Source organism: Enterococcus sp. C46, assembly GCF_040887565.1.
Classification (GTDB): domain Bacteria; phylum Bacillota; class Bacilli; order Lactobacillales; family Enterococcaceae; genus Enterococcus_B; species Enterococcus_B lactis.
Genome location: NZ_JBFOGA010000009.1, coordinates 57,672 through 114,793, shown reverse-complemented (window position 1 = coordinate 114,793; position 57,122 = coordinate 57,672). Strand labels below are relative to the sequence as shown.

The window sequence follows — 57,122 nt, the reverse complement described above, 5'->3', positions numbered from 1 at the left end:
ACTGGATGGTGAAAAAATGAGTTTCGATAACACGATCACAATTTCGATTATCCTAGCTTTAGTAGCTCTTATATCCCCTTGGATTACAGCGGTTATAAATAATAAGCATGCTGAATCGATGAAGGATAAAGAAATTGAATTACAAAAACACGATTCAAAAACCCAAACAATACAAACAACTTTCTCAACATTCCTCAACAATGTGGGTATTTGTATTGGTAGTAACACTGATAAAAATATATCTGCTGTAAAAGCATCAGGTTATGCAGTCCTGCCATATATTCAAAATGAAGATATAGAGGTTATGAAAATTTTCTTAAGCCGTTTTGGTTACGGCAACACTAATGCAGAACAAAAATCTCTTGAAACTTATTTGATTGACAAAGTATTACCTATTTTGAATAAATCATTAGAAAAATTGTAAGCATTAGACATACTAGAACCGCATAGGATGTATACCAGTATTCGCCGCGTTTTCTCATGTAGTTATTTCCTAAAACGGCCACGAGATAAACACCTAATAAACAGAACCACACTTTAGTCAGCCTCCCTGGTTGGCTTTTTTGTTTTGTACTCAGCTTCATCAAGCCCAATGAAAATCCAAACCATGTAAACGATCGTGCCGATTAATGCTTGCCTGCTTCCCCAAAGTCCTAAAGCATAGACGATTAGCGGTGCGCTGAATACTAGTGCTCTGTTGAATTTACCCATGTTTTTCCTCCTTTTAGATACTGATACAAAGCGATACTACTAAACCTCCACTCTCTGCCAACTTTCGCTGCTGGAATCTTTCCAGATTCGGCATCTTTAGTCAGCGTGCGTGTTGTGGTTTTTAAATATTCCGCAGCTTGCTTTGTATCCCACACTTCATTTGCAATCTCAGATTCTGCCAAAGAAGCTTTGAGGTCTGAGAGGTTAACTAAAGCTAGTTGCTCCATTGGTTGTTTCCTCCTTAATTTCCTAAAAATTTATTGACAAAATATTGTTGCCCTTTTCCAGTAATCAATGGTGTAAATTTTGTAACTAATTCACCATGAGAGTTTGTACGGATGTGTTCCCTAACATCCATGATTTTTAAATCCATCGAACGTTGTGTCGGTTGATTCTTTCGTCTTCCCTCTTTGCATAGATAACCATTTTCCCGTAGCCATTCGAATAATCGGTTTTGTCCGATGTTAACTCCTCGTTGTTTTAAGATAGTAGCCAAATCTTTGACTAAGCATGAATTGACGCTTCCTTGAACCGCATCAGCAAAAATCGCTTTTGGTTGCATCTCTTGAATAATCAATTCTTTTTGTTTAAGTTGTTCGCCAGCTTGTAAAAGCAAATCAGCTAATGAATCTGGATTGTGTGTGATGTCATATGCTTTTTCATCAGTAAGGTAGGCACCATGTTTTCTAATTGCTGGCAACACTTCGCTAGTCACCCAACGTTTAAATTTCTTAGCATTTGAGAGTTTAGATTTAAGGATTAAACTATATAGCCCTGATTCATTGATAATCGTCATCTCTCTCGATTGACCTGAGGTCGTGATTCGCGACCCCATCTTATCTTCCAAATCTACATGTCGCGACAAAGCATCTTTAGTGTTTGAATAACCCAAAACACTTGCAACGTCTTTGCCTACAAAATATGGTTCATCATTTACTAAAACTGTTCGAACTTCGTTTTGTTCGAAATTAAAAATTTGTGGTGTATTCATATTTTACTTTCCTTTCTTACTTTTATCTCAAATAGAGATATTCGATTTTAAAAAAATAATTCTGATACTTTTTTGTTAAAGTTTTTTGCCAAAATGTACATTTCATAATCATGGAATGGATACTCGCCTTTTTCTTTTAACTCATATTGACGTCTTTCCAAACCAATCAAATCAGCTACGTAAGATGTAGTCCATTCATTTGCAAGCCTAGCTTTTTTGAGTTTTAACTTCGGCTTCAAAAACTCAACTCTTAAGTTTTTCTTTTTTTCCATCGTACTCATGTAATCGCCTCCTTCATTTGATAAATCAATAATATCTCAAATTGAGATATACGTCAATAGCTTTTTATCACTTTTTGAGATATTTTTATTTACACGTTTATTGCAATGTGATATTGTTATCTCATGAAGGAGGTGCCTTTAATGAAGAAAAATATTTTAGGTTCGGTTATAAAGGACGCAAGAAAAAAGAAAAAACTTACTCAAGAACAACTTAGTAAATTAACTGGCTACAGTCAAAATACTATATCTAACCATGAAAACGGAAACCGATCCCTAGATGAAGATAATATCAAAACTTATGCAACGGCTTTGGATTTAACTCCGGACGATCTTTTTGAGGCGTTAGATATTAAAAATTCTCTAGAAAACAAAATAATGATTATCGATAAAAAACAAACTAAAATAGATAATTTATTAGATTTGTATAGCCAATTGGAAGAGTCTCGCCAAACAAAAGTCTACAACTTTGCGGAATATCAATTGAGAGAACAAAACAAACGTCCGAAAACTACAATTGAAATCCGAGGTTATGTGTCCGCTGGAACAGGTGAATGGCTAGAAGATGAAATTGTGGACGAAGTAAGTTATGAAGGCGTGATACCTGAACATGATTTCGCAGTTAAGGTAAACGGTGATTCAATGTTACCGCTTTTCGAAGATGGACAAGTTATCTTTATTAAAAGCACATCGGATGCGCGTGACGGTCAGATAATCGTATGCCAAGTAAATAATGAAGCGTTTGTTAAAAAACTGTCAGGTAACAAGCTAGTGAGTTTAAATAAAAAGTATGAGGATATATCAATCTGTGATACAGATGATTTTAAAATTTATGGCGTAGTCGTTTTATAAAAAAATACCCCAGTCGGAGTTGGCGCTCCGGCTAGGGGTTAGTATTTATTATCATAGTAGAAAGAAGGAAAAGAATATGCCAAGTTACGTTGTATTGCAAGTTGTATTAAAAGAAAAATTTATAGGAAAAGGGTCGCAAAACCTATCAGAACTTGAAAACACTATAAATAGACAGTGTTCTAAAGGTTATCGATTACACACTATTTCCACTACAAACGGTGGTAGTAAAGGTTTCGGTGGTGGCGATAGAATCCAAGCTACTTTAGTTTTCGAAAGTCTGTAAAATAATAAAAACACGCCCCACCGACCAAAGCGAGCGTGTTCTATGAAAAAAACAAACCTACACAATAGGCTTATTCACCTGTCTATTGTATCAAAGAAAGCGAGCTGATTCAATTATGTCAGAAGTAACAGGATACTTAGAACAAGTAGACAACGAAACATATAGACTAAGAGCGGTATTAGGGTACAAACCTGATGGCTCGGCAAAAAGAAAAAGCAAAACTATAAAAGCGAATAGTAAAAGAGCGGCATATAAAGAATTGAACATCTGGTTAGAGCAATTCGAAGGAATGACCGATGATTCGTTGGATTTATTCAATATAACTTTTGGTGAATTTTATAGAAAAATATGGCTTTCAGAGGCCGAAAAAAATTTAGAGCCAAAGTCTTATCATAACTATAAGCGAATGATCGAGAATAGATTTCTTGATAAATTTGATTTTATCCCTCTAATTGACATCAAGCCATACATGATAAAACAAATTGTTGTTAATGCTCAAAGAATCAACACAAAAGATCCTGGGAGAAACTCTGATAAACCTTTATCAAGAAATACGAAGCTTCGCATGTTATATGCCGTTAATAATTTATTTTTGATGGCTAAAAATGAGTACGGTGCAATTAAAGAAAATCCTGTGGAAAATGTAAAAATACCAAAAGAAAAAGGCGTAAAAAAGAATATCGAAGAACCTTATTCTGAAGAAGAAATCCACGCAATGCTAAAAGCAGCATTTGAGGAAAGTATAGAAATTAAAACTTTAATTGTTTTAGCATTTATTACAGGAGCAAGACAAGGAGAAATTGCAGCTTTAGAAGAAAAAGATATTGACTTTGACAAACAAGAAATAAGATTTCATCAGCGGATTTCAGAAGTAGATGGAAAATCAGATATTCGGTTGCTTCCAGGTTTGAAAAATGATGATGATGAAAAAATAGTAACCGGTCCTGCTTATCTATTTGATATGTTAGATGAATTAATCAAAGAGAATAAAAAGATTCGTTGGAAATTAAATATAAAGAAATTAAAACACTATTTTATATTTGATACAAAACAAGACGGAACTTTGCCACGTGGAAGTTATCTGTATAAGAAGTTCAAACGATTCACCAAACGTCACAATTTGCGTCACATTCGTTTTCACGACATTAGACATACATCAGCTACCTATTTGCTTAGCGACCCTAATATGACTCCAAAAGAGCTTCAAAAACGATTAGGTCATCGAGATTTTAATACTACAATGAATGTTTATGGTCATGTCTTACGCAAAGAAAAAGATACAGCAACTACAGCGTTTGAAAACCTATTAAAAAAAGATATAAAATAACAATAAAAAATTATATTTTCGGGTATAAACTCGGGTAGGATATATAAAAACTTGGAATAATTTGCGGTATATAAGCATTTAAAAATGCTGTAAATTCGCTTATCTTCATTTAAAATACCATTAAATAACGAACTCTTAATCAGCGGGTCGCGGGTTCGAGCCCCTCACGGCCCATTGGGTGCCAAACCCACGAGAATGGTAGTTTGTCGGCGTCTTCGGACGTTTCGAAGATGAACTGCGCATTCTCTTTTTTATAGACAAAAAAAGAGACAGACGAATATGGAACTTCCAAAACTGGATTTTTGATCCAATTTTGGAAGCTCCATTTATTTTGTTTCCGCCTTTTTTATTTTTTCCAGCTTTCGACTAATTCTTGGTTCTCTTTGATCCAGTCTTTTGCTGCTTGCTGTGGATCTTTTCCATTGTTGATTTCCAACATGACTTTTTCCATATCTTTTTCTGACCAATGGAAATTGTCTAATACTTTATAAGCTTCTGGCTGGTCTTCTTTCAATCCTTTTCGAACCATCGTATGGATCTGCTCTTCGCTTCCCATTCCGTTTTCAGGATCTTCCAAGTATTTCAGATCATATTTGGCAAACATCCAATGAGGTGTCCATCCTGTAACTACAATTGGTTCGTGTTTTTTGATTGCTTGTCCTAGTGCAACGGTCATTGCTCCTGAAGAAGATGTCTCGACTTTCCAGTCTTTCAAGTTGTCATATTTTTTGATTGTGTTTTCAGCAGCCGTAACTACCCCAGCTCCTGGCTCAATTCCTATAATTTTCTTACCTGCCTGATCGGTTAACTCATCGATCGAATTTACATCCATGTAGGCTGGTACTGCTAAACCGACTTTTGCTCCTGTCAAATTGGCACCTAGGTCTTCGACTTGATCTTTATATTGTGCATACTGTGAACCGTGAGTTTTAGGTAGCCAAGCTGAAACCATGGCATCTGACTCGCCATTTGAAACAGATTTCCACATGATTGAATTATCTAGCGGTGTCATCGTTACATCATAGCCCATTTGTTTCAATACTTCACCGACTACATTTGTTGAAGCAACTTCTGTATCCCATTCGACATAAGACAAGTTGATACGTTTTGTTTCTTTGGCAGAAGAAAAACTTCCTATACCAATCGCACCTAAGATCACTACTACTACAGCACCAATGATCAATCCTTGACGTTTTTTACTTTTTTGTGTTGCAGCTCCTGCAACTTTCTTATTGTTTGGCTGATTCAAATGCTGCGTAAAACGGTCAATGATGATTGCTAAGATAACTAATGCAACCCCGTTGACAAATCCATTCCCGACTTGTGCTCTTTGTAAAGCGGACAATACTCCTCGTCCTAAGCCGGGTGCACCGATCATAGAGGCAATAACGACCATTGAAAGTGACAGCATCGTTGTTTGATTGATCCCTGCCATGATCGTACTTTTAGCTAAAGGCAATTCTAGTTTGAATAGTTTTTGACGACTTGTGCTCCCGAATGAATCAGAAGCTTCTACCAACTCTTTCGGTACTTGTCGAATCCCTAAATTCGTAAAGCGAACGGTTGGTGGCAAAGCAAAGATGACTGAGGCAAATACCCCTGGCACCATCCCGATACCGAAAAATGCAACTGCTGGAATCAAATAAACGAATCCTGGCATCGTCTGCATAAAGTCAAGGATCGGCTTGATGATGCTTTGAGCTTTACTGCTTTTTGCCATCAAGATCCCTAACGGTACACCTATGATGATTGAGATCACACTAGATAAAAGAACAAGTGTGACAGTATTCATCAAGTCATTCCATAGACCTTGGTTATAAATAAACCATAGACCAATCAACGTGAACAACGTAAGTCCTGGACGTTTCTTAGAGATAAAGAAAGCTGCTATCGTCAATAACAAGATAAACAAAGGCGCTGGAATCACTAACAGTAAATTTGTAATCCCCGTCATCACTGCCTGTCCGATCGTTTGTAAAAATGAAAATAGGCCAGAAAAAGTTGTCGTAAACCATTCTGTGATATTTTCTACCCAGTTTGCCACTGGTAATTGATAGTTTAATAGATTATTCATGTTCACTCACCTCGCTTGTTTCTGCTAATGCTTCAATCACACTACCTCGGATGACGACACCTTTTAATTTTCCATCCTCTACAACTGCAAGCGGAGTCGGTGAATCATAAATAATATTGAAAATATCACTTACAACCATGTCTTTTCCGATCACCGTCACATTTTCATCTAAGAAGTCGATCAATGGACGTTTTTGCTTCCTAGCTTCTAACGCCTGATCTGCAGTAATGATTCCTTTCAGGTGTCTCTTTCGGTCAACAGCCATCAGCATGCTGACTTCTTCATTACGCATCCTTGTCAATGCGACATTTGGTCCATCAGATTCGATATTCGTCGTCAATGCAGGTACCATGATGTTTTGAGCAGTAAGCACTTTGGAACGATCGACTTCTTCCACAAATTCACGTACGTAATCATTTGCTGGATTGGTCAATATTTCTTCACCTGTTCCGATCTGCATGATTTCGCCGTCTTTCATTAACGCGATTCTGTCCCCGATCCGTAAAGCTTCATTCAAATCATGGGTAATGAAAATAATCGTTTTTTGAACATTGGCTTGCAAGTCCAGTAATTCGTCTTGCATTTCTCGTCGGATCAGCGGATCAAGAGCCGAGAACGCTTCGTCCATCAGCAAGATCTCAGGATCGTTCGCTAAAGCTCTGGCTAAGCCGACCCGTTGCTGCATCCCACCAGATAACTGATTAGGATATTGGTCTTTAAATGAAAGCAGACTAGAATTTTCTAATGCTTTTTCTGCTTTTTCTTGTCGTTCTTCTTTAGGTATACCACGGACTTCTAACCCGTATTCTGTATTTTCCAAGATCGTTCGGTGTGGAAACAGACCGAAGTTTTGGAAAACCATATTGATTTTATGACGACGGACTTCTCGCAATTCTTCTTTACTTAACTTCGATACATCTTCTTCATCAATATAGATACTGCCCGAAGTTGGTTCGATCAGACGATTCAATAGACGGATCAATGTGGATTTCCCACTCCCGGAAAGCCCCATGATCACGAAGATTTCTCCTTCTTTTACGTCAAAATTCACGTCATACACACCAACCGTCGCACCGGTTTTCTTTAAAATCTCCGTTTTCGGCTGGTGATCATTCATCATATCTAAAGCGGCTTGTGTCTTTTTACCAAATATCTTTGTTAAATGTTTTACTTCTACTTTTACCAAACAAATTCTCCTTTTTTATGTAAATTCATTTTTCTTTCTGAAAAAAGTGACCACACTATGTTAACATCATGTAGTCACTTTGTCAAAAATGAAAGAAATTTGCTTGTCTAAACAGAAAAAAACTTGGTTAAATCTTTATAAATAAAAGGTTTAGCCAAGTTAATATTTTTATAATATTTCACACAATCATTCTGCAAGCTGATGTTCCGGGTAAAAAAAGTTTGTCATACGCTGTAGCGTATACTCATTTCCAATAAAATGAACGATATCCCCTGCCGTAAATTTAGCATAAGGTCCAGGTGAAACAAGTAGTTCTTCGTTATGAGAAATTGCGATAACTGTAGCACCAGTCGCCTGCCAGATATTCAACTCGCTAATCGAACGGTCCAGATGCATTGCTTTTTCTGATAAAGACAATTCAAACGGAAGTAAAGGGTTCATCTTATGTATTCGCTTCGTTTGATTGACCAGCTGATCCAATAATTGAGAAAAATGATTCAGCTCATCTTGTTGCTTCTCCACACTCGCCATGATTTCTGCTTTTGTATCTTGGATAGATTGTACATCTTGATACTGCAATAGGAAATCTTTTGCTTTTTCTTTCGAGGCAACAAATGCCCCACTCCCATGCCGTACTTCCATGATCCCAAGATCTACCAGCACATTGATAGCCTTTCGGGTGGTCTCAGGAGAAGCATTGTACGTACTGGCAAGCGTTGAGCGAGCATGGATCTTTTCACCCACTTTATATCGGTTTTCAACGATACGTTCGGCTAAATCAACAGCAATCTGCTGATAGCGCGGGCGGACGATTTTTTTCTTTCCAGACATTTTCTTTCCTCTTTCTTTTTTTACTTTCCCTCATCTTACTATGCTCTAGCAAAATAAGCAAAAAAGGGGAGAACAGCCTCTTGCAACGACTGATCATCGCTTGATCTGTTCCTTTTTTACTGGGCAAGCTGTTTGACAGTCATCACAATTCTTTCCGGATTTTAAACGAGTATAGACAATCGCTCCTGCACTTCCAAAGATTAATACACTTAATAAGAATGTCGCCATCCTATTCCTCTCCTTCTAATGACAATATAGTATAAAACTGGTTCTTGGATTTTGGCTGGCGGAACAAAACATAAACGAGGCCTATCATCAGTAAAATAGCAAGATACGTCCCTGACGCTACCTGTCCACCCTCCAATAAGTGTCCCAACTGATAGATCACAAAACTAACTAAATAAGCTAAACCGCATTGATAGCCTATGGCGATCCAAGTCCATTTCTTGGCATTCATTTCCCGATGGATAGCCCCAATTGCCGCAAAACAAGGCGCACAAAGTAAATTGAAGGCTAACAATGAATAAGCTGCTGCGGGAGTATATGTGTGTTGTAGCACTTGCCAGATTTCTCTACCATTTTCGGATACTTCCGCATGTCCAAACAAAATACCAAATGTGCCAATAATATTTTCTTTAGCAACTAATCCTGTAATCGCTGCGACAGTTCCTTGCCAATTCCCCCAACCAAGCGGCTGAAAAACAACAGCCAGGATTCGTCCGAAAAAGGCTAGGATACTTTGGTCTTCAGGAACAGGTTGAGCATAAAAATTATAAGAAGAGCTAAACCAGATCACGATACTAGAAACAAAGATAATCGTTCCTGCTTTTTTAACAAAAGACTTGCTGCGGTCATAGGTTTGTCTTAGGATCGTTGACCATTGAGGAAAATGATATGTGGGTAATTCCATGATAAACGGAGCTGTTTCTCCAGCAAACAAACGCGTTTTTTTCAAGCTGATTCCAGAGAAAATAATTGCAGTCATCCCAAGAAAATAGGCAGAAGGGGCTACCCAAGATTGGTGAGGAAAAAAGGCCCCTGCTACTAAGGCAATAATCGGCAACTTTGCAGAACAAGGCATGAATGTCGTGACCATGATCGTCAAACGACGATCTTGCTCGTTTTCAATCGTGCGAGTAGCCATGACCCCTGGTACGCCACATCCCGTGGCAATCAGCATAGGAATAAAGGATTTTCCTGAAAGCCCGAATTTCCGGAAAAGTCGATCCATGACAAAAGCGATCCTCGCCATATATCCGCAGTCTTCTAGAAAGCTCAAGCATAAAAACAATACGATCAATTGCGGTAAAAATCCTAATACTGCTCCCACGCCTGCGATGATGCCGTTCAAGATCAGCTCCTGCATCCATTCCGCTACTTGCCATTCAGCTAACAGTCTGCCAACATGTTCTGGTAGCCACGTTCCAAACAATGTATCATTGATCCAATCTGTCCCCATTGTTCCTACTGTTTGAATAGCCAAGTAATAAATCAGCCACATCACAAATGCAAAGATTGGCAAGGCTAACCAACGATTCGTTGCAATCTGATCGATTTTGTCACTCATCGATAATTGGAAAGAATCATTTGACACGACAGATAGTGCACATAATTGGGTAATAAATTCATAACGTTCATTGACTAGAATCGTTTCACTATCGTCATCCAATAGTTTCTCTGTCAACTGGATCAGTTGTTCGATTTCTTTTTGCTGAGAATTTGTTATCTCATCATCCTCATTCACCTTCTGATCTCTTTCAAAATATTTCATTGCATACCAGCGTTTCTTGCTACTTTTTTCTCCTAGTACATCTTCAATTTCATGTAAAGCTGCTTCTAAACGCGGATCGTATGTACAGGGAACAGGAATAGAAAGCCGTTTTTTTGCAGACTCCTGAATCTTTTCGATTAATTTTTCGATTCCTTGCTTTTTCAATACGCTGATTGGTAAAACTGGTACACCAAGACCATAGGAAAGCTTTTCTAGGTTGATTTTTTTTCCTTCTTTTTTGATGATATCCATCATATTCAGACCAATCATCATAGGAATGCCTAAATCCAATAACTGCGTAGTTAAATATAGATTCCGCTCTAAATTGGTAGCATCAATAATGTTGATGATCAGTTCAGGCTGTTCATGAACCAAATAATCTCTTGCAATCACTTCTTCGGGTGTATAAGGAGACAAAGAATAGATGCCAGGTAGGTCTTGAATATGAATGTTCGGATTTTTTTTCAACGATCCTTCTTTTTTTTCTACTGTTACGCCCGGCCAATTCCCTACATATTGATTCGAACCAGTCAAGAGATTGAACAAGCTCGTTTTTCCGCTGTTTGGATTTCCGACTAACGCGATATTCATTCGTTTTCCTCCCTTTGTACCAAGACTAATTCAGCCTCTGACTTTCGTAACGTCAATTCATATCCTCGCACTGTCAGTTCGATTGGATCTCCTAGAGGGGCTAGTTTTCGGATGACTATTTTTACATTTCGCGTCAATCCCATATCCATCAACCGCCGCTTCACTGCGCCATGTCCGTGGATGGCTACGACGATCCCAGTCTCTCCTGCTTTTAATTGATCAAGAGAGGTCCAGCTTTCAGAGGAAGCAATCTTTTTATTGACAAAGATCTGACTTAGTATTTCCCGACTTACTGCCACTCGATGACTTTTTACCAGTAAAATGGCATTGTTGCCTGATAAATTGACGACGACGATTTTACTTCCGGCAACGACCCCAATATTTTGCAAATGGCGTTTTGTTTTTTCTTCTGTTTCGATTCGTTCGACTTGATAAACGAAGTTTTGCTTTGCCTGAGCTAAGGTTTGCATATTGATTCCTCTCTTGTGAAATAAATCATGTGTTGAAATCATTCATTCTATGTTCTAGTTTTCTCACGTATTACGCAAATAAATGAGAATCATTCTCACATAGAATACTCTCGGTAATTGAGAATGTCAATTACACTTGTGATATTATGAGCGATTCTTTATTATTGATAGATAAAAATGAGAAAAAAATATTTCTTCATAGTTTTCCACAATTTTTTCTCTATTAGATTTGCTATTTTCCCACACGATACTTGTTTTCAGCTCTTTTTTCAAAAACACAAAACTTAGTATTCCACAGTTTCCACAACACAATATGTAGTGTTTGTTGTTTGACTTTTTTACTAAGAGTTTTATACTATCTATTATAGATAATAAGAATGTGTTTAGAGGAGGCACTCATCATGAACGTAAAAATCTTTTCTAAAAATAATTGCATGCAATGCAAGATGGTCAAACGTTTTTTAACAGAAAATCAAATTGCTTTTGAAGAAGTCAATATCGATGAACAACCGGAAGCAGTAGACTGGTTGAAAGCACAAGGATTCCAAAGTGTTCCTGTCATTACTTCCGATGCAGAAACAGTTATCGGATTCCGTCCTGATCAGTTGCGTAAACTTGCCAGCTAACATGACTAAAAGAATCAAAACAAGATACATGGATTTGAAGGGCTTGAGACAGCACCAGTTTTTGTCGCAAACTTCCAAATCCTTTTTTAAAGCTTAAAAACAATGCAATGATTTGCAATCAAGCATCATCAAATACGAAATGAAGGTTGGGCGTACGTATGAGTCTTAAAAATTTACAAGATGTCAGTTATTTCAAGCTGAATAATGAAATCAATCGACCAGTCAATGGTCAAATCCCTTTGAATAAGGATAAAGAAGCTTTGGCTGCCTTTTTTGAAGAAAATGTCAAACCAAATACGATGACTTTTCCATCTATTATGGAAAAAATCAATTACTTGATCGAACAAGAATATATAGAAGCAGAATTCATCCAATTATATTCACCATCATTTATTGAAAAGCTATATCAATTTTTGGACGAACAACATTTTTCTTTCAAATCTTTTATGGCTGCTTACAAATTTTATTCTCAATATGCGTTGAAAACCAACGACGGTTCCGCTTATCTGGAAACTTATGAAGATCGAGTAGCCTTCAATGCGCTTTACTTTGCGAACGGGGATGAAGAATTAGCACTTGCTCTTGCAGATGAAATGATCCATCAACGTTATCAGCCAGCTACACCTTCTTTCTTGAATGCTGGACGTAAACGTCGGGGCGAATTGGTGTCTTGTTTCTTGACTCAAGTCACTGACGATATGAACTCTATCGGGCGCTCAATCAACTCTGCTTTGCAATTGTCCCGTATTGGTGGCGGCGTAGGGATTACTTTATCAAATCTTCGTGAAGCCGGCGCTCCTATCAAAGGATACGAGGGTGCTGCGAGTGGTGTCGTTCCAGTCATGAAATTATTCGAAGATAGTTTCAGCTATTCTAATCAATTAGGTCAGCGTCAAGGAGCTGGTGTGGTTTATTTGAATGTGTTCCATCCAGACATTATTGCTTTCCTTTCAGCAAAAAAAGAAAATGCAGATGAAAAGATTCGCGTAAAAACTCTTTCTCTTGGTGTGATCGTACCTGATAAATTTTATGAATTGACACGTAAAAACGAAGATATGTATTTATTTAGTCCATATAGTGTCGAAAAAGAATATGGTGTTCCATTCTCTTATGTAGATATTACAGCTGAGTATGATCGTCTAGTTGCAAATCCAAACATTCGTAAACAAAAAATCAAAGCGCGTGATCTTGAAAATGAAATCTCAAAATTACAACAAGAATCTGGCTATCCTTACGTAATCAATATTGATACAGCGAACCGCGAGAATCCAATCGACGGCAAGATTATCATGAGTAATTTATGTTCAGAGATTTTACAAGTTCAAACGCCTTCTGTGATCAACGGCAAACAGGAGTATGAAGTATTAGGAACAGATATCTCATGTAACTTAGGTTCGACAAATATCGTGAATTTGATGCAAAGCCCTAACTTTGGTCAATCTGTGCGTACGATGACTCGTGCATTGACATTTATTACAGATGCATCTGATATCGATGTCGTACCACCGATCCAAAACGGAAATAAGCTGAATCATACGATTGGATTAGGTGCCATGGGCTTACACACTTATCTTGCAAAAGAACAAATGGAATATGGCTCAGAGGATTCATTAGACTTTACAAATATTTATTTCATGCTGTTGAATTATTGGACACTTGTTGAAAGCAACAATATCGCTCGTGAAAGAAAACAAGTTTTCCATAATTTTGAAAAATCAGCTTATGCTGATGGCACTTATTTCGAAAAATACGTAACTGGAGAATTCCAGCCAAAATCAGAAAAAGTCAAAGCATTGTTTGAAGGGATTTTTATTCCAACTGCTGAAGATTGGAATACCTTGAAACAAGCAGTAATGAAAGATGGGCTATATCACCAAAATCGCTTGGCAGTAGCACCAAATGGCTCAATTTCATATATCAATGATACGAGTGCAAGCATTCATCCTATCACTCGCATGATCGAAGAACGCCAAGAGAAGAAAATCGGTAAAATTTATTACCCAGCGCCTTATTTATCCAATGAGACGATTCCATATTACACTTCTGCTTATGATATGGACATGCGTAAAGTAATCGATGTTTATGCAACGGCACAACAACACGTCGATCAAGGCATGAGTTTGACTTTATTCATGCGTTCTGAAATCCCAGAAGGTATTTATGAATGGAAGACAACAACGAAGCAAACGACACGTGATTTGAATATTTTAAGACATTACGCTTTCCATAAAGGAATCAAATCCATTTATTATGTACGTACCTTTACTGATGATGCAGAAGAAATCGGAAGCAATCAATGTGAAAGCTGCGTAATCTAATATCATAGATAGATTCGCTTATTCATATTTTAATTAAAGGAGCATTCTCATGTCAGAAACATATTATGAAGCAATAAACTGGAATGAAATTGAAGATATCATTGATAAATCCACTTGGGAGAAGCTGACAGAGCAATTTTGGCTAGATACACGTATCCCACTTTCAAATGACCTAGATGATTGGCGCACATTGTCTCAATTGGAAAAAGATACAGTAGGACATGTATTCGGCGGTTTGACATTGTTGGATACTGTCCAATCTGAAAGCGGTATGGATCAGTTGCGTAAAGATGTCCGTACTCCCCATGAAGAAGCCGTTTTGAACAATATCCAATTCATGGAATCCGTCCATGCCAAAAGTTATTCTTCTATTTTTAGTACACTGAACACGAAAAAAGAAATCGAAGAAATTTTTGACTGGACGAATACGAATCCTTATCTGCAAAAAAAAGCTGAGCGTATTAATGAAATCTACAAACACGGTACACCGCTAGAAAAGAAAATTGCCAGCGTCTTTTTAGAAACATTCTTGTTCTATTCAGGTTTTTATACTCCTCTTTATTATTTAGGAAACAACAAATTGGCAAACGTAGCAGAGATCATCAAACTGATCATCCGAGATGAATCGGTACATGGAACCTATATCGGTTACAAATTCCAATTAGGTTTCAACGAATTACCTGAAGCAGAACAAGAAACGTTGAAAGACTGGATGTACAATCTTCTTTATGAGCTTTATGAAAACGAAGAACGTTATACAGAAGAATTATACGATCCAATCGGTTGGACAGAAGAAGTCAAAACATTCCTACGCTATAATGCCAACAAAGCATTGATGAACCTAGGGATGGACCCACTCTTCCCAGATACTGCCAATGATGTCAACCCAATCGTAATGAACGGGATTTCAACAGGCACAAGCAACCATGACTTCTTCTCACAAGTCGGAAACGGCTATTTGTTAGGTCATGTAGAAGCGATGAAAGATGACGATTATTTGATTGGATTGGAATAAGGATAAAAAATTACGCACAAGAATATTCTATTCTTGTGCGCTTTTTTTATTCCACGACAATTTGTTTTTGTGTATCCGATGTTTGCGAAAAATCAATAGTAAAGCGACCCATCTGCTCATCATAGGTAATTCCTTCACTCATGCTTTGAATAGCTTCAAAATCATTTGGTAATTCAATCGTTATTTTCGTCTTTGTATGAGCAAGATCAGCAAACGTATAACTTTTTTCTTGTTCGTTTATTTTCTTTAATACAGAAAGTGGTTTATCTGTTTTTAATCCATCTAATTCTCCACCAGTATTATCCCAAAAATTGATACCCAAATAACCGGATTCTTTTACTTTTACTGCTTGAATTTTTGGAGTATTTTGAAGAATAGTAACTGGTTCTTTTTCTGCATATTCTTTTAAACCTTTTTCGTTCACTCCGGGTAATATCACATATGCATAAGCTTCATTGATTGGATGTTTTCCATGATTGATCAAAAACTTCCGATAACTTCCATGATAAACTTCATCACTAGGAAATGATTCGTTGATTTCCCTATAATTACCTTGCCGTGCTTCACTTATCACTTTTACTGTTTCTTTCTCAGGAAAATAATAACCGATCGATGTTTCTGATTGACTTGATTGTAACAATAACCATTCTTTTTCACTTTGTTCGGTTGGCTGGGTAATTTCTCCTGTTTCTGTTACAACTTTATAAGTAAACTGATCGTTTAATAAACGATTATCTATAATCGTTTCAATAGACGCATTTGTGTTACCGGTAATTCCCGAACCAAGCGCAATCAATTGATTGTCAAGCACAAACCACGATTTTTTCCCTTTGACATCCATTGGCAAAACTGTCCCATTATTCTTTGTTCCAGTTTTATTTAGAGCCATACCTACCACTGCCTGACCTTCATTTGATACACCGCCAACGGCTTTCTCATTTGATCGCACAGTCGTAAAAGAAGAGATTTCATCTTTTAAAGGGACTGTATCGACCGTTGTTCCTGGCAATCGATAAGGATCGACAGTCGGCCAATAGCTCTTACCGAATTGTACATCATCCTCATTATATAAGTAGACCATCCCATCCGATGTATGCCAACCACGTTTGTTTTCTTTATTTCCTGCTTCAAAAGAAGAGATACGGTTCGAATACATACTGATTCCTACCATATACTTACTGGTACGCTGAACAAAACGATCCATTTTATGATACATTTTTGTCCCTATGAATGGTAAATCCTTCCCTAAAATCGTCTGGTCTTCTAATAAGGATAGTGTCATGACCAGATCATTATAATCTCTTACATTCGTTATATAATACGAAGGGTTCAATTGCATCCAATATTTAACTGCTTCTTTTAGTTCCTTTTGCTTATCTTCTGGTGCAAATTTTGAAACAATCAATAAATTATACATCGTTGAAGACCCGTATCCTACCTTCGTCTTTGAAGGCGCACGCGAAATAGCGCGTCCATTCACCATGGGAAGCATTTCACCTTGGTAAATCAAAGGAATAAAGGCCTTCTCTACATTTTCTACGAAAGCGTGAATGTCATCAGAAGCTGCTGCATAAGAAGTCCCATCCACAATCGTAAAAATCTGTCCGACTCCTTTGATTAGTACATTCCCGTAAGAACCTGTATAAGGAATATCATTATGCTGGATAAAGGAACCATCTGCGTAAAACCCATCTCCACTTGTCACGAGTTGAAAAACATCTTTGATCCCATTCACTGCTTGATGGATTTTTGTGGCATCTTTTTGTAAAATACCTACTCCTAAAACAGTCAATGATAAGTCTGTTCGATTGGCACCAGTCGTTGAAAAGTTAGGGATAAATGCAAGGTCTACAAATGAATCTTGTGGTTTAGTATATAATTGCTGGAATGGATCAGGTACATATTGATTTAAAATAGCTGTATATTGTTGGATTTTTTCACTGGATAGCTCTTGGTGCAACAGTAGAAGGATATTCACAAATTTTTGTGGGATACCAATTTGCCAATCCCACCAATTTCCATAATACTTTTTCCCATCATATCCTTTTTTGGTAATCATAAAATCGATTCCCTCTTTAATTGCTGCAGCAACCTCTGGCTGTTGATAAAGTGTTGTCCCTTTTGTCTTATAGGCATAAGTAAGTTTCTGGAGTTTCGTAAATTGTGTCGTCAAATCTGCTGAAGAAGTATTTCCCGATTCAAGTGGCCATAGATAGGTCCGGTCAGGTGATTGATCCAATGTTTGATATAAATTTTCCGCTTCTTTTGATAACGCTTCTATATATGCTCTTAATGACTCATTTTCCGGACTTTCTTTTTCAAAGACAAGTTGACTTTTCCATCGTTCTTCCATCTTTTGAAATTCATCTTCCTCGGCAAAGGTTGATATACTCATTCCAAATAAACTAATTAAACTAAGCATACTCATCAAAAGAATCCTTCTACCCAAACCTTTTTTCTCCTTCTCCATCTTTGCTCCCTCTTTCTCATCAGATTGTATGAATATACAGAGGCTAAAATCACATTTATCTTAGTGAATGAGAAAACCGCTTAACCTCTACTTTTTGGACAAATATGTGAACGGACGTATCTCACTTTTCCTTTTTTAAGCTAAAATACCAAACGCACTTAATGCAATGGAAAGAATCAAAATGATCCAGATTACTCGTGTGGAATTCAATTTCTTTTGTCCCAACATCCAATAAGTTAATAAAACAAGTAACACCGGAACAAGAGAGGGTAAAATAGCGTCTAATGTATCTTGAATAACTAATTCCACACCATCTTTTTTATAAACAAATGGGACCGTTGCCTTTACCACGGAAGGAATCAAAGCACCAATTACCGTGACACCTAAAACTGTTGCGGCATTAGTGAATGCAGATAATTTGTTTTTCAAAGTTGTGACAAGTTTGACTCCTTGTTTGTATCCTAATGGTAATAACGCAGCCCGTCCAAATAACAAAACGATATTCGCGATGACCCAAATCACACATCCAACAATTGAGCCACTTTGAGCTAATGTTCCTGCAATCGATCCAAAAATCGTTCCCCAAATCACATGGAACAATGAATCACCTACGCCAGCAAGAGAACCCATTAAAGCTGTTTTTAAGGCAATGATTGTGTCTTTTGCTTTGTAACCATCTTCTTCTTCGATTGCCACATCAATCCCCATGATCAAATTTCCGAAAATCGCGTTGGTATTGAAGAATTGATTATGTGTACGCATCATATCTTGTAAGTGTGATTCGTCATTACCATAGAATTTTTTCAATACTGGTAATATCCCATATAAATAGCCAGAACTCATCATTCGTTCATAGTTCCAGTTCAGCTGACTTCCTAAAATATAGCGCCAACTAATCGCATTCAGCTCTTGTTTTGTTAATTTCTGGTTATTCATCCCCATCATATCCTCCTTCAAATGTTCCATTATTTGTGGCTGTCACTGTCGGATGTTCTGCTTTTTCACTATCTTTTTTAAATACAATAATTGCAGCAATCACACCGACGATTGAGACACCAAGCATTGGCACTTGTAAATAAGCGGCTAAAAAGAAACCCAATAGTAAATAAGGAATATATTGTTTTGTTGGAAGGTAATGCAACAAGATTCCCACACCCACGACTGGTAACACCCCACCAGCAGTTTTTAGTCCATTCATCAACCATTCTGGTGTATTTTCTGTGATCGTTGAAACAGCAGCATCACCGACTAAAAGCATCAATAAAATCGGAATGGCTCGTGATAATCCCCAAAGAAAAGAGCCAGATAAGACTAATCGCGGTATACGATTGATTTTCATATCATCAATTGCTCTATCTACACGATGCAAGAGATAAACATTACAAAAGCGAGCGACTACATCAAGTTGCAACATCAATAAAGATACTGGAACAGCCAATCCTATACCATACTCTGCACCTTTCCCAGAGATAACCGCAAATACTGTTCCCAAGACGGCTCCTGTGAAATAATCAGGAACTGATGCCCCACCGAAAGCCGCAATCCCTAGTCTCATTAGTTGCAATGTACCTCCAACCATCAATCCTGTTTTTAAGTCTCCCATAATCATTCCTGAAATCATACCTGCGATGGCTGGTTGTGTTAATGTATTTGAAATAAGCGAATCATTGATTGCAATAAAAGCATAAACCGTAATAAGAATAATTTGATACGCTGCTAAGTGCATACTTTCTTCCTCCTCATTTTTATTTAATTTCTCAGTTTATCCATGAAGTCAACAACTGGATCATTTGGTACCAATTGAGCGGTTACATTTATATCCATTGCTGCAATTGATTCGAACACATCAATTTCTTCTTCTAATACTTTGATACTTTTTGTTATGTCTTTTGATCCCTCTTTATAACTCATATTTCCAACATTTACGTGTGTTAGCTTTCCTCCGGCTTTCAAATAACGTAAGACATCTGTTGGATTTTTGAATACTAGGAATAGACGCTGTTTTCCATACTTTCCTGAACGTATATTTTTCGCAGCAGATTCAACCGGCAAAACTGAAAGTCTCATCGATGTAGGCGCTGCCATTCTTAAGGAAGATTTTTGTAACGAATCTGCTGCTGCTTCATCGTTGATTACAATGATACGCTGTGTGTGCAAACTGGGCGCCCAGATGCCCGCAACTTGTCCATGGATCAAACGCTCGTCTATCCTGACATTCACGATATTTTCTTTTCCTTTATATGCCTCATACAATTGGCTATTATCCTTTGGTAGGCTTGGTTCTTTTTCGATTTCTGTTTGTTTCATTTTTTGCTTCACATCAACAATGCCAGTTGTTGCTGCTTGGATCAATTCTTTTACCGTAGCAGTTGAATTCAACGTTGCTTCTATGACTAATGGTAAAGACATCCCTGCAATAATTTCCACATTTTCTGATTCTAGATAGTTACTTAATGCTACATTACATGGCGTACCACCTAAAAGATCTGCAATAATCAAGGATGAGCCGTTAAGGGCTTTCATTTTTTTTAATAATTCTTCTTCGAATTGCCGATTGTCCCCATCAGGCGTCAACGCAACGACATGAACATGATCTTGCTTTCCGACGATCATTTCTAAACTTGCCTTGACGCCTTCAGCCATACTGCCATGACTAATCAATATAATATTCTGCATCACTTTTCCTCCCCAAAAATAAAATCCTACTTAACATATTATCTTTTGTACAAGCACACTATAACATAGTTTATCTCATTCGTAAACCTAACATCTTAACATATTATGTTTTTTTATTTCTGTACAATTATCTAAAAAGTATCAGCATACAAAAAGGTGAGAGGCAAAAGTAACTCTTAAACTTTTGCCTCTCACCTTTTTAACTATTTCCTTATTCTATACTTTTTCCAGTTGTTTCCTCATAGTCTCTTTTCATGATGGCCCATGATTTCTCAATGTCTTCGTCTAAACCAAATAATCCACTACGGCCGATGATATAGATATCTGGTCCGGCATGATCAATTCGCTTAAATGATTTTCGATTCGAAGATCCGTCCATTTCAATCAAATAATGATATCCCTTTTCTTGACGAAGTTTTCTTAAATCAACGATTTTATCTAATGTGCTTTCGATGAAGCGCTGTCCAGCAAAACCGGGATCGACTGTCATGATAGTGATTTTATCCACTAAATCAATATAAGGGAAAATAGTTTCAATAGGTGTTTCAGGATTTAATACGACTCCTGCTTTTAGTCCTGCAGCATGGATCTGATCAATCAATCGAAAGGCTAGCCCATCTAAACATTCGACATGCATACAAATCCATTCGCATTTTTGTGAAATCAATTGATTCACCCAAAAACTTTGGTCTGTGACCATTAAATGGGCAGACATTGGTAAATGACTGATTTTTCGCACTTCCTCAATGAACCATGGAGACAATGTCAGATTAGGTACATAATGGCCATCCATGATATCGATATGATAAGAATCGACATGCTGATTCAAAAACTCAATTTGTTCCTTAAATTTATCCAGATCCATCGTCATTAAAGATGGTGAGAACAAAACTTTACTCATATATAAGACTCCTTTATTTAAAAATCAATGATTGAATCCCCGACTAAATGAAGGACTTAGAAAATCTGAATGTCTCCCAAGTCAATATCTTCTTCTTCCTTTTCCACTACGGATTCGACTTCTTTTCCCACATCTTTTTTAATAATTGCCAAAACAACGGCTGTCACAAGAACATTCACTAAGATTGCTATCACGCCTGCCCAAGGTCTGGACATCGTCGGAATCATCAATACACCGCCAAAGGGTACTGTTGCATCGGCGCCTAGGATCATTGTCGTTGCACCACCAGCAAATCCGCCAATAGCCGTAGCAACCACACCTCGGACGATATCATTCATCACTAGTGGGATCACACCTTCGACAATATTGATCACACCCATTGGAACAGCTGATTTCAATGTTTCGACTTCCACTTTTGTATAGATGTTTTTCCGAAATATTTTTGCGACAAAGTAAGCTAATCCAAACCCGATAGGCGTCGCCGTATTCACCAATTGGAGGGCTGTAATTGGCCCATTGATTCCTTCTGCTTGCATTGTGAGAACAAAAGCAAAAACCGTTTTGTTAATTGGTCCACCATAATCAACGCCACTTAGTAAGCCGATCACACCGCCAAAAATCAACAAGGACGAATTACCTAATCCTTCTAAGAAATTCGTAAGAATAGACGTAAACAAGGCAACAGGAGTTCCAATGATATAGACCATGATTAACCCACCTAGGATAGAAGCAACAAAGGGAATAATCAATGTTGGCATCAGTCCTTTTGCCCAATTTGGGACTTTCACATGGTTTAAAATAGCTAACACGAGAAATCCAGAAAGATAGCCACCTAATATCCCTCCAATAAAACCAGCCCCAATAGCATTCGCTGTCAATCCGATGATGAACCCTGGAGCAATCCCTGGTTTTGCTGCAATAGAATAAGAAATCCCCGTTGCAATGACTACAGGAAGTAACCCTAAACCAGCGCCTCCCATTGTTGCTAAAGCATCAAAAAAAGAAAATTCACCTTGTACCAGTGTTCCTTGACTTGTCCCACCGAACGCCATCCCGATAGCAATCAAGAATCCTGCTCCACAAACGATTGGAATCAAATAAGAAATCGCTGTCAATAAATGTCCCTTTAAATTTAACTTTTTTATCTTTTCCATCTTTTTTCCCTCCTTATGATCAAGCAAGTTGTTTTTCAATTATTTCTTGTGCTTTTTCGATCAGTTTATTGGGTGACTTTACGGCGATTTCAGTGGGGACTTGAATGATACGTTTTCCTTCAAATCGTTCTCTGCCGCTTATTTTCACATCAATTGCCAGAATCACGAGATCTGCTTCTTTTATTTGCTCTGGGGTTAATTCATTCTCGATTCCAATCGTTCCTTGCGTTTCGATGTGCATCTCGTGTCCTGCTTTTTTGGCTGCATTTTCTAATTTTTCTTGTGCAATATACGTATGGGCAATCCCAACTGTACATGCGGCTACTCCTATGATCTTCATGTTTTCTTCCTCCTTTTTATGATGCAAATGCTGCGATGACCTCTTTTGTCTCTTTTGCTTTAATCAATTGTTCAACAACTTCATCGTTTCCTAATTTCCTTGCAAATAAAGATAACAACTTCAAGTGAGTTTTAGCCCCATCATTATCATTACCCACAGCAAACAAAATAATTCCTTTTACCCCTTTACCATCTAATGTTTCCCAAGGGATTTCTCGAGCTGTCACTCCAATTGCTACCCCGATCTTTTTGACAGATGCACTTTTTCCATGAGGAATTGCAATGTAGTTCCCAATACCTGTCTGCCCTTCTTTCTCACGAGCATATATATCTTTCATAAATTCTTTTATATCGGTGATATACGCATTTTCCAACAATATAGTTGCTAATTCTTCAAGTACTTCTTCTTTTGTCGTTCCTGCTAAGTTTGTTTTGATCGTATTCGGATCGATGATGTTTGTTACTTCCATGGCATTTCCACTCCTTCACGCTTGTTTTACGACTTCAACGCCTTTTTCGATTAGTTTATTGGGTGATTTGATGGCGATTTCCGTCGGTACTTGAATGATACGTTTTCCTTCAAATCGTTCTCTGCCACTTATTTTCACATCAATTGCCAGAATCACGAGATCTGCTTCTTTTATTTGCTCTGGGGTTAATTCATTCTCGATTCCAATCGTTCCTTGCGTTTCGATGTGCATCTCGTGTCCTGCTTTTTTGGCTGCATTTTCTAATTTTTCTTGTGCAATATACGTATAGGCAATCCCAACTGTACATGCGGCTACTCCTACGATTTTCATCTTTTGTCTCTCCTTATTTTCTTTTCTTTAATGTTTGAATAAATCTTTCGTCAGCTAAACATCTCATGAAATTCGCTATTTTCTTCTTTTTTTCCGTAGTTTCGTTTGGCGAAAGCAATACAAAAAGAATCAAATCGACTTGTTCGATTGCTTCGTTCCATTGAATAATGGTTTTTTGGGGATACAAAATGGTGATTTTTGATTCAGTGATCAACTCATGTTCAATATGAGGAAGAATGATCCCCTCTTCGATTTGAATATTTCCATTTTGTTCACGCATAAGAAAAGCTTCCATCAATATGCTTATTTTCTCTTCTTCTCCAGGGTAAAGTGAACTTGCTAACCAATGATATGCCTCTCGTTGAGAAGTAACGGATACTTCGATTCTTTCGATGAACTCATCTTTCATTATAGATTTCCCCAATCTTTTTCTGGATTCGTGATTGATCATCTGCTGTTAGCATCGCACTAACAAGTAATGTATGGACTCCTAATCGTGAGCGGATTCCAACTGTTGTCAAAATCAATTCGATGTTCGGATTTTTTTCTAAAGCCGTACGATAGTTTTTTGTCGCAATGACATCTACTATATTTAAGTCTGGAAATTTTTTGATGATTTTTGCTTTCAACAATTCAGAAGTTCCAATACCTGTCGTACACATAATCAATGTCTGAATCGGTAATTGTTGTGTTTCTAACATCCGTGCGAAATACAACGTTATGAAGCCAATCTCATCTGCATTGATTAGAGGTAATTTGAAGTGCTGACTGACTTCTTTAGATACTTCAGACACACTGTTATAGATTTTTTCATAGGTCAGCTGAATTTGGTCCAACAAGCCATTTTTTACGTGGATACGGTTTTTTAAGCGATTGATCATTGGTTTGATATGATTGGCTAGATCAATAAAAATACTTTCATTTGTCACTTTCATATTGATTCGTTTGCCTACTTCTAAATAGTAAGTAGTGATTTTTTCTACCTCTTCTGGAAATTTTTTTATTTCTTTTGTTGTTTTTTCCATTCTTGAGGAAACTAGATACTGATAGAGATAGTAAGATTCATTCACAGATAACGAAGTTGCCAGATATTTTTCAACATTTTGTATAACGATTTCGGCTGTTTTTTTAATTTGGTTATCTTTTTCAAAGAATTCAATTTGTTCCGTGGTTAGTTCCTCTTCTCTGGCGGGAGCACTCCTTTTCCTTGAGCGACTGATCAAGATATACAGATGTGAAAAAATATTGACATTGTAAGGATAAGGAAGTCCACCTTCTAATATTTTTTCGATTAGCTTTAATTGATCTGAAACGAACAAGACATCGTAACGATTGAAATTGAACGTTTTCGAAGCATTTATTTCATCTATATCAAGGATATTCATGCGCCAAATAACTTCTGCAAGCCCTCTACGTATATCTTCTTCTAAACCTTTGATGGCTAATGTCCGATTTTTTCGAATCAATTGAAGATCAAACTTCCTCAACTTTTGGGCGATACTTTTCTCATCATTGGAAATTGCCGAATCACCCACCTCGTAGGCATTAAAAAGCTCAGATATCCTGATTGCTCTTGGTGAAGACAGTAAAAGTTCCTCCATTACACGATTCTGACGTTCATTTGGCGATAGACTAATTGATAGATTATTTGTTTCTTTGTTTCGTTCAATAAATTTTTCGTAGTCTAATTTATACCCTTTCCCCTTTTCTGATAAAATCAAGTGACCATTTTGAAATTCTGTATTTATTTTTTTTACTAAGCGGTAGACCGTTTTAGTCGAGGTATCTAATAAATCAGCTAATTCTTCTGAAGTCATGTAATGATTTTGTTTTGACAATAGTAGCACTAATTTATTTTCTCGATTCATTTGACTAGTCATGATCCTTCCCCCTTTGTATCTTTATCATAACCATTTTTACCCCATCTGTTTCACTGAAATTTGTCCATTGCATCAGACATTTTTGTATCCGCTTTCTAAAATGTGATGTTTTATCCCAATTTACTTCTATTATTTTTATAAAGTTCCACTAAATTCATCTACCGTCATAATTTTATTTACTTCTGCAATAGCAGACTTTATGGGTTTTAATTGATTTGGATATGTTAACATGTTATCCTATTAGATAATGATGATGAAAGAAAGGAAGACTTCTAGTATGATTCCTAAATACGAGCAAATCAAGCAAGACTTACTTGAAGAAATCAAAAACCACCACTTTATTCCTGGTGATAAATTTTACTCAGAAGCAGATATTAAACGGAAATATTCTGTTAGTTCAATTACTGCAGTCAAGGCTCTCAATGAACTAACTGCTGCAGGCTATCTCTATCGTATCCAAGGAAAAGGAACATTCGTTTCAAAATCAAAAGTTTCTCAAAGTGTGAAATTCTCTGATATCGAACTACATTCTTTAGATAAAGAAAAAGTTAAAGTACTCTCGATTGAGGAAGAAAATGAAATGGATATTTTAAAGGAATTAGGCTTACCAGCAAATGCTTCTTACTATAAAATTAAACGTGTTCGTTTCTTTGAAGACACACCCTTTTTGGTCCACATCACTCACTTACCAAAAAAATTAGTGAAAGAACCAATAGCAAAAGATATTTCTGTCTATTCAAGTATATACGAAAAAGTTCGTAAAGATTTTGGGATTGATCTTTTTTCCCTTGCTTCTGTGGAAACAAATGAAATTGTTTTCCCAGAGCATGCAGAACTACTTAATCTATTGAATCTAAGTTTCCGAGAACCTGTTGTACAACAAATCAAACACTCTTACTTAGCAGATCAAAGTGTAGCAGAATATATCATCAGTTATAAACATTGGAAATACTTTAAAACAAAAATTGAAGTGGAAGCGGAATAGCTTTCACTTTTTTGTTTGCTCTCTTCTAAGAAACTTTTTTAAATCCTCTTGAATACTCGCTTTTTTTTTCTAAATACGTTATACTATTTTTAAGTTAATATGTTAACATTTTAAGAGGAGGTAGCTATGAATCTTCAACAAAAAAAGGAAATGTTGATTGAATTGGGAACATTTGTAGATAAAAATTGGTTGGATGAACAATTTGAATGGTGCATGATGCGTATCAAAAAAAATATGGTTCGTTTCGGGTTAGATTTCCCTTCAGCTTGTGCAACAAACGGAAAATATCGAATCAAAAAAAATGATGATTGGACAAATGGTTTTTGGACGGGAATGCTTTGGTTATCTTATGAATGGACAAAAGAAGAGAAATTTCTAGTACGTGCAATGGAAAATATCCATAGCTTTCAAAAACGCTTAGACCAACACTTCATCCTTGATCATCATGATATCGGTTTTCTTTATAGTTTATCTGCTGGAGCCGGGTATAAAGTCGTGGATAGTCAGTTGTGTAAAGAATCGCTTTTACAAGCTGCGAATATTTTAGTGGCAAGATTTCAGAACAAAGGGAATTTTATCCAAGCTTGGGGAGCATACGGTGATCCTCTCGAATACCGCTTGATTATTGATTCTTTGATCAATCTTCCTTTGTTGTTCCAAGCATGTACGCTTTCTAATGACCCACATTATAAAGAAGTGGCTTTCAAGCATTACCAGACATTGTTGCATACCGTGATTCGTGAAGATGCCACGACTTTCCATACCTATTATTTTGACTCAAACACAGGAGTTCCAACACATGGTGCAACACATCAAGGTCATAGTGATGAGTCGATCTGGGCTAGAGGGCAAAGTTGGGCGATTTTAGGGATTCCACTAAACGAGCGATACTTGCATTCTGCTCCTTTTCCGTTGAACTACAAAGCGATCGTCGATGTTTTCTTAGAACATTTACCTCAAGATCTTGTACCTTACTGGGATTTTGATTTCAATGATGATTTTCCATCAGATAAAGACAGTTCTTCTCTAGCGATTGCTGCATGTGGATTATTAGAAGCAGAAAAAATGGAAGCGTATCCTGAAGCAAAAGAAATAGCAAAAGGAATGATTTATCAATTAGGAACACACTATACTGCTAAAAATGATCCAGAAAATGAAGGAATTCTTTTACATGGCGTTTATGCTCATGCGGAAGGAAAAGGAGTCGATGAGCCAAATCTATGGGGCGACTACTTTTATTTAGAAGCGCTTATGCGTTTAGCAAAACCTGAATGGAACACTTACTGGTAAGGAGAATGAATAGACATGCAAACATTTAAAATAAAAGACGAATTTTTAGTCGACGGTATTCCTACAAAAATCATTAGTGGGGCAATCCATTATTTCAGAATACCCCCTTCTCAATGGGAGCACAGTTTATATAATTTAAAAGCACTAGGAGCAAATACGGTTGAAACTTATATTCCGTGGAATCTTCACGAACCACAAGAAGGTTCCTTTGATTTTTCCGGATTCAAAAATGTCGTTCGATTTGTAAAAATTGCACAAGAATTAGACTTGATGGTAATTTTACGTCCTTGCGCCTACATTTGCGCTGAATGGGAATTTGGTGGATTACCTGCTTGGTTATTGAAAGAACCTAATATAAGAGTACGTTCTACCGATCCTCGATTTATGGAAAAATTGAAAAATTATTATCAAGTACTTCTACCAAAACTTGCACCTCTTCAGATCACACAAGGTGGTCCAGTCATCATGATGCAGCTCGAAAATGAATACGGTTCTTACGGAATGGAAAAATCTTATTTACGCCAAACAAAAGAATTGATGCTTGCACATTCGATTGATGTTCCTTTATTTACCTCCGATGGTGCTTGGCTAGAGGTGTTAGATGCTGGTACATTAATTGATGAAGACATTTTTGTGACTGGTAATTTTGGAAGCCACTCAAAAGAAAATGCGCAGGTCTTAAAAGAATTTATGCAGAATCATCAAAAAAATTGGCCGATCATGTGTATGGAGTATTGGGATGGATGGTTTAATCGATGGGGAGAACCTATCATTACGCGTGATCCCGAAGAATTAGCAACTGAAGTAAAAGAGATGTTAGAAATTGGTTCCTTGAATCTATATATGTTCCACGGGGGAACAAATTTTGGTTTTTATAATGGATGTTCTGCTCGAGGCAATACAGATCTTCCGCAAATCACAAGCTATGATTACGATGCACTATTAAACGAAGCTGGACAACCTACTGAGAAATATTATGCAGTTCAAAGGGTCATCAAAGAAGTTTGTCCATCTGTTTGGCAAGCAGAGCCCCGAACAAAAACGTTAAAAAATCTAGGGACTTATCCGGTAAATAGAAGCGTTTCTCTATTTCATATAAAAGAACAGATCTGTGAAGAAATCAAAACAGATTACCCTTTGACAATGGAACAAGCAAGCAATGGCTACGGCTATTTATTATATTCACTTACCTTAAAAAATTACGGACATAAAAATAAATTACGTTTAATCGAAACAAACGATCGTGCACAAATATATATTGACGGCAAATACGACCAAACGCAAACACAAGAAACACTGGGTGATGAAATGATGATTGAAGGACAAAAAAATCAGCCCACTATCGCATTAGATGTTCTAGTTGAGAATTTAGGAAGAGTTAATTACGGTGCAAAATTGAATAGTCCCTCCCAATCAAAAGGGATTCGCAATGGTGTCATGCAAGATATCCATTTCCATCTTGGATACCGCCATTACCCATTGACTTTCGAACAAGCTCAACTAGATAAAATCGACTATTCCGCTGGCAAAGACCCGTCACAGCCTTCTTTTTATCAATTTGAGTTTGATCTTGCTGAAGAAGCAGATGCTTATATCGATTGTTCTTTATATGGTAAGGGGATCGTCATCGTCAATGGATTCAATCTCGGGAGGTACTGGAATCATGGGCCTGTTTTATCACTATATTGTCCAAAAGATGTACTCAAAAAAGGCAGAAATGAAGTGGTTATTTTTGAAACAGAAGGTATATCAATTGATACATTGATTTTTTCAGATCAACCAATAAAAAAAGATTTGTCATGAACGATCCAAAATAATCATCCTGTAAATTAGCTTATACAAAAAGGGAGTCCTACGAAAATCATTGTTCGATTTTCAAAGCGGATTCCCTTATATAGTGAATAGCTTTTCTATTATTATTTCTCTTAATCAAGTACAAGTGATTACTTCTCGTCCGAAAATCTCAATTTGTGTTAATGCTGGGAATGGTGACGTATCTTCTGCTTTTTTCAAATTTTTCAAAGTAACTGAACTCGTCATTTTTTCAGGAAAGTAAAACGATTGAAATTCAAGCGTATCTGTTGTTGCTACTTTTATTGTTTCTCCATCAGAAAAACAAATAGAAACTTCTGTCCAATAGCTATCATGTGGATAATCTCCTCGAAACAAAAGATTTACTCGATCGGTTTGGATTGAGCGTCCAAAGTCGATCGTCAAAGTTGCATCTTTTTGCTGATTGATTCCCCAAGAAGTAAATGGATAGGATCCATGTGAGCGGTTACCAAACTTTCCGTCAATCGCATTTTTAGCAAAAAAAGTCACATCATTTCTCGTCTCTACATTAGCATATGCATGTGGATATGCTCCACTGAACAATTTTTGATCATGAGGGTTTGTAGATACATTCCGATAGCTTTCCACTTCAAAATCATAGGCTTTACGAACATATATGTGATGTCTTTTTGAACGAAATCCCGTCTCTACTGAAGCTTTCGTTTCTTCTAGCGGAATCACATATTCCCATTTCTTCTCTGGAATATAAAGAAGTGTCGGTGCCAATGTTTCATCTAATTGCACAACAAAATAGTGATCATTTTTCTCTTTCGTTATGACCAGTTTGTCTCCTACTTCATATGTGTGATTTTTGATTGCTAAAACTGCTATTTCTTCTCCATTTGCAGAAAATGCGGTTTCTTTTTTCTCGTGATCGATTTTGCCAATAACTACTTGATTATTTTTATTTTTTAGATCAATTTGGATCATTTTTTTCTCCTCCATTTATTATTCCGCCAACTAAACAAATAAAGCGATGGGTGCCAGGTTCGATTTTCTTTTTCAAATAGGGAAGATTGGTTCTTGGAAAGAATACAGAAGTATTTGGTTCTAGTACCTGAATACCTGCTTCTTCATACCCCTCGATTGCAATGATTTGAGACACATGCGTTTCTTTTATTTTTGCACAGTCTTTCGACAAAGTTATTTCTGGTTCTTTTACCAAAAGACTAAATCCGCCTTCTCTTATCTCTAAAGGAATCGTCGTATATATTTCATGGAATCGAACATGCCATTCGCCAAATGGGTAAATTTCTGTTTGGATCAGCACTTCTTGGAATGGTTGCCATTCATACATAACAAAAGTCTCTGTTGCTTCACTACTTCGTACCTTTTTCTTTGTCCTGAAATATTCACCGTCTCTTGAAAGAGCTAATGTATTATCAAATGCCCCTTCTTCATATGTGATTCCCGCTTTTGGCACACTAAAGCCGAATTTAGTAGAGTAGACAAACTTACTATATTTCGCTGGGGCATGCGCTTGGCCATCGATCATCAAACCATGTGGATAACCAAGTACATGTTTTCCTTCTTTTGCCTGACACAAAAGCATATTTCCATTATCAATCAATCTTTTCTCTTTGGTATTGACTGGTTCAGGTTTGGCTTCCCAATACGGATGTTCTTTTTTAGTTGCTAGTAATAAAAATACTTTTAATGCCCAATAGGGAGACCCCGGTGCGTTATAACCTTCTGCCATCACAAGGTTCTCATAATGATACCCAATGGATAGCCGTCCGTCATAAGTAAAGATATCGTGTGTCATCCACTGCTTCATATGGTTGGAAAGAAGCGTCTTTATCTGACCCCAAGGGATTGCTTCCACTTCTGCAAAAATCAATGCAGAAAAAAAAGCACCTTGTGCAAATCGATAGATGAGACTTCGTCCATAAGGTAACGCTTCTCCATCGGAGTCGAAATAATAAATATAGTCCTTCGTAAACTCTTTTGCACGATAGATGAATTTTTCTGACCATTCAGGAAAGTCGTCTTTCATTAACTTGGCAAAAATCAATCCATAATAATGAAAAGCAAAAGGAACATAGTAATCTTTTTGCGAAGATTTACCGTCGATATACCAGCCTTTTCCTACATACATCGTATCAATAAAGCGTAATTCTGCTTCCATTTTTTCTTTATCTAATGATTCACCACAATGTTTTAAAGCGATTCGGATCAAAATTTTGAAAAATGTCCAATTATTTTTAGGTATTTTTTTATCTAAGGCTTGTTTTAGCCAATGAATCAACTGTTGTTTGGAAGTGCCTGACAGTTCATCAAAGAAATAGTTTCGATTCAATAACAGATTCAAAGATAACGCTGCCATTTCTACGATATATTGGTCATAATCGTTAATATCTCCCCAATAAAAAGAATCTTTTGGATTCATCCCTTTCAAGATTTTCTTTCGATAGACGTCTTTCAACTCATCTTTCGTCTCATGGTTCATCCAATAAGGTGCCAATCCCCATAATGGACGAATAAATGCCTCCATTTCTGCTCTCTTCTCGTCATAAACCGCGCCGCTACTCCCTAGATGTACTCCTGGTTTTTCACTATTGAATAGTTCCTGTTTTAAAGGCAGAATTATCTCCTCTAGTGCTTCTTCAAAATCGCGCCGCGTCAAAAATAGATTTTGTTTTAACTGATTCATGACAACCCTCCGAATTCTTTTTCTTTAGGATATCATGGTAGAAAATCGGTTTCAGGAGAGACTTCTGAGTGAGATGAAAATGAAATGAGTGAGAAAACAGGATAGTCAAAACTTAATATGTTAACACACTTAGTATTGTTTTCTCTTGGAAGCATTTCTTGTGGTTTCTTCGTTTTACTTACTCTATCTAAAATGAAAGAAATCTAATATACCTTTGAGCCATTTCCAGTAAACAATATTTACCCCATGATTTGCTCATTCGTCCACCCTAAACAGGACGGATCGATTAGATTATAAAAAAGCATCAACTGGATCATATAAATAAGAATCTCAACGTACATCTAAATAAAATGAACGCTAAGATCCCTTTTTAAATAGGCTTATTCACTTGTTTCTTCCAGCAATTTTGGACTATCTAACTTTTCAGAAACATGTTCCATTTTTCTCAATAAATAGATTTTCCGAATATTTAATATTATTGTCTTAATCACTGCATAGACAGGTATACAAATCAGCATGCCTAATATTCCTGCGACACTTCCTGCTCCAATCAATACCAAGATGATCGTCAGTGGATGGATATTCATTGATTTTCCAAACAACAACGGCTTGATCAAATTTCCATCTAATTGCTGAATCACTAAAATCGACAACGCCATGTACAAAGCTTGAAATGGAGAGATAAACAAACCGACAATGATTGCTGGTACTGCTCCAATAAAAGGACCGACATATGGGATAATATTCGTGATGCCGCAAATGACCGCAAGCAATAAGCTATAAGGCTGATTGAATATTCTCATTGCCAAAAAGCTCATCACACCAATAATCAAAGCATCTAAGATCGTACTGCTGATATAGGCAGATAATGTTTCATTTAATTCTTTCACTGTTTGTCGCAACTCTTTACGAATCGCTTTCGGAAAGAAATGAGACAACGCATCAATAAATTTGTGTCCATCCTTGAACATAAACAGCAAAATAAATGGAACCGTAAATAACAAAATAAAAAATTGCATCATGAATGAAATGATTTTAGTGACACTTGCAGATAAGCTGACCAATATGATATTGAACAAATTACTGAGAGATAAATTCGCTGATGCTAATTGTTCTTCCAAATTGAAATTTTTAAACTCTTCTCGCTGCGCCAATTCATTTAGCCATTTGCTTGTTTCATCTGCATAGATTGGCAGGCTCTGAGTCAATTGAATCGTCTGCTCCACTAACTGAGGTACTACATTCATGACAGCCAAAACAACTAAAATGATTACGACCAAAAATGTCAATAAAAAACCCAACACTCTCGGAATCCGATGTTTTTCGAGAAAAACAACGATTGGATCGAACATATAATAGATAAAACCAGCAACAAGCAACGGCAAAAAAATAGCCGAAAGCATTTTCAATATTGGACTAAAAATATTCGGCATTTGTAAAATGAAATACACACCGACGATCGTGAGTACTAGCTCCACTGTCCAGAAAAATAATTTTGATTGTTTAAAACGTGATTGCATACCTCTCCTCCAAGTTCCTTTGATACTTCTATTCTATCATTTAACAAAGAATTACGCGCTGAGATTTTCATTTGCTTAAAAAAAACAAAATAAAAAAGGAAAGGTATTTTACTGATCAGAAGAGTACTTCAACAAAAACACGATCCGCCCAAAATAAAAATCGTTTTGGGCAGATCGTTTATTGCGCAATACTGACTAAATGTAGCTTTGTGATATTTTTGTGCACGGACAATTCCTCGATTACATCGGCATAAGTGAGTCCTTTAGGAAGATCGATCGTATATATATTTTTATATACACGATAGTCATCAACGAATTTCACATCAAAATTCACATCTTCGATCACGATATTTTTCTCTTCAAAATAATCGGTAAGAAAATCTTTGGTTTCTTTTCTATGGATAAATTGGATTTCTAACTTTTTAGTCGTAGGTACATGGATCACGCGTTTCACTACTGTGAGTGCAATAGCAATCCCGATAAAACTGATGATCGCAATGGAATAGTAACCCATGCCGATGGCGATCCCTAATCCGGCAATAGCCCATAAAGAAGCGGCAGTCGTAAGTCCCGTCACTGATTGTTTCGTGACGATGATCGTTCCTGCACCTAAGAAACCGACGCCACTCACTACTTGAGCAATCAGCCTTGCTTCATCTGAACGGATCGTTCCAGCAAGCTGTGGATACGCTAAAGCATCTCTTAATGCTCCACTAGCGATCTCGACTTGGATCAATGCAATGATACATGCTCCCATACAAACTAAAATATGCGTACGCATCCCTGCTGGACGATTTTTATATTGTCGCTCAAAGCCAATTGCTCCGCCAAATAGCATAGCGATCCCTAAACGTAAAATAATCTCTGGAATTGTCAATACCATATCATTCATCTAAACACCCTCCAGTCCAATATATCATGTCTGAAAGGAGCAGACAAAAAAAGTGCAATTTTTACCTCTTACGAAAAAGAGCGTGGGATAAAAGTAAAGAAAAACTTTTGTCACACACTCTAAACATGTGTAAACGGCGGAAGCAGAAGCAACTCCTTCGGAAATAAGCTGAAATTCACAGAAATTTGAAAAGCAATTTTCGTGAATTCCTTCTTATTTCTTGGAGTTAAACGCTTCTGTCCCAGCCTCTTTGGTAAATTACAATTTACTTGCTGCTTCTTCATCGATGATCACAACGACATTGTCGTGGTTTTGCAATACACTTGCTGGTAAATGATTCGTTACAGGTCCTTCAATCATCCCTTTGATTGCATCAGCTTTGCTTTCGCCAAACGCCATCAAGACGATTTCTTTACTTTTCATGATTGAGCCAATTCCCATTGAAACAGCTTTTGTTGGTACATCTTCTGCTTTATCAAAGAATCGTTTGTTTGCATTGATCGTTGATTCTGTCAAATCAACTACTGAAGTTGTTCCGTCAAATGAAGCACCAGGTTCATTGAACCCGATATGTCCATTTTGCCCGATTCCTAAAATTTGGATATCGATTGGATGAGCATCGATGATTTGATCATACTTTTTGCATGCTGCTTCCAGATCTTCTGCTTTCCCATCTGGTACAAATGTTTCCTTGAATGGTTTTTTATCAAATAATTGGACATCCATGAAATGGCGGTAGCTTTGTTCATCTGAACCACCTAGTCCAACGTACTCATCTAAGTTTACAGAAGTCATTTCACTGAAATCCAAATCGCTTGAAGTCATTTCTTTATATAAAGTAACTGGTGTGCTTCCTGTTGCCAATCCTAATACTTTTGCACCTTTGTTCATACCTTCTTTGATGATTTCAAATGCTTTTTTTCCGCCTTCTTCAGCGTTTTTTACACGAATGATTTCCATAGTGATTGCTCCTTTGTGTTTTGGTATAGCCCAATTATAGCATTCTTTTTTTCTTTTTACAATAATCAGTATAGACCAAATTCTATTTTTTTCATTTTCTTGACAACAAAAGGGCATCCGTGTTAGGTTTCATAAGATGGTTCAATCAAACAATCCATGTTGCATGAAAACCAAGCAATTGATTCACTGTGGACACTTTATGTCTGCAGTTTTTTTATGAAAAAGGAGTTATTATGAGTATACTGACATTAAACAACATCACCCAGCAGTTCGGCGATAAAATCCTCTACGAAGGGGTCGATCTGCAATTAAACGCTGGCGAGCATCTTGGGCTGATCGGACAAAACGGAGCCGGCAAAAGTACATTGATTAAAATCATCACTGGTGAGATCCTGCCAGATGATGGACAGATCCATTGGCAAAAAAATATTCATAAAGGTTACCTTGATCAATATGTAGAAGTCGATAAAACATTATCGATCGAAGAATTTCTAAAAACTGCGTACGCAAAAGAATACGAAAAAGAAGAAAAAATTGCTTTTCTTTACCAAACATATAGCGAGACCTTCGATGATTCCTTGCTAGAAAAAGCTGGGAAACTCCAAACGGAATTAGACCAAGGAGTGTTTTATCAAATCGACACCTTAGTTGCTGAGATGAGCAGCGGGTTGGGGATCGATGTCTTAGGTTTAGATTCACTGTTGAAAAATCTAAGTGGTGGACAACGTTCAAAGGTGATTTTAGCAAAACTACTTTTAGAAAACCCAGATGTTCTAATCTTAGATGAACCAACCAATCACTTAGATGATCAGCATATCCAATGGCTGACGCAGTTTCTTCAGGATTTTGACGGTGCGTATATCGTGATTTCCCATGACCAAGAATTTCTTGATCAGATCACCACCCATATCGCAGACATCGAGTTTGGAAAGATTACTAAGTATACTGGCCATCTAAAACAAGCATTGAAACAAAAGGAACAAAATCGTGAAAGCTATTTGCGCCAATATCATGCTCAACAAAAACAAATCGAAAAGACTGAAGCTTATATTCGGAAATACAAAGCCGGTTCCCGATCAACGATGGCAAAAAGCCGACAAAAACAATTAGATAAAATCGAACGGTTGACGCCTCCCGCTTCAGCAAGTAAAGCTGTCTTTGATTTTCCATTCTCGCCTATTGTCACGACGTTGGCAGTGGAAACAACTGATTTAGTCATCGGCTATGATCGACCGCTACTTGCGCCCATTAATTTGACCATCCGGTTTGGTGAAAATATTGCCATTCGAGGCTTCAACGGGATTGGGAAATCTACTTTGTTAAAAACATTGATTGGTGAGATCGAAAAAATAAGTGGCGATTTCCACTTCCCAGATAACACAAAAATCAATTACTTTTCACAAGATCTATACTGGGAAAATCCATTAGAAACACCACTGCAATACTTAAGCAGTCAATTTCCAAAAGCGACTATCAAAGAATTACGTCGCCAATTAGCTAAAGCTGGACTAGTCAATCAATTAGCAAGCGAACCTCTCACTACACTAAGTGGTGGAGAACAAACCAAGGTGAAACTTGCACAGTTGACAATGAACCAAGGTAATTTACTGATTCTCGATGAACCGACGAACCATATTGATCAAGAAACAAAAGAAAGCTTACAAGATGGCATTCGGAAATTTCCAGGAACGGTGATCATCGTCTCTCATGAACAAGAATTTTATCAAGATCTTGTTCAACGAGTCATTGAGATTGAACCAAAGTAATGAGACAAAAAGACAAAAAAACTGATGATAGCATGATCATCAGTTTTTTTGTTGTTCAGTTTTCTTTTTTCTCTCGAAAAACAACGAATTGAAAGAAAAACGCACATCCCTGAAAAACGAGTCCGCTAACCGTTACACCTAACCAACCATACTGTTGCCACATGGTCGTCCCTAGCAATGAACCAGCCGCACCTCCAATAAAGTACATAAACATAAATACAGTATTATTTCGGTTGCTTGCTGCTTCACCTAGTCCTTGTACTCGTGTTTGGTTGGCGACTTGACCAAATTGATTCCCGACGTCTAATAAAATAATAGCTAAAAGCAAAATGGCCAAATGGCTTCCGCCAACCAATAAAGCAATAAAACTTATTGTTTGCATAACAAGTCCCATATATACAATTTTTCTTTCAGAATAAGAATCTGCAGTCGTCCCACGATAGGCGCAGCGACTGCTCCAGACAACCCAAAAATCGCTAATATCCCTGCTTCAAAAGTCCCCCAATTGTAAGCGGGACTGCTGATATAAAAAATCAACGTAGACCAAAAGATTGAAAATGTGCCAAACATAAAAAATCCGCTGACTGCCGCTTCTCTTAATAAACGTTGAGAGGCAACTAAATGCGGCAAACTTTTGAGTGAATCAAGGTATGAAACAGATGTACTACTTTGCTGGACAGAACGCGGCATCTTCCAGTAAAGCAGAAGTGTAAGAATCCCGACGGCACATAAAGCAAATAAATAGATCATCCGCCAAGAAAAAAGACTGGCAACAATACCAGATACAGTCCGAGAAAGCAAAATCCCCACGAGTAAACCGCTAAGCAATGTTCCCATGACTTTTCCTCTTGCTTTTGGTCCTGCTAGTACCGCACCGTAAGGAATGATAATTTGCGGCACGATCGAAAGTAATCCTATTAAAAAAGAAGCGCATGCAAATAACGCAAACGAAGGCGCAAAAAAAGCGGCCAACAGCGAGATAGCAGATAACGCTGCCATTCGTATAATTAATTTTGGACGATCCACCACGTCTCCTAAAGGAACTAAAAACAGTAGCCCTAGTGCATAGCCCAACTGGGTCAACATTGTCAATATCCCGACTGCACTTGTGCTAACAGATAAACTAGCTGCTACTTTTGTTCCAATCGGCTGGATATAATACATATTGGCAACAACGACGCCGCAAGTGATTGATAATAATAAAATAAGCGATGTTGTTAAAGGTGTTTTTTCTTTACTCTCCATTGATTTCCCCCATTTCCTATCTTAGTTTACGACTTATGGAAAAGATTGGAAATAGAAAAATACAACTATTCGCCATACTTATTATTTTTGTCTTTGTTTTCCTTGTTTTTTCTTGCGATCTTTATAAATGAAGACAACTAACCCTACTAACACAGTAACACTTGCAACCAACGTGACTGCAGTTTTATTATATCCGTGAAACAGAGCTTCTCCCCCACACGCATACAACACAGATGAAGGGATGACTCCAATCACGATCGACATTACGATTTGCTGAAGAGGCAATTTCATCGCATCTGCAGCAAAATTGACCATAGAAGATGGGATCACCGGTATCATGTAACCTAACATGACGCCTATTTTGGGATGTCTCATTTGCCGAATGGATTGCACCCAATGATTTTTTTCAGTTTTCTTGTCTAAAAACTTCAATCGGTGCATCAAAAACACAGCGGAAATATTGCCCAGAGCATTCCCTAAAACATTGATACCTGCCCCAATAAACGGACCAAAGCTCAATCCGGCAATGACACCAATAACCGAAGTAGGGATACCCGGAACAGCACACATCACCGCTGTCAACACAATCAAGAGTAGCGATGCAGAAAAACCATGAGAACGAATATGTGCAAGCAGCTCTTCCTTACTTGCTCTAGGGTTTAAAAATAATTGTATATCTGTCTGATATTCCAAATACAACCGATAGCCCACCATAAGTATCAGAACGATTCCCAACGTGATCAAAATCAATCGGATTTTTTTCTTTTTCATATTACCTCCTGAAAAAAACTATATTCATTAAATAATAGTTTAACATAAAAACAAAAAAGCACCGAAATCCAAGATAGGATCTCAGTGCTTTTAAATAGTTAAAAAATTATTTAACAGTTACAGATGCGCCAACTTCTTCAAGTTTAGCTTTCAATTCGTCAGCTTCTTCTTTAGATACGCCTTCTTTAACTGGTGCAGGAGCGCCATCAACTACAGCTTTAGCTTCTTTCAAGCCTAAGCCAGTTGCTTCACGAACTGCTTTGATAACTTTAACTTTTTGGTCTCCAGCTGCAGTTAATTCTACAGTGAATTCTGTTTGTTCTTCAGCAGCAGCAGCGCCACCAGCAGCAGCTACAGCTACAGGAGCAGCAGCAGATACGCCAAATTCTTCTTCAATAGCTTTAACTAGGTCGTTAAGTTCTAGGATAGTTGCTTCTTTTAACTCAGCAACGATGTTTTCAATGTTCAATGCCATTATAATTTCCTCCGTTTAAATGTTCTTTATTATTTAATACTTTATGCGGCAATTAAGCTGCATCTCCATCTTCTTTGTCTGCCACTGCTTTGACAGCGTAAGCCACGTTGCGGACTGGCGCTTGTAGTACAGATAGCAACATAGATAGAAGTCCTTCGCGATTTGGCAATTTTGCCAATGCTGTGATTTCTTCCAATGAAGATACTTTACCTTCGATGATACCGCCTTTGATTTCTAATGCTTTTGCTTCTTTAGCAAATTCGTCCATGATTTTCGCTGGTGCAACTACATCTTCGTTACTGAATGCAACGGCTGTAGGTCCAGTGAATACTTCGTCCATGCCTTCAAGGCCAGCTTTTTTAGCTGCACGTGAAAGAATTGAGTTTTTGATAACTTTCATTTCTACGTTAGCATCACGAAGTTGTTTACGTAAACGTGTTACTTCATCAACTGTTAATCCGCGGTAGTCAACGACTACTACTGATGCAGCTGCTGTAAATTTTTCGCTTACTTCATCAACGATTGCTGCTTTTTTTGCGATAATTGCTTCACTCATTTTTGAGTTTCACCTCCTGAATTTTGATGGAAGAGTTTTTTGAACTGAAAAGGCAAATCACTTGTATAGTTTCTTTGCTCAACCAGTATTGTTCATCATCTATTCTCTTCGTTCATAGTGATTCTACTCGCTTTGCTCGAAAGGAAACTCCTTTCGCTTTGCTCAACCAGTATTGTTCATCATCTATTCTCTTCGTTCATAGTGATTCACAATAAAAAACTCTATGCCACCGCAGACATAGAGGGACTATTGAATATATTCAATAAACGTCCTCGGTAGGAAATTAAGGCTTGGCGCCACCTACTGTCTTCGGTACAAGTTAATTATTAACCTCAACTAGCTTAGCATGCTAAACTAGTTGAGTCAAGAATTATTTTTCAGTTGGATCAATCAACGTTCTAATATTTGATTAGAAAGAAGCTTGGTCAACATGGATACCAGGTCCAAATGTTGTTGTGATCGTTACATTTTTCATGTATTGACCTTTAGCTGCTGATGGTTTAGCTTTTAGCAATACATCATGGATTGTTGCAAAGTTTTCAACTAATTTTTCATCATCAAATGAAACTTTTCCGATTGGTACATGGATGTTTCCAGCTTTGTCTACACGGTAAGTTACTTTACCAGCTTTCACTTCGTTTACTGCTTTTGTTACATCCATTGTAACTGTACCAGTTTTAGGGTTTGGCATTAAGCCTTTTGGTCCTAATACACGTCCTAGACGACCTACAGTAGCCATCATATCAGGTGTTGCAACAACTACGTCAAAGTCAAACCATCCGTTTTGGATTTTTTGAACCATGTCGTCGTCACCTACGAAATCTGCACCAGCTGCTTCAGCTTCTTTTGCTTTGTCTCCTTTAGCAAAAACTAAAACAGTTTGTGTTTTACCAGTTCCGTTTGGTAATACAACAGCACCACGGATTTGTTGGTCTGCTTTTTTAGGGTCTACGTTCAAACGGTATGCAACTTCAACTGTTGCATCAAATTTTGCAATGTTTGTTTCTTTTGCTAAAGCTACTGCTTCGGCAACAGGATAAACTTTACTTGAATCAACTTTTTTTAATGCATCTTGCATTTTTTTGCTCTTTTTAGCCATTTTGGTTCCTCCTTGATTGTGGTTATAACGGTTGTACCTCCCACGTGTTCTATATCTTTCAATATAGAGCCAACTGAGAAGCTGCTGTCTTAGGGTATAGAGATTATTCTACAGTGATCCCCATGCTTCGTGCAGTTCCTTCAACCATGCGCATTGCTGCTTCAACGTTAGCTGCGTTTAGGTCTTCCATTTTTAATTCAGCGATTTCTCTTACTTGATCGCTAGAAACTTTCGCAACTTTATTTTTGTTTGGTTCACCTGAACCTTTTTCGATTTTAGCTGCTTTTTTCAATAGAACAGCAGCTGGTGGTGTTTTTGTAACGAATGTGAATGAACGGTCTTCGTATACAGAAATAACAACCGGAATGATCAAACCTGCTTGATCAGCTGTACGAGCGTTGAATTCTTTTGTGAATCCCATGATATTGATACCCGCTTGACCTAGTGCAGGACCTACTGGTGGAGCTGGAGTTGCTTTCCCTGCAGGAATTTGCAATTTAACGATTTTTTCTACTTTCTTTGCCACGAGACATACCTCCTTAAGTCCGTGATGTGGTTAATTGGAGATGCATATTTCTCCTCCCACGTTTTATCTGATCTGAAAAAATCCAGACAAATAATGTGCAAAACAATGCACACTGGTACAGTATAGCAAATTTATTTGTTTTTTCAAGATTTTTTTCTGCTATTTTTACATTTTGCTTGAATAAACGCTAAATTTATTCTAAAAAAACAACAATTTTTCGTTCCCATTTCTTCTTTTATGTTACACTTGCGCTAGCATGGTTCAACAGATGAAAGCAAACAATAACACGGTTTTTTAGACCCTTGTACAAAGATTCCTACATAACAAAATGAGGTGGAGAAAATGAAAGATTTAAGGTATAGAAGTGTCTTTGATATTATTGGACCTGTGATGATTGGTCCAAGTAGCTCCCACACAGCCGGAGCAGCTAGAATTGGGAAGATCATACGCAGTATATTTGGCGAGCAACCTGATTCTGTAGATATTTATCTATATGAATCATTTGCAAAAACCTATCGAGGTCACGGAACAGACATTGCATTAGTTGGTGGTCTATTAGGAATGGAACCTGATGATGAACGTTTAGCTGATTCTTTGAAATTGGCATATGAGGCTGACATGGAAGTCTTGTTTGTTCCTAAGAGTGAAAAAGCCGAACATCCGAATTCTGTAAAGATGCTTCTAAAAAAAGGAACACGAAAGCTTTCAGTTACTGGCATTTCGATTGGCGGTGGCAATATCCAGATTTCTGAATTGAATGGATTCAAAATTTCTTTAAGCATGGGAACACCTACCTTGATCGTTGTTCACCAAGATGTTCCAGGGATGATCGCTAAAGTGACTGGTATACTTTCTGAAACCAATACGAATATCGGTACTATGACAGTGACACGGGAATCAAAAGGCGAAAGCGCCATCATGATCATTGAAGTAGATAATCCTCAAGTTGAAGAAACAGTAAGAAGACTCAAACATCTGCCAAATATCGACAGCGTAAACTATTTCGATTAAGGAGCTGAAAAAATGTTTTTATCGATTGAAGAATTAGTAGACCAAGCGAAAGCTTATTCAAGTGTAGCAGAATTGATGATTGCAGTTGAAATGGAAATGAGCGGCCGTTCCCGTAGTCAGATCATTGCGATTATGGAAAAAAATCTTTCAGTAATGGAACAATCGATCAACGAGGGAAAAGAAGGTGTCACCTCCGTCACAGGGATTACCGGTGGCGATGCAAAAAAATTAGATGATTATTTGAACGAAGCAGATTTTTTGAGCGGAGAAACGATCTTAAAGGCTGTACGCAATGCTGTAGCTGTTAACGAAGTCAATGCAAAAATGGGATTGATTTGTGCTACGCCGACTGCTGGAAGTGCGGGGGTTGTTCCTGGTGTGTTAATGGCTGTCCGAGATCGGCTTGGTTTGTCACATGAACAGCAATTGGAATTCTTGTTTACTGCTGGCGCTTTCGGGTTAGTAATCGCGAACAACGCTTCTATTAGTGGCGCAGAAGGGGGTTGTCAAGCAGAAGTTGGTTCTGCAAGTGCAATGGCGGCGGCGGCTTTGGTTTGTGCAAAAAACGGGACTCCTCATCAAGCAGCTCAAGCAGTAGCCATCACATTGAAAAATATGATGGGACTGATTTGCGATCCTGTTGCAGGTTTAGTTGAAGTACCTTGTGTCAAACGTAATGCTTTAGGGTCCTCTCAAGCTTTCATCTCTGCTGACATGGCATTAGCGGGTATCGAAAGTGTCATTCCACCGGATGAAGTCGTTGCTGCGATGTATCAAGTCGGACGACAAATGCCATCGATTTTCAAAGAGACAGCAGAAGGCGGCTTAGCTGTTACGCCAACTGCTAAGCGACTTACAGAAGAGATTTTAAATAAGAGGTCGTAAAAAAGCTACCTAGTTTCGAGTATTAAGAGATTAGTTATTTCTATCACAAAAAAACGAAGAGACGCACAGTTAGGCCTATCTTCGTTTTTTTTATTAATCCATCAATTTCGTATTTTTTACTTCATCAATCGATTTTGTTCCTGCAAGTTGCATCGTGATCGACAATTCTTTGTTCAGGTGTTCAAAAACAGAGGTTACTCCTTCTGCCCCACCTAGATTCAATCCATAGATTATTGGTCGGCCAATCGCAACTAAGTCAGCACCACTTGCCAAAGCTTTAAAGACATGTTCTCCTCGACGGACGCCAGAGTCGAAAATCACTGGTACACGTTTATTGACTACTTCGGCAATTTTTGGCAATACTTCAAAGGAAGCAGGACCTCCATCTAATTGTCGTCCCCCATGATTAGATACCCAGATACCATCTGCCCCTGCAGAGATAGCGATGACTGCATCTTCTGGCGATTGTATTCCTTTTACGATGACTGGAAGATTGGTGATTTCTTTGATTGTTTTGATGTCATCTGGTGTCAAGCCTTGTTTTGCAGCTGCATAGATTTCTGCAATTCCTTTTCCTTCGCCATTCCCACTTGCACTTTGTTCGCTATAAGCAGCTAAATTAGGCATTGGTAATGGAAATTGGAATTGATTGATCACATCTTCTTCACGGTAACCACCGAGCGTTGAATCTGCCGTTAAAATGATGGCTTTAGCCCCTGCTTCTACTGCTTTGTTCAAAATGAACTCATTGAATCCATCGTCTTTACTCATATATAATTGGAAAAACTGCGGTGCATCTGGCACTGCATCTGTTGCATCTTTGATTGTCGTATTCGCATAAGTGCTGATGGAAAAGATTGATCCAGCAGCAGCTACCCCTTTAGCTGTATCAGCTTCCCCTTTTTCATGTGCCAATCCTTGGGCCGCTGATGGCGCTTGGATAATCGGTGTGTCTAATTCAATTCCAAAAACTGATGTATGCAAATCTGCTGAGTCGATTCCGCGTAATATCCGTGGCATGATTTTTTTTGCATTAAAAGAAGTCGTATTTTCTTTCATCGTCCACTCATCTTCAGAACCACCGCGAATATAGCCAAAAGCTCCTGCTTCCATTCGCTCTTTTACACGACCTTCTAGTGAAGCAATGTTTACAATATCGATTGGATGTTCTTCATTACTTGTATGATAAGTCATAGTAGATCCTTCTTTCATCTTCTTGATTACATGTAAATCATACTATTCTTACAAAAAGTAAGCAAACATTTACTCTCGGATCCTTTTCTTGCTATTCATTCCAAACAAATCGACTAACAAGCTGATCTACTTCTTGGTTTTCATGAAGCATACTATGAGCGGCATTTTCGCCTTTTACTATTTTTTCTTCTACTTCATTTCCGTGTTGTTTCAACAACGCATAGACAGCTAATGCACTGTTTAACGGTACTGTCCCATCACTCAAGTCTGCTTCGTCCAATTGTCCGGCAATCAGGAAAAATCGAGTAGTTGTAGGCATATTTCCGATTATTTGCTGATAATCTTGATAGCGGCTAGAAACAACAGCAGGCCCCTTTGCTAACTCCTCTGTCAGAGATTGCCCACTGTCATCGACAAAATCATTAAAAGGTGCACCAATTGCCGTAAATGTCTGAACTTGCGGCAATGACGTATCCTGTCCATATGTTCCTAAATAGCGTAACGCGCTAACTCCTCCCATTGAATGTCCCACGATGTTGACTTTGTCTATGCTATAGTTTTCTTTCAGATACAAAAGACAAGATTTGATCCATTCTGCTTGATTCCACTCGTTGTTTTTATTATCTGCAAACAATACTTGGACCATCGGATTGTCTGCTTTTCCAGATAAGTCTCCTTCTGCTTGTATTTGTCCATCGGCTTCTACTATTAGAACCAATTCTTTTACTGCTTTTTGATTTTTTTCCAAACGTTGCAACATCCCTTTAAAGGAATTTCCTGTCCCGCTGTAGCCATGGAAAAAAAGTGTTGGAATAGTGGTTTTTTCTATCACTTTACTGGATTCTACCGTTTTTTCTTTATCAGAAACTGCAGTAGTCTTCGTCGTCTGGCAACCACTTATCGCAAACAAGCTGATAAGCACTAAAGCTGCTGTAGCCGCATGTTTGCATACATTTTTGATTCGATTTGTCATTCGCCTCTTCCTTTCCATATAGAAAAAAGAAAGACTTGAAAGGTCAATCGTATGATCGACATTTCAAGTCTCTTTATTAATCGATTTTATCTACTTGATCGAAATCAAGTTCTGTACTTGTTTCACGACCAAACATATCGATGTTGACTTTCAATTTTTCTTTTTCTCCGTCAACTTCTGTTACTTGTCCTTCTAATCCAGCAAATGCGCCTTCGATGATTTTCACAACTTCGCCAACTTCTACTTCTAAATCATTTTGTCGTAGACTCATGCCGATAGAACGCAAGATATGATTGACTTCTTCTGGAAGTAGTGGTGCTGGTTTGCTTCCAGCTCCGTGTGAACCAACGAATCCTGTCACGCCTGGTGTGTTACGGACAACATACCAGGAAGCGTCTGTCATGATCATTTCAACAAGAACATATCCTGGAAATGTTTTATGAACGATTTCTTTCTCTTTCCCATTTTTGACTTCTGTTTCTTTTTCTTCAGGAACAACGACACGGAAAATAAAGTCGGCCATTTTCATACTTTGCGCACGAGATTCGATATTTGCTTTTACTTTGTTTTCATATCCTGAATATGTATGCAAGACATACCAGTTTTTTTCAAAAGATTCCATTGAAGGCTCCTCATTTCATTGTAAAATAAAAAAACCTCAGTACACCCGAAGTTTTTCTTTCGCTTCATTATAGCACTAAAAGCACGTTGTGGCTAGCGAGTTATTTTAAGATCCAGCCAAATAAACTTTGGATTGCTGTATCCATTACGTAAAACATCAACCCGAAAAGAATAGAAGTTTCGATAACTACCAACGTATCTTTACGAAGTTGTTTTCTGTTTGGCCAAGTTACTTGTTTGATTTCATCTTTTACGCTTTTTAGAAATTTCATGAGACACCCTCCTTTGCTGTTTATTTCGTTTCTTTATGTAATGTATATTGATTACAATATTTACAAAATTTGTTGATTTCTAAACGTTCACCGCTTTTTCCTTCACTGACTGATTTTGTGTAGTTACGAGACCCACAAACGGAACAAGCGAGTGCTGCTTTTTTCTTTGCCATTTACTTCTGCCCCCTTGCTGAGAATCAGACTTATACTTAATAACAGTATCACGTAACTTTTTACTTGTCAATTTGTGAAATAAACTATCTATTGTTTTAGATAAAATTATGATATGATTAATTTGAAATTAAGCTAAAATGAGACAATTGGAGGTATAGCGATGCTATTAAAAACACTTGTATATAAGAAAAAAGATCTGACAACCGTTACAGAGACTAGTACATTAGAAGAAGCATTAAAAATTTTAGAAACTTCCGGATACCGTTGTGTACCGATCTTAGATTCTTCAGGGAATATTTTCCGTGGAAATATTTACAAAATGCACATCTATCGTCATAAAGCAAACGGCGGTGATATGACGCTTCCTGTCACTCATCTTTTGAAAAATGCCACAAAGTTCATTTATCTGGATACTTCTTTCTTCAAAGTATTCTTTACGATCAAAGAGCTTCCTTATATTGCTGTCCTTGACAGTGAAAATCATTTTTATGGTATTTTGACACATAGCACATTACTTAATATGCTCTCTCAATCTTGGAGCGTAGAACAAGGAAGCTATGTGCTGACAATTGCTTCTACAGGAAAGCAAGGAGATCTGGCTGCTATCGCAAAAATCATTTCAAAATACAGTAGCATTGCCAGCTGCATTACTCTTGATATTGAAAAAGACGAATACATCCGACGTACATTGATTACGCTGCCGGCGAACACTGAACCGAAAGTATGTGAAACGATCATCAACCACTTAGAGAAAAAGAATTATAAAGTGGTAGAAATCGAAAATTTGCAAAACCAAGAAGCATAATAAAAATGACAAAAGAAATACAGCTCAGCTGCTTTCTTTTGTCGTTTTTTTACAATTAGACACGCTTTTCAAAATCAAGCGAACGATCTAAATAATACATCAGTGGTGCTGAAACAGCCATGATGATGAACTCGCTTAATGCAAGTGTACCATAGGTTGTCCAAAATGCTTGGCCACCTGTCGGAACTAGCATGTAAGCAATCAATCCCATGCTGATAGTAAAGAAGATCGTGTTCAATACTAAACGCATCTTTACATTTTTCACTTTGTTTTGCAGCAAAGCTGTCAGACCTAAAGAAAGCAATGTTTGGCCACCACCAAAAACCACATCCATGATACCAAATCCAAAGAAGGCATTATAGACGATGACCCCGCCCAAAACTCCCCAAAGTAATTTACGGTTAAAGACAACTAAATGATTCAAACTTTCTGAAATACGAAACTGGATTGGCCCTGAGGATACAGGCGCAACTAAAATAGTTAGCGCTAGATAAAGAGCCATGATGATACCATTGACAACGATTACGGACAACCGTTGTCTGCTTTTCGTTTTTTGCATTTTCTCTCCTCATTTCTCCTAGTTTTTTTAACGCGGGATGGTTGATGAACCGCGATTATGTGAAACAAACAATAATTATAACAGACTTTTCATCTATTTCAATCTGTCTTATCTACTTTTGAAAAAAGTAAACAAGCAAAAATGTAAACGTTTGCTAAAAGTCTCAAAATATGGTATAAGATAAATGTAAGGGGTCATAAGAATTCCCAGTAAAGCAGACGAAGTAGGTTCTGCACGAACAGAATTGTTGTGAAACTTAAATAAATAAAAAAGGATGTGGGAATTTGAGCAACCTCTTACTAGAGAATAGTCTAGCAGGCAGCTGAAGGTCTAAGTGGACATACCGAACCTTGGAACTTCTCCTTACGTAAGTAATGGATGATGCGCTTGCTAGGCTTTTTTGTGTGTTTCGGTCTCCAGACCTTTTTCATTCTCCTAGTCTTCTGCTATAATAACCAAGAATTAATTTTGTAACAGGTGTTTTTTTGTAAAAACAAGTTTCTTTCATTCCAAAAATAGAAAAAACTTGCTAATTATTGGTTAACCAGCAAACAGGATGATTAAAATATCTTGTTTTATTGAATAGCAGGAGGAAAATATGAAATTCCATTATCATTTATTGATCAATCCATCGGCAGGCAGTGGAAACGGCCATAAAGTAGCAGAAAAAATCTTGCCGATATTAAAAAACAAACATGTCAACTATACCCTTCATTACAGTGAATACAAAGGACATGATGCGGAGATTGCTGAAATTCTGGCAAAAGAAACATTAGTACCTTGGACAGAAGAACAGGAAACAATCGAAACTTTCCCTCTTTTGATCATCGTAGGAGGAGACGGAACCTTGCATCAGGTACTTGATACTTTCTATCAGATGGAAGTTGAATTTCCTGTCGCTTATATTCCAGCAGGCTCTGGAAATGATTTTGCTCGAGGAGCGGGACTTCCTAAGAATCCTAAAAAAGCACTTCAGCTGATTTTAGCAGCTCAATCACCAGATAAAGTCCATATAATGGCTTATGAAGAAAAAATAAGTGAAAAAAAAGGAATAGCTGTTAATAATTTTGGTATTGGATTAGACGCAGCTATCGTCCACGCGACAAATCATTCTTCTACAAAAGAACGATTGAACAAATACAACTTAGGTTCTTTTTCGTATTTGTTCTCTATTCTCCGGACTTTATTTACTCAAAAAGGATTTCCAATTCTAGTGGATGCAGGAGGAAAGCAGTTAAGTTTTTCAAATGCATTTTTATGTACAGCAACGAAGCATCCTTTTTTTGGAGGAGGAATCGCAATCGCTCCAACTGCAGATGCGACTAAACCAGTCATTGATTTTGTCATGGTCGAACGAATCAATATTTTTAAAATCATATGGCTTATCCTTTTACTTATGCAGAAAAAACAATTGAAATCGAAATATTTCCATCACTACACAACAAACAGATTACGAATCGTTTCACCAACGCCGCAATATGGTCAAGAAGATGGAGAAGATGTCGCTCCTCGTCCTTTTGATCTGCAATTTTCTACAAAAAACCAGTTATTTTTCAAGTAGTTTCGAGTTTGTAGAAAAATTTTGTGGAAATGCCTGTTCACATTTTTGCAAAAATTTGACTTCATACCAAGAAACTGTCTTTTGAACACCGTTTACCAAGACGGCATGAGCCTACAATTTCACTACAAGTCACCAAGAATAATTTCAAAAAGCGGATGAGGCACAAGTCGTGTCACATCCGCTTTTTAAGTGATCAATATTGCCGACAAATAGCGCATACGTATCGTCAGATTCTTTTATAATGTATACGGTGTAATGTTTTCCATACCAATCATTGGATCTACTAATTTCTGATTAATCGCTTCTGCAGTAAGAACGAACTCCTTGGGAACAGCAGGTTCTATCTCTTCTTTCTTTTCTTCTACAACCGATGAAGAAAATAGATCTGGTTCCACTGTTTCCATTACTTGGTTTTTCGATTCATTCGTTCCACTGTCGTCTTTTATAGGTAACTTTTCTTTTATGTCCTGCGACTCTTTTGTATAGGTCCCATCTTCAAATGGATCATTTCCAATCAAAGAATCTTCATAAGCTGCTAGTTTTGTCCGCAGAGTGATAGTCATTTTTCCATTATCGATGATTCTTGATTTCAACGTAGTCATTCGGCTTGCCGATTCATTCGCTACACAAGTGGCATACGCTTGCTCTTCCCCTAACAAAATCAACAGTTCCTTACTCCGAGTAACAGCCGTGTAGAGTAGATTGCGCTGAAGCATTCGCTGATATTGATGAACCATGGGCAAAATGACCATTTTGAATTCACTGCCCTGTGATTTATGGATCGAACAACAATAAGAAAGAGTAATTTTATTCCACTCGTTTCTTTTATAAGTGACCTCATTTGCATCAAACTGGATAACTAATTCATCCACTTTATCTTCCGAATCTTTTGCCAAGATAATCCCCGAGATTTCTCCCATATCTCCATTGAATACATTCAATTCAGGAGTATTGACTAACTGGAGTACTTTGTCTCCTATCCGATAAACGGTGTCGTTCCAATGTACTTCCTTTTTCCCAGGTCTCCCTGGATTGAATATCTCTTGCATCATTTTATTTAACGCGTCGATCCCTGCTGGTCCCCGATACATTGGTGCTAATACTTGGATATCTTGTGCACGGAATCCCTTATTTTTCGCTTTTTCCACAATTTTAGAAATCAAGGGTTCAATTTGATAAGCATCGCTTCGGAAATAGGAACGATCTTTTTGATTCTTTGTGAAATCTTTTGGTAGACGTCCTTCTTTGATTTCATGGGCAAGAGGAATAATACTAGAACCATCACCTTGTCGATAAATCTGATTGAGTTCCATTTTAGGAATTTGTTCGATTTCCAAAAGGTCATGTAGCACTTGTCCAGGACCGACAGAAGGAAGCTGATCTTTATCCCCTACTAGAATAACCTGCATATTCGTCGGAATCGCTTTGAATAATGTGTTAGCCAGCCATGTATCGACCATAGACATCTCATCAACGATCAAAAGTCCGCCTTCTAATTCTTTCGTGCTGACTGAAGGTGTTTTTTCCCGTCCATTCAGCCCAAGTAAACGATGGATTGTACTGGCAGGCAGACCTGTTGTCTCGTTCATTCGTTTAGCTGCCCGGCCAGTAGGTGCTGCAAGCAGAATAGGAAAAATTTCTTGGGTATATTTTGACGGATCCAATTCCAGACCATTCAACTCTGCAAAAAGATTGACGATCCCATTGATCACAGTAGTTTTCCCCGTACCTGGTCCTCCTGTTAAAATAAATAGAGGAGAACGGATGGCTTCAGCGATTGCTTGTTCTTGCGAAGGTCCATACTGTATACCAAATATTTTTTCGATACGCCGAATATTTTTCTGCACTTCTTTTTCAGGATAATGGATTTCTTTTTTACGGCTGAGCAGACGTTGGATGGAATTGCCGATACCCCATTCAGAAAAATACAAACTGTTTTCGTAAAGATTCGTTTCTTCTTGCTGGATTTTTCCTTCTTCAACAAGCTGGATAATCACAGTAGCAACCTGATCAGGCAGAATTTCTATTGGACGACTTGTTTCTAAAATACGGATGGTTTGCTGAAGCAATGTTTCCGCCGGTACGTATGTATCTCCTGTTTGAACAGCATGCTGAAAAATCTGATGCAAGATGGCTGCTCGGATTCTTCTAGGTGAATCTGCTGCAATACCGATTTGTTCGGCTAGATTATCTGCGCGTTTGAACCCGATTCCTTCTATGTCTTCGACTAGCTGATACGGATTTTCTTCGATGATATCCAAAGACTCGTTCTTATAGGTCTGATAAATACTGAAAGCTAACTGACTACCGAATCCATAACGATTCAATCCCATGATTACTTGATCCATCCCGTGATTTAGACGAATCGTTTCAGCAAGCATTTCTCTTTTTGGCTTCGTTAAACCAGCGATTTGTTTTAATACCGAAGGATCAGCAATGATTTTTTCGATAGCATCTTCTCCCAGCAACTCGACGACTTTCTCTGCTGTTTTCTTACCGATCCCAGGGAATTTTTCGCTGGAAAGATAAGCTACGATCCCATTCGCAGTTGTTGGTTTTTCTTGCTCATATCTTTCGACTTTAAGCTGTCTTCCGTATTTAGGGTGATCCACTAGTTCTCCATAAAAACGATAGGTCTCATTTTCTTGAATATCGCCAAAGCTTCCGGTAACTACAATCTCTTTTTCACGGTAATCAGCTGTAGTTTCGCTGATGTGTACCAAAAGCACTTTGTAAAAATTACTAGGATTTTGAAAAAAAATCGCGGCAACTGTACCAACGAAATAAGGCATTTCTTCTGGCTGCATCGGAAGCCGCCTCCTTCTTCTATAGTAAAGGTTCTGGTGCTGTTTCAGTTCCTAAAAAATCTGTTTGGTTCCATACTTTCAGTTTATACGGCAATAATTTGCAAGGCTCTTCAGTCTCTAAAATCGTCAGGCTGCTATTGAACAAACCGCCCATTTCCCGCAACTCACTTAGCTCTTTCCCTGTCATCCATTGAATGGCAGCAGTTAATGAGGCCCCATGACCTACGAATAAAAGAGGTCCGTTTTTATGTTGAGCAACCGCATCCGCTACAACAGTTTCAATACGTGTGATTGCTGATTCAATCGTTTCTCCATGAAAAGGAGAAGGATCATATAGATCTAAGTGATTACGCAAATTCGGCAAATTCTCTGGGTATTTCTGATACATTTCATCGATTGATTGTCCTTCTAAAGTACCTAGCCCTAGTTCTCGCAGTTTATCTGTATAGAAAATCTCTACCGGACTAGCAAGCTCTTTGTTGATACCTTCTGCTGTATCGCATGCTCGTTTTGCTGTACTGGAATAAATTGCTTTAAAAGGAACATATTTTACTTTTTTCCCAAATGCTTTGATTTCTTCGTAACTTTGAGGCAAAAGCGGAGAATCGCCATTGCTCCCTTGAAAACGTCTTTCCTGATTCCATTGTGTCTTCCCATGTCGGGTAAAATATAGTTCCATACGCAGCAAACTCCTGTCTTTCTTTTATTTTACTCTATAATAAACTGTCTAATCCAGCTTGTCATTTTCATAATGGTGCGTTAATTCTAAATTAGGGAATCCTTGCTGACGAAGTGCTTCGTACACAATCATTGCAGCTGTATTCGATAAATTCAATGAACGAACATGCTCATCATTCATAGGGATGCGCAAACACTTTTCCTCGTTTTCGCGCATAAACGCTTCTGGCAAGCCAGTTGTTTCCTTTCCAAATAAAAAGAAGTGCTCTTCTCCATCAGCAAAATTTTCTTCACTGTATACCTTATGAGCAAATTTTGAGATCAAGTGTAGTTTACGATCACCTAAAAATGTTAAAAAAGCTTCTAAATCACTGTGATAAGTAATATTTACATCGTTCCAATAATCTAACCCTGCTCGTTTCAGGTGTTTGTCATCCGTTGAAAAACCTAGGGGCTCAATTAAATGAAGCGGCGTATTCGTGGCCGCACACGTACGGGCAATATTTCCGGTGTTTGCAGGTATTAACGGTTCGAATAAAACGATATGATTCATCAGGATCATTCCTCTCATATTTATGTTCGTTTCTATTTTCTGACAATTTGATTTTTGCATAAAAAAAAACGTATCAACTCGGTGTCAGTCACTGCGAGTCGTTACGTTAGTGAAGCTCTTCTCACTAACTTTTATCAGAACAGGAACCTGATAAAAACCAATGAAAAAACAACTTGTTGCTACTATAACACCCTCAACTTACTTTTGCAACCTCTACTCTTTAAAAACTACTAGAAAACCGTTTTCTCTTAGTTCCTTTTAATAATTCTATGTCAATTGTAATCTTTTTCAAAGGATTCTTGTACAAGTCTGCTTTGATTTCCTCCTCGACTTGCCACTCTAAGGGCGACATTGCTAAAAGATCTTTTCGATTTTCTTCTGGTATCTCAAATTCATAAGTCACACGCTGACGTTCAGTTAGTTTCATCGATTCAGTAAACTTTGCGACTACACGATCATTAGAATAACTTTGCTTTTCAGGTTGATTCGGATAAAAAGCCTGACGCAGTTCTTTTAAATAATTTTCTTGCGGCACTACCTTCAGCACCTCTCCATCTTCTGACAGTACACGTTGGAATTCTTGGTAATGAGAAGGCGAAAAGATATTTAAGATCGTGTTAAATGTCTGATCAGCAAATGGCAAATTGGTCAAATCCGCTACACACCAAAATGCCTCGACAGATTGTTCCGTAGCTGCATAGACCCCTTCTTTTGAAATATCAAATCCAACAGCAGTTTGAATCTTTTTCAATTTTGAAAGTTCATTCAAGAAGCTTCCTTCTCCACAGCCGACATCTAATAGCGAGATTTCATTAGGCAGATACTGTGCGATAGTCTCAATAACGGGCTGATACATGCCTGATTGGATCATTCTACGCCTTGGAACGAACATTTCTTGATCATATTCTGTTTTAACCGCGTGGGATAAAAAGTAAAGTGTTCCTTTTTTGGACAGATCAAAACGATGATTATTTTTGCATATCAAGCCATTATCAGACTTTTCTACCTCTTCTTGGCAAACTGGACAGCGGAACAGCTGATGTTTTTCTGCCAAAAACTGGCGTCCTCGGTCAATTTTTTTTAACATAGTTCCCCCTCATTTCTGTTTTATCTTACCGTTAGATGCTCACTTTGGCAACTGGTAAAAATATGATACAATGCCTAGAAGAAAGCGAAAGACAAAGGAGAAGATCAGATGATCAAAGAATTTTGTGCTGAAAACTACACATCTATTCCTCTGGCAATTGCCAGAGGAGCTAACCGAATCGAATTATGTGACAACTTAGCGGTCGGCGGAACGACCCCAAGTACTGGTGTGATCGAAGAAACATTAAGTTACGCAGGGGAAAAAAATATCCCTGTAATGACGATTATCCGTCCTAGAGGGGGCAATTTTGTCTATAACGATATCGAATTGAAAATTATGCATACTGATTTGATTGAAGCAAAGAAATTAGGGACGGATGGCGTAGTTTTTGGTTGTCTTACTCCCTCAGGATGGCTAGACGAAGAAGCATTGGAACTATTGATCGAAACCGCAGAAGGCGTACAGATCACCTTCCATATGGCTTTTGACAGTATTCCTGAAGAACGGCAATTTGAAGCAATCGATTGGCTAGCAGCGCACGGTGTTGACCGTATCTTAACGCATGGCGGCCCTGCTGATCAAACGATTGAAGAACATTTCCCACGGCTCAAAGAATTGATTGACTATGCAGATGGCCGTTTGATCATTTTGCCCGGTGGTGGCGTAACAGCAGCGAATGCAGCACATGTAGCTAAAGAATTAAACGTGAGTGAAGTCCACGGAACTAAAATCGTTGAACTTCAGCCATAATCTTATAAACAAAAAACATTGGCAACAAGTATACTGCTTGTTGCCAATGTTTTTGCTTTTTACATAAAATACCCCATAAATAAAGAGGCAATATTGAAATAAATCAGTACACTTGTCAAATCACTCAAGGTCGTGATAAATGGACCGCTTGCTACCGCTGGATCAAATCCTAGACGATCCATCAGCATCGGAATCAAACTACCTGCAAGATTCGCCACTGTTATCGCAAACAACATGGCCATCCCTATCACAAATCCTAAGATAAAATTATGTTTCCAAAAGCCCACGATCAGAAAAATCGTCATCCCTGTAACAGCTCCTGTTACGACGCCGGTCAAGACTTCAGCCAAAACAAGTCGGACAAACCCGTGATCTTTGTCATCAGAGATTGCAAGTCGACGGACAGCCACAGCCAGCGACTGGGTTCCAGCATTACCAGCTGTTCCTGTGATCAGCGAAATGAAGACCGCTAAAATGCTCGCTTCACTTACCAAGTCTTCATAATGACTGATCAAAGAAGCAGTAGACATACCTAAAAACAACAGAGTGATTAGCCAAGGCAAACGTCGAGATGCTGCCTTTACTGGATTTTCATTGATTTCTTCCACATTGACCCCGGCAAGTCCTGAATAATCGCTGGCAGCTTCATCATCAATAACGTCAATGATGTCATCAACTGTGACGATTCCCAACAAATGATCATCATAATCGGTAACAGGAAGAGCTAAGAAGTCATAATCCCTGAATGTTTGTGCCACATCTTCTTGGTCGTCGCCTACATGAACTGAAAGCACCCGCTCGCTCATCAGATCAGAAATCATAGCATCATCATCATTCACGATTAGGTCGCGTAGAGAAATAACCCCCACTAGTTGACCTTCTTGATTAACGACATAGATGTAATAGATTGTTTCAGCAACATCTGCTTCATTCTTCAGCACATACATCGCAGAGCGAACGGTTTGATTTGCTACGATCGAAACAAATTCAGTAGTCATGATTGCACCAGCTGTTTCGTCTTCGTAATGGAGCAATTCCTTGATTTCACTGGCATCGTCTGCAGACATCAAACTTAAA

At 37.8% G+C, this 57,122-nt stretch carries 58 protein-coding genes, 1 pseudogene, 1 riboswitch and 1 other annotated feature (1 of these 61 only partly in view); of the genes and pseudogenes, 16 read left to right on the top strand and 43 right to left on the bottom strand.

What is annotated here, in order from left to right; translation table 11 throughout:
- The first annotated feature begins 16 nt into the window (after window positions 1-16).
- Window positions 17-424, top strand: a complete 408-nt coding sequence (locus AB3I27_RS12140; RefSeq protein WP_002323904.1) for a hypothetical protein — start codon at window positions 17-19, stop codon at window positions 422-424.
- A gap of 113 nt (window positions 425-537) precedes the next feature.
- Here AB3I27_RS12140 and AB3I27_RS12135 read toward each other — a convergent pair whose 3' ends face one another.
- From AB3I27_RS12135 to AB3I27_RS12120, 4 genes are read right to left on the bottom strand one after another with little or no spacing between them, the layout of a single operon-like run.
- Window positions 538-711 carry a hypothetical protein gene (locus AB3I27_RS12135; protein ID WP_278023437.1) on the bottom strand — a complete coding sequence of 58 codons (174 nt, stop codon included), beginning with the start codon at window positions 709-711 and terminating at the stop codon, window positions 538-540.
- The gene (locus AB3I27_RS12130; protein ID WP_002325344.1) at window positions 687-938 is read right to left on the bottom strand and encodes an excisionase family DNA-binding protein; all 252 of its coding nucleotides are present in this window, start codon (window positions 936-938) and stop codon (window positions 687-689) included. The genes AB3I27_RS12135 and AB3I27_RS12130 overlap by 25 nt, the downstream gene beginning before the upstream one ends.
- Window positions 939-952: 14 nt before the next feature.
- Window positions 953-1,702 (bottom strand): phage antirepressor, encoded by a 750-nt coding sequence (locus AB3I27_RS12125; protein WP_278023438.1) that lies wholly within the window; start codon window positions 1,700-1,702, stop codon window positions 953-955.
- 47 nt (window positions 1,703-1,749) lie between these two features.
- Window positions 1,750-1,983, bottom strand: coding sequence for a hypothetical protein (locus tag AB3I27_RS12120; RefSeq protein WP_002333661.1), 234 nt, complete (start codon window positions 1,981-1,983; stop codon window positions 1,750-1,752).
- A 141-nt stretch (window positions 1,984-2,124) separates the two neighbouring features.
- Between AB3I27_RS12120 and AB3I27_RS12115 the strand changes: the two genes are divergently transcribed.
- From AB3I27_RS12115 to AB3I27_RS12105, 3 genes are all read left to right on the top strand, one after another.
- Window positions 2,125-2,832 (top strand): XRE family transcriptional regulator, encoded by a 708-nt coding sequence (locus AB3I27_RS12115; protein ID WP_278023439.1) that lies wholly within the window; start codon window positions 2,125-2,127, stop codon window positions 2,830-2,832.
- 76 nt (window positions 2,833-2,908) lie between these two features.
- Window positions 2,909-3,115, top strand: coding sequence for a hypothetical protein (locus tag AB3I27_RS12110; protein WP_002306332.1), 207 nt, complete (start codon window positions 2,909-2,911; stop codon window positions 3,113-3,115).
- 115 nt (window positions 3,116-3,230) lie between these two features.
- Window positions 3,231-4,442, top strand: a complete 1,212-nt coding sequence (locus AB3I27_RS12105; RefSeq protein WP_368023011.1) for a tyrosine-type recombinase/integrase — start codon at window positions 3,231-3,233, stop codon at window positions 4,440-4,442.
- A 346-nt stretch (window positions 4,443-4,788) separates the two neighbouring features.
- Here AB3I27_RS12105 and AB3I27_RS12100 read toward each other — a convergent pair whose 3' ends face one another.
- The 6 genes from AB3I27_RS12100 to AB3I27_RS12075 form a co-directional block, all read right to left on the bottom strand.
- Window positions 4,789-6,516 (bottom strand): ABC transporter permease/substrate binding protein, encoded by a 1,728-nt coding sequence (locus AB3I27_RS12100; RefSeq protein ID WP_002310030.1) that lies wholly within the window; start codon window positions 6,514-6,516, stop codon window positions 4,789-4,791.
- Complete coding sequence (locus tag AB3I27_RS12095) at window positions 6,509-7,702, bottom strand: glycine betaine/L-proline ABC transporter ATP-binding protein (protein ID WP_368023010.1); 1,194 nt, start codon at window positions 7,700-7,702, stop codon at window positions 6,509-6,511. Before AB3I27_RS12095 ends, AB3I27_RS12100 begins: the two co-directional genes overlap by 8 nt.
- 186 nt (window positions 7,703-7,888) lie before the next feature.
- Window positions 7,889-8,533, bottom strand: a complete 645-nt coding sequence (locus AB3I27_RS12090) for a GntR family transcriptional regulator (protein ID WP_002287801.1) — start codon at window positions 8,531-8,533, stop codon at window positions 7,889-7,891.
- A 93-nt stretch (window positions 8,534-8,626) separates the two neighbouring features.
- Window positions 8,627-8,761, bottom strand: a complete 135-nt coding sequence (locus AB3I27_RS12085; RefSeq protein ID WP_002290587.1) for a hypothetical protein — start codon at window positions 8,759-8,761, stop codon at window positions 8,627-8,629.
- 1 nt (window position 8,762) lies between these two features.
- Window positions 8,763-10,895 (bottom strand): ferrous iron transport protein B, encoded by a 2,133-nt coding sequence (gene feoB / locus AB3I27_RS12080; protein WP_104760029.1) that lies wholly within the window; start codon window positions 10,893-10,895, stop codon window positions 8,763-8,765.
- Entirely contained in the window at window positions 10,892-11,365 is a 474-nt protein-coding gene (locus tag AB3I27_RS12075; RefSeq protein ID WP_104760028.1) for a ferrous iron transport protein A, read from the bottom strand. Before AB3I27_RS12075 ends, feoB begins: the two co-directional genes overlap by 4 nt.
- Before the next feature lie 401 nt (window positions 11,366-11,766).
- Here AB3I27_RS12075 and nrdH point away from each other — a divergent pair, with 401 nt between their 5' ends.
- The 3 genes from nrdH (at window position 11,767) to nrdF (ending at window position 15,324) form a co-directional block, all read left to right on the top strand.
- Window positions 11,767-11,991, top strand: a complete 225-nt coding sequence (gene nrdH, locus AB3I27_RS12070; RefSeq protein ID WP_002287795.1) for a glutaredoxin-like protein NrdH — start codon at window positions 11,767-11,769, stop codon at window positions 11,989-11,991.
- Window positions 11,992-12,149: 158 nt separating this feature from the next.
- Complete coding sequence (nrdE, locus tag AB3I27_RS12065) at window positions 12,150-14,309, top strand: class 1b ribonucleoside-diphosphate reductase subunit alpha (protein WP_002310024.1); 2,160 nt, start codon at window positions 12,150-12,152, stop codon at window positions 14,307-14,309.
- Between the two features lie 49 nt (window positions 14,310-14,358).
- Entirely contained in the window at window positions 14,359-15,324 is a 966-nt protein-coding gene (gene nrdF / locus AB3I27_RS12060; RefSeq protein WP_002287792.1) for a class 1b ribonucleoside-diphosphate reductase subunit beta, read from the top strand.
- A gap of 46 nt (window positions 15,325-15,370) precedes the next feature.
- Here the strand turns inward: nrdF and AB3I27_RS12055 are convergent, their stop codons facing one another.
- The 11 genes from AB3I27_RS12055 to AB3I27_RS12005 all read right to left on the bottom strand — a co-directional run bounded on the left by AB3I27_RS12055 (window position 15,371) and on the right by AB3I27_RS12005 (window position 25,544).
- The gene (locus AB3I27_RS12055; protein WP_222896925.1) at window positions 15,371-17,794 is read right to left on the bottom strand and encodes a polysaccharide lyase 8 family protein; all 2,424 of its coding nucleotides are present in this window, start codon (window positions 17,792-17,794) and stop codon (window positions 15,371-15,373) included.
- 135 nt (window positions 17,795-17,929) lie between these two features.
- A complete protein-coding gene (locus AB3I27_RS12050) occupies window positions 17,930-18,736 on the bottom strand; it encodes a PTS system mannose/fructose/sorbose family transporter subunit IID (protein WP_002335212.1) in 807 nt (268 codons plus the stop codon).
- Window positions 18,723-19,520 carry a PTS sugar transporter subunit IIC gene (locus AB3I27_RS12045; RefSeq protein ID WP_002348299.1) on the bottom strand — a complete coding sequence of 266 codons (798 nt, stop codon included), beginning with the start codon at window positions 19,518-19,520 and terminating at the stop codon, window positions 18,723-18,725. Before AB3I27_RS12045 ends, AB3I27_RS12050 begins: the two co-directional genes overlap by 14 nt.
- A gap of 23 nt (window positions 19,521-19,543) precedes the next feature.
- Entirely contained in the window at window positions 19,544-20,470 is a 927-nt protein-coding gene (locus AB3I27_RS12040; RefSeq protein WP_002316822.1) for a PTS mannose/fructose/sorbose transporter subunit IIAB, read from the bottom strand.
- A 211-nt stretch (window positions 20,471-20,681) separates the two neighbouring features.
- Window positions 20,682-21,371: a D-allulose 6-phosphate 3-epimerase gene (gene alsE, locus AB3I27_RS12035; RefSeq protein WP_002314126.1), complete on the bottom strand. Its 690-nt coding sequence runs from the start codon at window positions 21,369-21,371 to the stop codon at window positions 20,682-20,684.
- A 56-nt stretch (window positions 21,372-21,427) separates the two neighbouring features.
- Window positions 21,428-22,525, bottom strand: coding sequence for a PTS fructose transporter subunit IIC (locus tag AB3I27_RS12030; protein WP_002310017.1), 1,098 nt, complete (start codon window positions 22,523-22,525; stop codon window positions 21,428-21,430).
- 19 nt (window positions 22,526-22,544) lie between these two features.
- Complete coding sequence (locus AB3I27_RS12025; RefSeq protein ID WP_002310016.1) at window positions 22,545-22,865, bottom strand: PTS fructose transporter subunit IIB; 321 nt, start codon at window positions 22,863-22,865, stop codon at window positions 22,545-22,547.
- A 16-nt stretch (window positions 22,866-22,881) separates the two neighbouring features.
- Window positions 22,882-23,334 carry a fructose PTS transporter subunit IIA gene (locus AB3I27_RS12020; protein WP_002310015.1) on the bottom strand — a complete coding sequence of 151 codons (453 nt, stop codon included), beginning with the start codon at window positions 23,332-23,334 and terminating at the stop codon, window positions 22,882-22,884.
- 15 nt (window positions 23,335-23,349) lie between these two features.
- A complete protein-coding gene (locus AB3I27_RS12015) occupies window positions 23,350-23,664 on the bottom strand; it encodes a PTS fructose transporter subunit IIB (RefSeq protein WP_368023009.1) in 315 nt (104 codons plus the stop codon).
- 13 nt (window positions 23,665-23,677) lie between these two features.
- Window positions 23,678-24,073, bottom strand: a complete 396-nt coding sequence (locus AB3I27_RS12010) for a PTS sugar transporter subunit IIA (protein WP_368023008.1) — start codon at window positions 24,071-24,073, stop codon at window positions 23,678-23,680.
- On the bottom strand, window positions 24,063-25,544 hold the full coding sequence (locus AB3I27_RS12005) for a PRD domain-containing protein (RefSeq protein ID WP_222896926.1): 1,482 nt from the start codon (window positions 25,542-25,544) through the stop codon (window positions 24,063-24,065). The genes AB3I27_RS12010 and AB3I27_RS12005 overlap by 11 nt, the downstream gene beginning before the upstream one ends.
- Before the next feature lie 277 nt (window positions 25,545-25,821).
- Here AB3I27_RS12005 and AB3I27_RS12000 point away from each other — a divergent pair, with 277 nt between their 5' ends.
- The 3 genes from AB3I27_RS12000 (at window position 25,822) to AB3I27_RS11990 (ending at window position 29,622) form a co-directional block, all read left to right on the top strand.
- Window positions 25,822-26,529, top strand: coding sequence for a GntR family transcriptional regulator (locus AB3I27_RS12000; RefSeq protein WP_002290565.1), 708 nt, complete (start codon window positions 25,822-25,824; stop codon window positions 26,527-26,529).
- Window positions 26,530-26,655: 126 nt separating this feature from the next.
- Complete coding sequence (locus tag AB3I27_RS11995) at window positions 26,656-27,819, top strand: glycoside hydrolase family 88 protein (protein WP_002310009.1); 1,164 nt, start codon at window positions 26,656-26,658, stop codon at window positions 27,817-27,819.
- Window positions 27,820-27,834: 15 nt separating this feature from the next.
- Window positions 27,835-29,622: a beta-galactosidase family protein gene (locus tag AB3I27_RS11990; RefSeq protein WP_002314131.1), complete on the top strand. Its 1,788-nt coding sequence runs from the start codon at window positions 27,835-27,837 to the stop codon at window positions 29,620-29,622.
- 126 nt (window positions 29,623-29,748) lie between these two features.
- Here the strand turns inward: AB3I27_RS11990 and AB3I27_RS11985 are convergent, their stop codons facing one another.
- From AB3I27_RS11985 to nagB, 5 genes are all read right to left on the bottom strand, one after another.
- A complete protein-coding gene (locus tag AB3I27_RS11985; protein WP_002290562.1) occupies window positions 29,749-30,582 on the bottom strand; it encodes a hypothetical protein in 834 nt (277 codons plus the stop codon).
- A complete protein-coding gene (locus AB3I27_RS11980) occupies window positions 30,569-32,305 on the bottom strand; it encodes a DUF2264 domain-containing protein (RefSeq protein ID WP_325908092.1) in 1,737 nt (578 codons plus the stop codon). The genes AB3I27_RS11985 and AB3I27_RS11980 overlap by 14 nt, the downstream gene beginning before the upstream one ends.
- A gap of 380 nt (window positions 32,306-32,685) precedes the next feature.
- Entirely contained in the window at window positions 32,686-33,825 is a 1,140-nt protein-coding gene (locus AB3I27_RS11975) for an AI-2E family transporter (RefSeq protein WP_002310004.1), read from the bottom strand.
- Between the two features lie 178 nt (window positions 33,826-34,003).
- Window positions 34,004-34,717 carry an MgtC/SapB family protein gene (locus AB3I27_RS11970; protein WP_002290559.1) on the bottom strand — a complete coding sequence of 238 codons (714 nt, stop codon included), beginning with the start codon at window positions 34,715-34,717 and terminating at the stop codon, window positions 34,004-34,006.
- Window positions 34,718-34,975: 258 nt separating this feature from the next.
- Window positions 34,976-35,677: a glucosamine-6-phosphate deaminase gene (gene nagB / locus AB3I27_RS11965; protein ID WP_002287787.1), complete on the bottom strand. Its 702-nt coding sequence runs from the start codon at window positions 35,675-35,677 to the stop codon at window positions 34,976-34,978.
- A 233-nt stretch (window positions 35,678-35,910) separates the two neighbouring features.
- On the opposite strand from nagB, the gene AB3I27_RS11960 reads away from it, so the two are divergent.
- Window positions 35,911-37,443: an ABC-F family ATP-binding cassette domain-containing protein gene (locus AB3I27_RS11960; RefSeq protein ID WP_104760265.1), complete on the top strand. Its 1,533-nt coding sequence runs from the start codon at window positions 35,911-35,913 to the stop codon at window positions 37,441-37,443.
- A 55-nt stretch (window positions 37,444-37,498) separates the two neighbouring features.
- Here the strand turns inward: AB3I27_RS11960 and AB3I27_RS11955 are convergent.
- The 6 genes and pseudogenes from AB3I27_RS11955 to rplK all read right to left on the bottom strand — a co-directional run bounded on the left by AB3I27_RS11955 (window position 37,499) and on the right by rplK (window position 42,115).
- A pseudogene (locus AB3I27_RS11955) lies at window positions 37,499-38,688 on the bottom strand (MFS transporter).
- Window positions 38,689-38,769: 81 nt separating this feature from the next.
- Entirely contained in the window at window positions 38,770-39,459 is a 690-nt protein-coding gene (locus AB3I27_RS11950; protein ID WP_002345548.1) for a TVP38/TMEM64 family protein, read from the bottom strand.
- A gap of 106 nt (window positions 39,460-39,565) precedes the next feature.
- Complete coding sequence (gene rplL, locus AB3I27_RS11945; RefSeq protein WP_002291633.1) at window positions 39,566-39,934, bottom strand: 50S ribosomal protein L7/L12; 369 nt, start codon at window positions 39,932-39,934, stop codon at window positions 39,566-39,568.
- A gap of 52 nt (window positions 39,935-39,986) precedes the next feature.
- Window positions 39,987-40,490 (bottom strand): 50S ribosomal protein L10, encoded by a 504-nt coding sequence (gene rplJ / locus AB3I27_RS11940; protein WP_002291634.1) that lies wholly within the window; start codon window positions 40,488-40,490, stop codon window positions 39,987-39,989.
- Between the two features lie 203 nt (window positions 40,491-40,693).
- Window positions 40,694-40,821 (bottom strand) — a sequence feature (ribosomal protein L10 leader region).
- 78 nt (window positions 40,822-40,899) lie between these two features.
- On the bottom strand, window positions 40,900-41,589 hold the full coding sequence (gene rplA / locus AB3I27_RS11935; RefSeq protein ID WP_002291636.1) for a 50S ribosomal protein L1: 690 nt from the start codon (window positions 41,587-41,589) through the stop codon (window positions 40,900-40,902).
- A gap of 103 nt (window positions 41,590-41,692) precedes the next feature.
- The gene (gene rplK / locus AB3I27_RS11930; protein WP_002291638.1) at window positions 41,693-42,115 is read right to left on the bottom strand and encodes a 50S ribosomal protein L11; all 423 of its coding nucleotides are present in this window, start codon (window positions 42,113-42,115) and stop codon (window positions 41,693-41,695) included.
- 342 nt (window positions 42,116-42,457) lie between these two features.
- Here rplK and sdaAB point away from each other — a divergent pair, with 342 nt between their 5' ends.
- Both sdaAB and sdaAA read left to right on the top strand, forming a co-directional pair.
- Window positions 42,458-43,126 (top strand): L-serine ammonia-lyase, iron-sulfur-dependent subunit beta, encoded by a 669-nt coding sequence (gene sdaAB / locus AB3I27_RS11925; RefSeq protein WP_104760266.1) that lies wholly within the window; start codon window positions 42,458-42,460, stop codon window positions 43,124-43,126.
- Between the two features lie 12 nt (window positions 43,127-43,138).
- Complete coding sequence (sdaAA, locus tag AB3I27_RS11920; protein WP_002309997.1) at window positions 43,139-44,011, top strand: L-serine ammonia-lyase, iron-sulfur-dependent, subunit alpha; 873 nt, start codon at window positions 43,139-43,141, stop codon at window positions 44,009-44,011.
- 93 nt (window positions 44,012-44,104) lie between these two features.
- Here sdaAA and AB3I27_RS11915 read toward each other — a convergent pair whose 3' ends face one another.
- The 5 genes from AB3I27_RS11915 to rpmG form a co-directional block, all read right to left on the bottom strand.
- Window positions 44,105-45,205, bottom strand: a complete 1,101-nt coding sequence (locus tag AB3I27_RS11915; RefSeq protein WP_104760267.1) for a lactate oxidase — start codon at window positions 45,203-45,205, stop codon at window positions 44,105-44,107.
- 91 nt (window positions 45,206-45,296) lie between these two features.
- Entirely contained in the window at window positions 45,297-46,196 is a 900-nt protein-coding gene (locus AB3I27_RS11910) for an alpha/beta fold hydrolase (RefSeq protein WP_181045997.1), read from the bottom strand.
- Between the two features lie 58 nt (window positions 46,197-46,254).
- Window positions 46,255-46,800 (bottom strand): transcription termination/antitermination protein NusG, encoded by a 546-nt coding sequence (gene nusG, locus AB3I27_RS11905; RefSeq protein WP_002294580.1) that lies wholly within the window; start codon window positions 46,798-46,800, stop codon window positions 46,255-46,257.
- Between the two features lie 100 nt (window positions 46,801-46,900).
- Window positions 46,901-47,071 carry a preprotein translocase subunit SecE gene (gene secE, locus AB3I27_RS11900; RefSeq protein ID WP_002309994.1) on the bottom strand — a complete coding sequence of 57 codons (171 nt, stop codon included), beginning with the start codon at window positions 47,069-47,071 and terminating at the stop codon, window positions 46,901-46,903.
- A 20-nt stretch (window positions 47,072-47,091) separates the two neighbouring features.
- Window positions 47,092-47,244 carry a 50S ribosomal protein L33 gene (rpmG, locus tag AB3I27_RS11895; protein WP_002294578.1) on the bottom strand — a complete coding sequence of 51 codons (153 nt, stop codon included), beginning with the start codon at window positions 47,242-47,244 and terminating at the stop codon, window positions 47,092-47,094.
- Window positions 47,245-47,405: 161 nt separating this feature from the next.
- On the opposite strand from rpmG, the gene cbpA reads away from it, so the two are divergent.
- Window positions 47,406-48,050, top strand: a complete 645-nt coding sequence (gene cbpA, locus AB3I27_RS11890; protein WP_002309993.1) for a cyclic di-AMP binding protein CbpA — start codon at window positions 47,406-47,408, stop codon at window positions 48,048-48,050.
- 55 nt (window positions 48,051-48,105) lie between these two features.
- Here cbpA and AB3I27_RS11885 read toward each other — a convergent pair whose 3' ends face one another.
- Entirely contained in the window at window positions 48,106-48,609 is a 504-nt protein-coding gene (locus AB3I27_RS11885; protein WP_002309992.1) for a QueT transporter family protein, read from the bottom strand.
- Window positions 48,610-48,621: 12 nt separating this feature from the next.
- Window positions 48,622-48,668: riboswitch (PreQ1 riboswitch) on the bottom strand.
- A gap of 539 nt (window positions 48,669-49,207) precedes the next feature.
- Here AB3I27_RS11885 and AB3I27_RS11880 point away from each other — a divergent pair.
- Entirely contained in the window at window positions 49,208-50,170 is a 963-nt protein-coding gene (locus tag AB3I27_RS11880; protein ID WP_002314139.1) for a diacylglycerol kinase family protein, read from the top strand.
- A 236-nt stretch (window positions 50,171-50,406) separates the two neighbouring features.
- Here AB3I27_RS11880 and AB3I27_RS11875 read toward each other — a convergent pair whose 3' ends face one another.
- The 4 genes from AB3I27_RS11875 to AB3I27_RS11860 all read right to left on the bottom strand — a co-directional run bounded on the left by AB3I27_RS11875 (window position 50,407) and on the right by AB3I27_RS11860 (window position 55,295).
- Entirely contained in the window at window positions 50,407-52,977 is a 2,571-nt protein-coding gene (locus AB3I27_RS11875) for an ATP-dependent RecD-like DNA helicase (protein WP_104760269.1), read from the bottom strand.
- A 19-nt stretch (window positions 52,978-52,996) separates the two neighbouring features.
- Window positions 52,997-53,656 carry a histidine phosphatase family protein gene (locus tag AB3I27_RS11870; RefSeq protein ID WP_002309989.1) on the bottom strand — a complete coding sequence of 220 codons (660 nt, stop codon included), beginning with the start codon at window positions 53,654-53,656 and terminating at the stop codon, window positions 52,997-52,999.
- A gap of 48 nt (window positions 53,657-53,704) precedes the next feature.
- Window positions 53,705-54,208: a tRNA (uridine(34)/cytosine(34)/5-carboxymethylaminomethyluridine(34)-2'-O)-methyltransferase TrmL gene (trmL, locus tag AB3I27_RS11865; RefSeq protein ID WP_002320545.1), complete on the bottom strand. Its 504-nt coding sequence runs from the start codon at window positions 54,206-54,208 to the stop codon at window positions 53,705-53,707.
- 220 nt (window positions 54,209-54,428) lie between these two features.
- A complete protein-coding gene (locus AB3I27_RS11860; protein WP_002309987.1) occupies window positions 54,429-55,295 on the bottom strand; it encodes a methyltransferase domain-containing protein in 867 nt (288 codons plus the stop codon).
- A gap of 108 nt (window positions 55,296-55,403) precedes the next feature.
- Here AB3I27_RS11860 and AB3I27_RS11855 point away from each other — a divergent pair, with 108 nt between their 5' ends.
- Window positions 55,404-56,045 (top strand): copper homeostasis protein CutC, encoded by a 642-nt coding sequence (locus AB3I27_RS11855; RefSeq protein ID WP_368023006.1) that lies wholly within the window; start codon window positions 55,404-55,406, stop codon window positions 56,043-56,045.
- A gap of 59 nt (window positions 56,046-56,104) precedes the next feature.
- On the opposite strand, the gene mgtE is transcribed toward AB3I27_RS11855, so the two are convergent.
- Window positions 56,105-57,122: the 3' portion of a magnesium transporter gene (gene mgtE / locus AB3I27_RS11850; protein ID WP_002309985.1), read on the bottom strand. The gene runs 344 nt beyond the window's last position; 1,018 of the gene's 1,362 nt are visible here — the last part of the coding sequence; its start codon lies off the right edge, out of view — the gene reads right to left on this strand; it ends in the stop codon at window positions 56,105-56,107.

What these genes read in the sequence shown, in the direction of transcription:
- AB3I27_RS12090 (WP_002287801.1), bottom strand. Translation starts at nt 8,533, where the DNA reads ATGTCTGGAAAGAAAAAAATCGTCCGCCCGCGCTATCAGCAGATTGCT.
- AB3I27_RS12020 (WP_002310015.1), bottom strand. Translation starts at nt 23,334, where the DNA reads ATGGAAGTAACAAACATCATCGATCCGAATACGATCAAAACAAACTTA.
- AB3I27_RS11995 (WP_002310009.1), top strand. Translation starts at nt 26,656, where the DNA reads ATGAATCTTCAACAAAAAAAGGAAATGTTGATTGAATTGGGAACATTT.
- rpmG (WP_002294578.1), bottom strand. Translation starts at nt 47,244, where the DNA reads ATGGCAAAGAAAAAAGCAGCACTCGCTTGTTCCGTTTGTGGGTCTCGT.
- AB3I27_RS11870 (WP_002309989.1), bottom strand. Translation starts at nt 53,656, where the DNA reads ATGGAACTATATTTTACCCGACATGGGAAGACACAATGGAATCAGGAA.
- AB3I27_RS11990 (WP_002314131.1), top strand. Translation starts at nt 27,835, where the DNA reads ATGCAAACATTTAAAATAAAAGACGAATTTTTAGTCGACGGTATTCCT.
- feoB (WP_104760029.1), bottom strand. Translation starts at nt 10,895, where the DNA reads ATGAATATCGCGTTAGTCGGAAATCCAAACAGCGGAAAAACGAGCTTG.
- trmL (WP_002320545.1), bottom strand. Translation starts at nt 54,208, where the DNA reads ATGAATCATATCGTTTTATTCGAACCGTTAATACCTGCAAACACCGGA.
- AB3I27_RS12130 (WP_002325344.1), bottom strand. Translation starts at nt 938, where the DNA reads ATGGAGCAACTAGCTTTAGTTAACCTCTCAGACCTCAAAGCTTCTTTG.
- alsE (WP_002314126.1), bottom strand. Translation starts at nt 21,371, where the DNA reads ATGAGTAAAGTTTTGTTCTCACCATCTTTAATGACGATGGATCTGGAT.
- AB3I27_RS11875 (WP_104760269.1), bottom strand. Translation starts at nt 52,977, where the DNA reads ATGCAGCCAGAAGAAATGCCTTATTTCGTTGGTACAGTTGCCGCGATT.
- AB3I27_RS11970 (WP_002290559.1), bottom strand. Translation starts at nt 34,717, where the DNA reads ATGAATGATATGGTATTGACAATTCCAGAGATTATTTTACGTTTAGGG.
- AB3I27_RS11960 (WP_104760265.1), top strand. Translation starts at nt 35,911, where the DNA reads ATGAGTATACTGACATTAAACAACATCACCCAGCAGTTCGGCGATAAA.
- sdaAB (WP_104760266.1), top strand. Translation starts at nt 42,458, where the DNA reads ATGAAAGATTTAAGGTATAGAAGTGTCTTTGATATTATTGGACCTGTG.
- cbpA (WP_002309993.1), top strand. Translation starts at nt 47,406, where the DNA reads ATGCTATTAAAAACACTTGTATATAAGAAAAAAGATCTGACAACCGTT.
- AB3I27_RS12125 (WP_278023438.1), bottom strand. Translation starts at nt 1,702, where the DNA reads ATGAATACACCACAAATTTTTAATTTCGAACAAAACGAAGTTCGAACA.
- AB3I27_RS12085 (WP_002290587.1), bottom strand. Translation starts at nt 8,761, where the DNA reads ATGGCGACATTCTTATTAAGTGTATTAATCTTTGGAAGTGCAGGAGCG.
- nrdH (WP_002287795.1), top strand. Translation starts at nt 11,767, where the DNA reads ATGAACGTAAAAATCTTTTCTAAAAATAATTGCATGCAATGCAAGATG.
- AB3I27_RS12045 (WP_002348299.1), bottom strand. Translation starts at nt 19,520, where the DNA reads ATGCACTTAGCAGCGTATCAAATTATTCTTATTACGGTTTATGCTTTT.
- AB3I27_RS12010 (WP_368023008.1), bottom strand. Translation starts at nt 24,073, where the DNA reads ATGAAAGATGAGTTCATCGAAAGAATCGAAGTATCCGTTACTTCTCAA.
- AB3I27_RS12040 (WP_002316822.1), bottom strand. Translation starts at nt 20,470, where the DNA reads ATGCAGAATATTATATTGATTAGTCATGGCAGTATGGCTGAAGGCGTC.
- AB3I27_RS11885 (WP_002309992.1), bottom strand. Translation starts at nt 48,609, where the DNA reads ATGCAAAAAACGAAAAGCAGACAACGGTTGTCCGTAATCGTTGTCAAT.
- rplJ (WP_002291634.1), bottom strand. Translation starts at nt 40,490, where the DNA reads ATGAGTGAAGCAATTATCGCAAAAAAAGCAGCAATCGTTGATGAAGTA.
- AB3I27_RS12030 (WP_002310017.1), bottom strand. Translation starts at nt 22,525, where the DNA reads ATGGAAAAGATAAAAAAGTTAAATTTAAAGGGACATTTATTGACAGCG.
- rplL (WP_002291633.1), bottom strand. Translation starts at nt 39,934, where the DNA reads ATGGCATTGAACATTGAAAACATCGTTGCTGAGTTAAAAGAAGCAACT.
- AB3I27_RS11855 (WP_368023006.1), top strand. Translation starts at nt 55,404, where the DNA reads ATGATCAAAGAATTTTGTGCTGAAAACTACACATCTATTCCTCTGGCA.
- rplA (WP_002291636.1), bottom strand. Translation starts at nt 41,589, where the DNA reads ATGGCTAAAAAGAGCAAAAAAATGCAAGATGCATTAAAAAAAGTTGAT.
- nagB (WP_002287787.1), bottom strand. Translation starts at nt 35,677, where the DNA reads ATGGAAATCATTCGTGTAAAAAACGCTGAAGAAGGCGGAAAAAAAGCA.
- AB3I27_RS12140 (WP_002323904.1), top strand. Translation starts at nt 17, where the DNA reads ATGAGTTTCGATAACACGATCACAATTTCGATTATCCTAGCTTTAGTA.
- AB3I27_RS11860 (WP_002309987.1), bottom strand. Translation starts at nt 55,295, where the DNA reads ATGTTAAAAAAAATTGACCGAGGACGCCAGTTTTTGGCAGAAAAACAT.
- AB3I27_RS11980 (WP_325908092.1), bottom strand. Translation starts at nt 32,305, where the DNA reads ATGAATCAGTTAAAACAAAATCTATTTTTGACGCGGCGCGATTTTGAA.
- AB3I27_RS11975 (WP_002310004.1), bottom strand. Translation starts at nt 33,825, where the DNA reads ATGCAATCACGTTTTAAACAATCAAAATTATTTTTCTGGACAGTGGAG.
- AB3I27_RS12055 (WP_222896925.1), bottom strand. Translation starts at nt 17,794, where the DNA reads ATGGAGAAGGAGAAAAAAGGTTTGGGTAGAAGGATTCTTTTGATGAGT.
- AB3I27_RS12135 (WP_278023437.1), bottom strand. Translation starts at nt 711, where the DNA reads ATGGGTAAATTCAACAGAGCACTAGTATTCAGCGCACCGCTAATCGTC.
- sdaAA (WP_002309997.1), top strand. Translation starts at nt 43,139, where the DNA reads ATGTTTTTATCGATTGAAGAATTAGTAGACCAAGCGAAAGCTTATTCA.
- AB3I27_RS12120 (WP_002333661.1), bottom strand. Translation starts at nt 1,983, where the DNA reads ATGAGTACGATGGAAAAAAAGAAAAACTTAAGAGTTGAGTTTTTGAAG.
- AB3I27_RS12105 (WP_368023011.1), top strand. Translation starts at nt 3,231, where the DNA reads ATGTCAGAAGTAACAGGATACTTAGAACAAGTAGACAACGAAACATAT.
- AB3I27_RS11880 (WP_002314139.1), top strand. Translation starts at nt 49,208, where the DNA reads ATGAAATTCCATTATCATTTATTGATCAATCCATCGGCAGGCAGTGGA.
- AB3I27_RS11950 (WP_002345548.1), bottom strand. Translation starts at nt 39,459, where the DNA reads ATGAAAAAGAAAAAAATCCGATTGATTTTGATCACGTTGGGAATCGTT.
- AB3I27_RS12000 (WP_002290565.1), top strand. Translation starts at nt 25,822, where the DNA reads ATGATTCCTAAATACGAGCAAATCAAGCAAGACTTACTTGAAGAAATC.
- AB3I27_RS12100 (WP_002310030.1), bottom strand. Translation starts at nt 6,516, where the DNA reads ATGAATAATCTATTAAACTATCAATTACCAGTGGCAAACTGGGTAGAA.
- AB3I27_RS12075 (WP_104760028.1), bottom strand. Translation starts at nt 11,365, where the DNA reads ATGCAAACCTTAGCTCAGGCAAAGCAAAACTTCGTTTATCAAGTCGAA.
- AB3I27_RS11985 (WP_002290562.1), bottom strand. Translation starts at nt 30,582, where the DNA reads ATGATCCAAATTGATCTAAAAAATAAAAATAATCAAGTAGTTATTGGC.
- AB3I27_RS12005 (WP_222896926.1), bottom strand. Translation starts at nt 25,544, where the DNA reads ATGACTAGTCAAATGAATCGAGAAAATAAATTAGTGCTACTATTGTCA.
- AB3I27_RS11915 (WP_104760267.1), bottom strand. Translation starts at nt 45,205, where the DNA reads ATGACTTATCATACAAGTAATGAAGAACATCCAATCGATATTGTAAAC.
- AB3I27_RS12115 (WP_278023439.1), top strand. Translation starts at nt 2,125, where the DNA reads ATGAAGAAAAATATTTTAGGTTCGGTTATAAAGGACGCAAGAAAAAAG.
- AB3I27_RS12015 (WP_368023009.1), bottom strand. Translation starts at nt 23,664, where the DNA reads ATGAAAATCGTAGGAGTAGCCGCATGTACAGTTGGGATTGCCTATACG.
- nrdF (WP_002287792.1), top strand. Translation starts at nt 14,359, where the DNA reads ATGTCAGAAACATATTATGAAGCAATAAACTGGAATGAAATTGAAGAT.
- AB3I27_RS12025 (WP_002310016.1), bottom strand. Translation starts at nt 22,865, where the DNA reads ATGAAGATCATAGGAGTAGCCGCATGTACAGTTGGGATTGCCCATACG.
- AB3I27_RS12110 (WP_002306332.1), top strand. Translation starts at nt 2,909, where the DNA reads ATGCCAAGTTACGTTGTATTGCAAGTTGTATTAAAAGAAAAATTTATA.
- AB3I27_RS11910 (WP_181045997.1), bottom strand. Translation starts at nt 46,196, where the DNA reads ATGGAAAGGAAGAGGCGAATGACAAATCGAATCAAAAATGTATGCAAA.
- nusG (WP_002294580.1), bottom strand. Translation starts at nt 46,800, where the DNA reads ATGGAATCTTTTGAAAAAAACTGGTATGTCTTGCATACATATTCAGGA.
- secE (WP_002309994.1), bottom strand. Translation starts at nt 47,071, where the DNA reads ATGAAATTTCTAAAAAGCGTAAAAGATGAAATCAAACAAGTAACTTGG.
- AB3I27_RS12050 (WP_002335212.1), bottom strand. Translation starts at nt 18,736, where the DNA reads ATGGGGATGAATAACCAGAAATTAACAAAACAAGAGCTGAATGCGATT.
- nrdE (WP_002310024.1), top strand. Translation starts at nt 12,150, where the DNA reads ATGAGTCTTAAAAATTTACAAGATGTCAGTTATTTCAAGCTGAATAAT.